Origin of the sequence: Rhizobium sp. CB3171, assembly GCF_029714265.1 — a bacterium.
Lineage (GTDB): Bacteria > Pseudomonadota > Alphaproteobacteria > Rhizobiales > Rhizobiaceae > Rhizobium.
Genome location: NZ_CP121652.1, coordinates 3,572,501 through 3,629,682, shown reverse-complemented (window position 1 = coordinate 3,629,682; position 57,182 = coordinate 3,572,501). Strand labels below are relative to the sequence as shown.

Annotated in this window: 54 protein-coding genes, 2 tRNA genes, 2 rRNA genes and 1 other RNA gene (2 of these 59 running past the window's edge); 30 read left to right on the top strand and 29 right to left on the bottom strand. The window is 60.2% G+C overall.

Annotated features, from left to right (window positions below; genetic code table 11):
- The 6 genes from QA648_RS17590 to QA648_RS17565 all read right to left on the bottom strand — a co-directional run.
- Positions 1–229, bottom strand: the 5' portion of a protein-coding gene (locus tag QA648_RS17590; protein ID WP_283048355.1) for a VOC family protein. Its footprint begins 170 nt before the window's first position; only the first 229 of its 399 coding nucleotides appear in the window; it begins with the start codon at positions 227–229; its stop codon lies off the left edge, out of view.
- Positions 230–400: 171 nt separating this feature from the next.
- The gene (locus tag QA648_RS17585) at positions 401–769 is read right to left on the bottom strand and encodes a VOC family protein (protein WP_104821538.1); all 369 of its coding nucleotides are present in this window, start codon (positions 767–769) and stop codon (positions 401–403) included.
- Between the two features lie 195 nt (positions 770–964).
- Positions 965–1,201 carry a hypothetical protein gene (locus tag QA648_RS17580; RefSeq protein ID WP_283048354.1) on the bottom strand — a complete coding sequence of 79 codons (237 nt, stop codon included), beginning with the start codon at positions 1,199–1,201 and terminating at the stop codon, positions 965–967.
- 84 nt (positions 1,202–1,285) lie between these two features.
- A complete protein-coding gene (locus QA648_RS17575; RefSeq protein WP_104821536.1) occupies positions 1,286–1,972 on the bottom strand; it encodes a YafY family protein in 687 nt (228 codons plus the stop codon).
- Positions 1,973–1,981: 9 nt separating this feature from the next.
- Entirely contained in the window at positions 1,982–2,941 is a 960-nt protein-coding gene (gene nudC, locus QA648_RS17570) for an NAD(+) diphosphatase (protein WP_283048350.1), read from the bottom strand.
- The gene (locus tag QA648_RS17565; RefSeq protein WP_283048348.1) at positions 2,938–3,348 is read right to left on the bottom strand and encodes an HIT family protein; all 411 of its coding nucleotides are present in this window, start codon (positions 3,346–3,348) and stop codon (positions 2,938–2,940) included. Before QA648_RS17565 ends, nudC begins: the two co-directional genes overlap by 4 nt.
- Positions 3,349–3,439: 91 nt before the next feature.
- On the opposite strand from QA648_RS17565, the gene ffs reads away from it, so the two are divergent.
- The 3 genes from ffs (at position 3,440) to QA648_RS17550 (ending at position 5,905) form a co-directional block, all read left to right on the top strand.
- Positions 3,440–3,536: signal recognition particle sRNA small type (gene ffs, locus QA648_RS17560), an RNA gene on the top strand.
- 47 nt (positions 3,537–3,583) lie between these two features.
- Positions 3,584–5,470, top strand: coding sequence for a DNA polymerase III subunit gamma/tau (locus QA648_RS17555; protein WP_283048347.1), 1,887 nt, complete (start codon positions 3,584–3,586; stop codon positions 5,468–5,470).
- Positions 5,471–5,581: 111 nt separating this feature from the next.
- Positions 5,582–5,905 carry a YbaB/EbfC family nucleoid-associated protein gene (locus QA648_RS17550; RefSeq protein ID WP_104821532.1) on the top strand — a complete coding sequence of 108 codons (324 nt, stop codon included), beginning with the start codon at positions 5,582–5,584 and terminating at the stop codon, positions 5,903–5,905.
- Positions 5,906–5,928: 23 nt separating this feature from the next.
- Here the strand turns inward: QA648_RS17550 and QA648_RS17545 are convergent, their stop codons facing one another.
- Positions 5,929–6,405: an Lrp/AsnC family transcriptional regulator gene (locus tag QA648_RS17545; RefSeq protein ID WP_283048344.1), complete on the bottom strand. Its 477-nt coding sequence runs from the start codon at positions 6,403–6,405 to the stop codon at positions 5,929–5,931.
- A 111-nt stretch (positions 6,406–6,516) separates the two neighbouring features.
- Between QA648_RS17545 and QA648_RS17540 the strand changes: the two genes are divergently transcribed.
- Positions 6,517–7,053, top strand: a complete 537-nt coding sequence (locus QA648_RS17540) for an alpha/beta fold hydrolase (RefSeq protein WP_283048342.1) — start codon at positions 6,517–6,519, stop codon at positions 7,051–7,053.
- A gap of 100 nt (positions 7,054–7,153) precedes the next feature.
- Here the strand turns inward: QA648_RS17540 and QA648_RS17535 are convergent, their stop codons facing one another.
- Positions 7,154–7,771, bottom strand: coding sequence for an MOSC domain-containing protein (locus tag QA648_RS17535; protein WP_283048340.1), 618 nt, complete (start codon positions 7,769–7,771; stop codon positions 7,154–7,156).
- 57 nt (positions 7,772–7,828) lie between these two features.
- Between QA648_RS17535 and recR the strand changes: the two genes are divergently transcribed.
- From recR to QA648_RS17465, 14 genes are all read left to right on the top strand, one after another.
- Positions 7,829–8,434, top strand: coding sequence for a recombination mediator RecR (gene recR, locus QA648_RS17530; protein WP_104821528.1), 606 nt, complete (start codon positions 7,829–7,831; stop codon positions 8,432–8,434).
- A 14-nt stretch (positions 8,435–8,448) separates the two neighbouring features.
- Positions 8,449–9,705, top strand: a complete 1,257-nt coding sequence (locus QA648_RS17525) for a lytic murein transglycosylase (RefSeq protein WP_283048338.1) — start codon at positions 8,449–8,451, stop codon at positions 9,703–9,705.
- A 257-nt stretch (positions 9,706–9,962) separates the two neighbouring features.
- Positions 9,963–10,232 (top strand): cyclase, encoded by a 270-nt coding sequence (locus QA648_RS17520; RefSeq protein WP_283048337.1) that lies wholly within the window; start codon positions 9,963–9,965, stop codon positions 10,230–10,232.
- A gap of 498 nt (positions 10,233–10,730) precedes the next feature.
- The gene (gene rimP / locus QA648_RS17515) at positions 10,731–11,336 is read left to right on the top strand and encodes a ribosome maturation factor RimP (protein WP_107106459.1); all 606 of its coding nucleotides are present in this window, start codon (positions 10,731–10,733) and stop codon (positions 11,334–11,336) included.
- A 61-nt stretch (positions 11,337–11,397) separates the two neighbouring features.
- Positions 11,398–13,008, top strand: coding sequence for a transcription termination factor NusA (nusA, locus tag QA648_RS17510; RefSeq protein WP_283048333.1), 1,611 nt, complete (start codon positions 11,398–11,400; stop codon positions 13,006–13,008).
- Positions 13,005–13,697: an RNA-binding protein gene (locus QA648_RS17505; RefSeq protein WP_104821522.1), complete on the top strand. Its 693-nt coding sequence runs from the start codon at positions 13,005–13,007 to the stop codon at positions 13,695–13,697. The genes nusA and QA648_RS17505 overlap by 4 nt, the downstream gene beginning before the upstream one ends.
- A 101-nt stretch (positions 13,698–13,798) precedes the next feature.
- Positions 13,799–16,540: a translation initiation factor IF-2 gene (gene infB, locus QA648_RS17500; RefSeq protein WP_283048327.1), complete on the top strand. Its 2,742-nt coding sequence runs from the start codon at positions 13,799–13,801 to the stop codon at positions 16,538–16,540.
- A gap of 149 nt (positions 16,541–16,689) precedes the next feature.
- Positions 16,690–17,298, top strand: a complete 609-nt coding sequence (locus QA648_RS17495) for a hypothetical protein (protein ID WP_104821520.1) — start codon at positions 16,690–16,692, stop codon at positions 17,296–17,298.
- Positions 17,299–17,366: 68 nt separating this feature from the next.
- Positions 17,367–17,780, top strand: coding sequence for a 30S ribosome-binding factor RbfA (gene rbfA / locus QA648_RS17490; protein WP_283048326.1), 414 nt, complete (start codon positions 17,367–17,369; stop codon positions 17,778–17,780).
- 15 nt (positions 17,781–17,795) lie between these two features.
- Entirely contained in the window at positions 17,796–18,728 is a 933-nt protein-coding gene (gene truB, locus QA648_RS17485; protein ID WP_283048324.1) for a tRNA pseudouridine(55) synthase TruB, read from the top strand.
- 91 nt (positions 18,729–18,819) lie between these two features.
- Positions 18,820–19,671, top strand: coding sequence for an alpha/beta hydrolase (locus tag QA648_RS17480; RefSeq protein WP_104821517.1), 852 nt, complete (start codon positions 18,820–18,822; stop codon positions 19,669–19,671).
- A gap of 152 nt (positions 19,672–19,823) precedes the next feature.
- A complete protein-coding gene (gene rpsO, locus QA648_RS17475; protein WP_283048321.1) occupies positions 19,824–20,093 on the top strand; it encodes a 30S ribosomal protein S15 in 270 nt (89 codons plus the stop codon).
- A 325-nt stretch (positions 20,094–20,418) separates the two neighbouring features.
- Positions 20,419–22,557, top strand: coding sequence for a polyribonucleotide nucleotidyltransferase (gene pnp, locus QA648_RS17470; RefSeq protein WP_104821515.1), 2,139 nt, complete (start codon positions 20,419–20,421; stop codon positions 22,555–22,557).
- A gap of 308 nt (positions 22,558–22,865) precedes the next feature.
- Positions 22,866–23,882, top strand: coding sequence for a class I SAM-dependent methyltransferase (locus QA648_RS17465; protein ID WP_283048320.1), 1,017 nt, complete (start codon positions 22,866–22,868; stop codon positions 23,880–23,882).
- An 88-nt stretch (positions 23,883–23,970) separates the two neighbouring features.
- Here the strand turns inward: QA648_RS17465 and QA648_RS17460 are convergent, their stop codons facing one another.
- From QA648_RS17460 to fabA, 5 genes are all read right to left on the bottom strand, one after another.
- On the bottom strand, positions 23,971–25,146 hold the full coding sequence (locus tag QA648_RS17460) for an acyltransferase (RefSeq protein WP_283048318.1): 1,176 nt from the start codon (positions 25,144–25,146) through the stop codon (positions 23,971–23,973).
- Between the two features lie 157 nt (positions 25,147–25,303).
- Complete coding sequence (locus tag QA648_RS17455) at positions 25,304–25,882, bottom strand: GNAT family N-acetyltransferase (RefSeq protein WP_283048317.1); 579 nt, start codon at positions 25,880–25,882, stop codon at positions 25,304–25,306.
- A 78-nt stretch (positions 25,883–25,960) separates the two neighbouring features.
- Positions 25,961–26,767, bottom strand: coding sequence for an enoyl-ACP reductase FabI (gene fabI / locus QA648_RS17450; RefSeq protein WP_283048315.1), 807 nt, complete (start codon positions 26,765–26,767; stop codon positions 25,961–25,963).
- Positions 26,768–26,771: 4 nt separating this feature from the next.
- Entirely contained in the window at positions 26,772–27,995 is a 1,224-nt protein-coding gene (gene fabB / locus QA648_RS17445; RefSeq protein WP_283048313.1) for a beta-ketoacyl-ACP synthase I, read from the bottom strand.
- A gap of 52 nt (positions 27,996–28,047) precedes the next feature.
- Positions 28,048–28,563 carry a 3-hydroxyacyl-[acyl-carrier-protein] dehydratase FabA gene (fabA, locus tag QA648_RS17440; protein ID WP_028754668.1) on the bottom strand — a complete coding sequence of 172 codons (516 nt, stop codon included), beginning with the start codon at positions 28,561–28,563 and terminating at the stop codon, positions 28,048–28,050.
- A gap of 297 nt (positions 28,564–28,860) precedes the next feature.
- Between fabA and irrA the strand changes: the two genes are divergently transcribed.
- Positions 28,861–29,280: an iron response transcriptional regulator IrrA gene (irrA, locus tag QA648_RS17435; protein ID WP_104821509.1), complete on the top strand. Its 420-nt coding sequence runs from the start codon at positions 28,861–28,863 to the stop codon at positions 29,278–29,280.
- Between the two features lie 88 nt (positions 29,281–29,368).
- Here irrA and QA648_RS17430 read toward each other — a convergent pair whose 3' ends face one another.
- Positions 29,369–30,004, bottom strand: coding sequence for a trimeric intracellular cation channel family protein (locus tag QA648_RS17430; RefSeq protein ID WP_283048309.1), 636 nt, complete (start codon positions 30,002–30,004; stop codon positions 29,369–29,371).
- A 143-nt stretch (positions 30,005–30,147) separates the two neighbouring features.
- Here QA648_RS17430 and QA648_RS17425 point away from each other — a divergent pair, with 143 nt between their 5' ends.
- Positions 30,148–30,624: a hypothetical protein gene (locus QA648_RS17425; RefSeq protein ID WP_104821507.1), complete on the top strand. Its 477-nt coding sequence runs from the start codon at positions 30,148–30,150 to the stop codon at positions 30,622–30,624.
- A gap of 249 nt (positions 30,625–30,873) precedes the next feature.
- On the opposite strand, the gene QA648_RS17420 is transcribed toward QA648_RS17425, so the two are convergent.
- From QA648_RS17420 to QA648_RS17395, 6 genes are all read right to left on the bottom strand, one after another.
- A complete protein-coding gene (locus QA648_RS17420; RefSeq protein ID WP_283046984.1) occupies positions 30,874–32,211 on the bottom strand; it encodes an ISNCY family transposase in 1,338 nt (445 codons plus the stop codon).
- 162 nt (positions 32,212–32,373) lie between these two features.
- Positions 32,374–33,165 carry a YdcF family protein gene (locus QA648_RS17415; protein WP_104821506.1) on the bottom strand — a complete coding sequence of 264 codons (792 nt, stop codon included), beginning with the start codon at positions 33,163–33,165 and terminating at the stop codon, positions 32,374–32,376.
- A 185-nt stretch (positions 33,166–33,350) separates the two neighbouring features.
- The gene (locus tag QA648_RS17410; RefSeq protein ID WP_283048306.1) at positions 33,351–34,619 is read right to left on the bottom strand and encodes a hypothetical protein; all 1,269 of its coding nucleotides are present in this window, start codon (positions 34,617–34,619) and stop codon (positions 33,351–33,353) included.
- Positions 34,620–34,625: 6 nt separating this feature from the next.
- A complete protein-coding gene (locus QA648_RS17405; RefSeq protein ID WP_104821504.1) occupies positions 34,626–34,895 on the bottom strand; it encodes a hypothetical protein in 270 nt (89 codons plus the stop codon).
- A gap of 251 nt (positions 34,896–35,146) precedes the next feature.
- Positions 35,147–35,222: transfer RNA gene (locus tag QA648_RS17400), tRNA-Ala, on the bottom strand.
- 151 nt (positions 35,223–35,373) lie between these two features.
- Complete coding sequence (locus QA648_RS17395; RefSeq protein WP_283048303.1) at positions 35,374–35,754, bottom strand: TIGR02300 family protein; 381 nt, start codon at positions 35,752–35,754, stop codon at positions 35,374–35,376.
- 273 nt (positions 35,755–36,027) lie between these two features.
- On the opposite strand from QA648_RS17395, the gene aroA reads away from it, so the two are divergent.
- From aroA to rpsA, 4 genes are all read left to right on the top strand, one after another.
- Positions 36,028–37,383, top strand: coding sequence for a 3-phosphoshikimate 1-carboxyvinyltransferase (gene aroA / locus QA648_RS17390; RefSeq protein ID WP_283048302.1), 1,356 nt, complete (start codon positions 36,028–36,030; stop codon positions 37,381–37,383).
- Between the two features lie 125 nt (positions 37,384–37,508).
- Positions 37,509–38,144 carry an FMN-binding negative transcriptional regulator gene (locus QA648_RS17385; RefSeq protein ID WP_283051394.1) on the top strand — a complete coding sequence of 212 codons (636 nt, stop codon included), beginning with the start codon at positions 37,509–37,511 and terminating at the stop codon, positions 38,142–38,144.
- Positions 38,145–38,175: 31 nt separating this feature from the next.
- Positions 38,176–38,808, top strand: coding sequence for a (d)CMP kinase (gene cmk, locus QA648_RS17380; protein WP_283048301.1), 633 nt, complete (start codon positions 38,176–38,178; stop codon positions 38,806–38,808).
- Between the two features lie 180 nt (positions 38,809–38,988).
- Positions 38,989–40,692 carry a 30S ribosomal protein S1 gene (rpsA, locus tag QA648_RS17375; protein WP_104821501.1) on the top strand — a complete coding sequence of 568 codons (1,704 nt, stop codon included), beginning with the start codon at positions 38,989–38,991 and terminating at the stop codon, positions 40,690–40,692.
- A 103-nt stretch (positions 40,693–40,795) separates the two neighbouring features.
- Here the strand turns inward: rpsA and QA648_RS17370 are convergent, their stop codons facing one another.
- From QA648_RS17370 to QA648_RS17360, 3 genes are all read right to left on the bottom strand, one after another.
- Positions 40,796–42,508, bottom strand: coding sequence for a hypothetical protein (locus tag QA648_RS17370; RefSeq protein WP_283048299.1), 1,713 nt, complete (start codon positions 42,506–42,508; stop codon positions 40,796–40,798).
- Between the two features lie 251 nt (positions 42,509–42,759).
- Positions 42,760–43,386: a ribonuclease D gene (locus tag QA648_RS17365; protein WP_283048297.1), complete on the bottom strand. Its 627-nt coding sequence runs from the start codon at positions 43,384–43,386 to the stop codon at positions 42,760–42,762.
- Positions 43,387–43,509: 123 nt separating this feature from the next.
- Entirely contained in the window at positions 43,510–44,283 is a 774-nt protein-coding gene (locus QA648_RS17360; protein WP_283048295.1) for a metallophosphoesterase, read from the bottom strand.
- Between the two features lie 282 nt (positions 44,284–44,565).
- Here QA648_RS17360 and copD point away from each other — a divergent pair, with 282 nt between their 5' ends.
- Complete coding sequence (gene copD / locus QA648_RS17355) at positions 44,566–45,453, top strand: copper homeostasis membrane protein CopD (protein ID WP_283048293.1); 888 nt, start codon at positions 44,566–44,568, stop codon at positions 45,451–45,453.
- A gap of 3 nt (positions 45,454–45,456) precedes the next feature.
- Here the strand turns inward: copD and QA648_RS17350 are convergent, their stop codons facing one another.
- The gene (locus QA648_RS17350; protein ID WP_283048291.1) at positions 45,457–46,227 is read right to left on the bottom strand and encodes a TIM barrel protein; all 771 of its coding nucleotides are present in this window, start codon (positions 46,225–46,227) and stop codon (positions 45,457–45,459) included.
- A 69-nt stretch (positions 46,228–46,296) separates the two neighbouring features.
- Complete coding sequence (locus QA648_RS17345; RefSeq protein ID WP_104821495.1) at positions 46,297–47,241, bottom strand: helix-turn-helix domain-containing protein; 945 nt, start codon at positions 47,239–47,241, stop codon at positions 46,297–46,299.
- A gap of 86 nt (positions 47,242–47,327) precedes the next feature.
- Here QA648_RS17345 and QA648_RS17340 point away from each other — a divergent pair, with 86 nt between their 5' ends.
- From QA648_RS17340 to QA648_RS17320, 5 genes are all read left to right on the top strand, one after another.
- On the top strand, positions 47,328–48,602 hold the full coding sequence (locus QA648_RS17340) for a sugar ABC transporter substrate-binding protein (protein WP_104821494.1): 1,275 nt from the start codon (positions 47,328–47,330) through the stop codon (positions 48,600–48,602).
- A 112-nt stretch (positions 48,603–48,714) separates the two neighbouring features.
- Positions 48,715–49,575: a sugar ABC transporter permease gene (locus tag QA648_RS17335; protein ID WP_104821493.1), complete on the top strand. Its 861-nt coding sequence runs from the start codon at positions 48,715–48,717 to the stop codon at positions 49,573–49,575.
- A complete protein-coding gene (locus QA648_RS17330) occupies positions 49,572–50,408 on the top strand; it encodes a carbohydrate ABC transporter permease (RefSeq protein ID WP_104821492.1) in 837 nt (278 codons plus the stop codon). Before QA648_RS17335 ends, QA648_RS17330 begins: the two co-directional genes overlap by 4 nt.
- A 15-nt stretch (positions 50,409–50,423) precedes the next feature.
- Positions 50,424–51,512, top strand: a complete 1,089-nt coding sequence (ugpC, locus tag QA648_RS17325; protein WP_283048288.1) for a sn-glycerol-3-phosphate ABC transporter ATP-binding protein UgpC — start codon at positions 50,424–50,426, stop codon at positions 51,510–51,512.
- 56 nt (positions 51,513–51,568) lie between these two features.
- Positions 51,569–53,572 (top strand): aldo/keto reductase, encoded by a 2,004-nt coding sequence (locus QA648_RS17320; protein ID WP_283048286.1) that lies wholly within the window; start codon positions 51,569–51,571, stop codon positions 53,570–53,572.
- 149 nt (positions 53,573–53,721) lie between these two features.
- Here the strand turns inward: QA648_RS17320 and QA648_RS17315 are convergent, their stop codons facing one another.
- The 4 genes from QA648_RS17315 to QA648_RS17300 form a co-directional block, all read right to left on the bottom strand.
- Positions 53,722–54,255 carry a methylated-DNA--[protein]-cysteine S-methyltransferase gene (locus tag QA648_RS17315; RefSeq protein ID WP_283048284.1) on the bottom strand — a complete coding sequence of 178 codons (534 nt, stop codon included), beginning with the start codon at positions 54,253–54,255 and terminating at the stop codon, positions 53,722–53,724.
- Between the two features lie 271 nt (positions 54,256–54,526).
- Positions 54,527–54,603, bottom strand: a tRNA-Met gene (locus tag QA648_RS17310).
- Between the two features lie 290 nt (positions 54,604–54,893).
- Positions 54,894–55,008: ribosomal RNA gene (rrf, locus tag QA648_RS17305) — 5S ribosomal RNA — on the bottom strand.
- A 118-nt stretch (positions 55,009–55,126) separates the two neighbouring features.
- Positions 55,127–57,182 (bottom strand): 23S ribosomal RNA (locus QA648_RS17300); it runs 837 nt beyond the window's last position.

Sequence of the window (57,182 nt, the reverse complement as noted above, 5' to 3'; positions counted from 1 at the left end):
CGGCAAAGGCAAGATGGAAGCCTGGGCCTGGCGCATGAGCCGCCGCGCCGCGCAGTTTGATGGCGAACTTATCGCCCCCACCCGGCGGGCCGTATCCGATCGCCTGGTTGGGATCGCCGGGGTTCAAGTCTTCCCAAACCCTGACATAGCCGAGCGGTGCGAAGGCGGCGTCGTAAAAGGTGGCGGCTCTCTCGATATCTGAGACGCCGAATGAAATATGATGCAGCAAGTGTTCCTCGCATTGCTCTGAATTTATCGATCAGTCTCTTCTGCGAATGCACCTCACCATGAGGTGGACCATGTTCCGTGGCGGAGCATACAAGATCAGCCCTCATGGTGAGGTGCAAAAGCCCAAAAGGCTGCAGCCTCGAACCACGAGGGCGGGTGACTAGGTCACAATTCACTTATCCGGCTCACAAACCCTGAGACGATGACCGTCGGGATCCAGCACGACGAAGGTCGGGCCGAAATCCATGGTCGTCAGTTCCTGCGCAATCGGCAGGCCGCGGGCTTTCCAGTCTTGGTAATGTTCCGCGACCGCGCCTTCGCCTTCGACCATGAAGGCGAGTTCACCGCGATTGCCGATGGCCGAGGGCTGCGGCTCGACGTTGCTGCGGCGCCAGAGGCCGAGGGTGAAACCATTGTCGAGCGGGAAGGCAGCGAAATTCGGCGCGGCAACGGCGGGCTCGCGGCCGAGCAGGTCGCGATAGAAAGGCACGCTTTCGGCCGGGTCCTTAACGTAGAAGATGATGAGATTCGGGCTTGTCATTTGGATATTCCTCTCAATTTAGGGGGATATAAGGGCATGAAGATGCGGTCCGGCAGGCGAGGCCTGCCGGTGTCAGAAGATTTGGATGTTTATGGAGATGCGTTTCTAAAGCGCATCGCGATCTGTCAGAATAGCCTTCTCTGGCCTTAAACTCTTGATTTTACGAATGTCTTTATCGCCGAAATCGCTTCGGCCTTAGTGCATCCGTTCTTCCTCACGGTATGGCGCGTGGCCGTCCAGAAAGCCCAGATCGCGCTTGACCAAATCAGACGCTCCCTCGAGATCGAGGTGATTTCGGCTGCCGACAAAATAGCCCAGTGCAACCCGCAAGAAGCGGGCGGGCCATGTCGGCACAGAGAGATCTTTGCCTTTGCGCGCCTCGATGACGCCGCGATGCGTTTGTTTCGTGACGATGAAAGCGTGGCTTGCCATGATCGGTCCTCCTTCCTGCTTGGGATGGTGCCCATCATAGTCGTACCTACTGACAGTTTCTGGCAGTAGCGTTGCTCTTGAGGATCAATCGTGGAGCATGCCCTCCCGGGCATTCCATTCCCTCGCCAGCGTAACACGGCGTCGCGGGTAGCGTGCGTCCAGCACCGCAAAATCGACGATGCGGTCGGCGCGGAAATGACGAAAATCCTGGCGCAGCTCGCACCAGGCCATGATGATGCGCGCATTATCGAAATAGCCGAGCGCGAAGGGCCAGATGCGCCGGGTCGAGATAGCGCCGTTGACGTCGCCATAGGTCAATTGCACCATGCGTTCGCCGCGGATCGCCTTGCGCATCAGGGAAAGATCAGCCTTATCCTCCGTTATGCGGCGCGTTGCGACGACCACCGCCGCCTGATCGACCGCCTCGCGCATTTCGGCGGGCAGCACCGCAGCGATCTTGGCAAGAGCATCGGCGCCGGCGGCGGCCAATCGCGAATCGGTTGCGCGTGCGACCCATCTCGATCCCAGCACCAGCGCCTCGATCTCATCCTGCGAAAACATCATCGGCGGCAGCATGAAGCCGGGCTTCAGAACATAGCCGATGCCAGGCTCGCCTTCGATCATGGCACCCTGCGTCTGCAGGCTGGCGATATCGCGATAGAGCGTGCGCAGGCTGACGCCAGTCTCGTCGGCAAGGGTCGCGCCGCTGACCGGACGTCGGTAGCGCCTGAGCGTCTGCAATAGGGTCAGCAGCCGTTCCGAGCGCGCCATGACGAGCGCCTATCGCTTCCATTCCACCCAGTCGCGCATCAGGCGATGGGCGATGGCGCCCTTGGGTGGCGAGGTGTTACCGGAGGCCGAGACGCGATCGAGCATGGCAAGCGTCTCTTCCGGTGTGAACCAGCGGCAGTCATCGAGCTCGGCGGTGTCCATATGGATCTCCCTCGACTTCGCCTCGGCATAGCAGCCGATCATCAGGGAGTGCGGCATCGGCCAGGGTTGCGAGGCATGGTAGCGCACACGGCCAATGCGGATGCCAGACTCCTCATGCGTCTCGCGACGCACGGCATTTTCGATGGTTTCGCCCGGTTCGACAAAACCGGCGAGACAGGAATACATGCCGGGTGCGAAATGATGGCTGCGGCCGAGCAGGCAGAGATTTTTCTCCTCGTCGATCGTCAGCATGATGACGACCGGATCGGTGCGCGGAAAGATCATGTGTTCGCAGGCCGTGCAGACGCGCTTGTAGCCGCCGATTCGGCTTTCCATGACCGAGCCGCATCGGCCGCAGAACCGATTGTCGTGGTTCCAGCGGATAAGGCTCATGCCCTGCGCCGCTTCGCCGAGAATTTCACCTTCGAGCAGGAGATCGCGCCAAAGCGAGCGCATGTCGGCGGGCTTGTAGTGGCTGGCGAGATCGTCGGCATTGATGCGCACCGGCACGGCCAGTCGCGGTTCGCCGGTCTTGCGGTAACCGAGCAGCACCGCCGCCTCCCAGTCGGGATCGAGTTCCTGCAGTTCGTAGCGCGCAAACAGCGGATCGAGCACCAGGCCGTCATGTTTCAGGACCAGCCTGTCCCTGGCGAAAGCAAGGATATGCGTGCCGTCCTTGGAAAGAGCTCGCTCGACCGATTCCTCGTCGCGGTGCTCGGCGTCCCGGTTAAGCTGGTTTTCCGCAAAGGCGGTGAGGCTGCTGGCTTCCGGGTGGGGGGCATCCGTAGAGAAGATGGAATGGTTCATTGTGAAAGCGTTTCCCGCAACTTGGCTATGAAGCTGTTCATATCTTCGTCCGCATAGGGTTCCGCTTTGCCGTAGCCCCAGATCGGGCCGGGCCAGTTCGTGTCCCCTTCGAACCGCGCAATGACATGAACATGAAGCTGACGGACGATATTTCCAAGGGCCCCGATGTTGATTTTTGTCGCTCCGGTCACCGCCTTCAAGGCGGCTGCGACCTTATTCGTCTCGAAGGTCAACAGCACCTGGTCGAGCGGTGTCAGCTCGAATATTTCCGACATGCCGGGCCGACGGGGCACCAGCAACAGCCATGGCCAGCGGCGATCCTTCATCAGCCGCACGTCGCAAAGGCCGGTAATGGCGACGGAAACGCTGTCATTCGCCAGACGATCGTCGAGCGCAAAATCCTGCAATGGGTTGTCCTCCAGTGTTTTATCAAATGTTTAGCAGTTTTTTTTGACCTTGGCTTGCTTTTGATGCCGATATTGCCGATATGTGCATCCGGGAGGTTGGTGGTGGACGAGCCACTCGCCAACCGGGTCAGGTCCGGAAGGAAGCAGCCCTAACGAGCCCGGCACGGGTCATCGTGCCAGCCTCCCACCCTTTCCGAAAGCAAGGCCCGGCTTTCTGCGGGCGACAAGCAGGGCGATGAGCGACACCGAGCGACAAGCAAAAGATGCCGCTTCGACCGGCACCGGTTACCGGGTTCTGGCTCGCAAATACCGGCCCAAGGATTTTACGGACCTGATGGTCGGCCAGGAGCCGATGGTTCGCACGCTGACCAATGCGTTCGAGACCGGCCGCATTGCCCAGGCCTATATGCTGACCGGCGTACGCGGCGTCGGCAAGACGACGACGGCCCGCATCCTGGCACGCGCCCTCAACTACAAGACCGCCGAGATCGACCGCCCGACCATCGACCTGCGCGAGCCGGGCGAACATTGCCAAGCGATCATGGAAGGCCGGCATGTCGACGTCATCGAGATGGACGCCGCCTCACATACCGGTATCGACGATATCCGCGAGATCATCGAGCAGGTGCGCTACCGTCCGGTTTCGGCGCGCTACAAGGTCTATATCATCGACGAAGTGCATATGCTGTCGACGGCCGCCTTCAACGGGTTGCTGAAAACGCTGGAAGAGCCGCCGGAGCATGTGAAGTTCATCTTCGCCACCACCGAAATCCGCAAGGTGCCGATCACGGTGCTGTCGCGCTGCCAGCGCTTCGATCTGCGCCGCATCAGCGCTTCCGACCTCGTCGGCCTGTTCACCACCATCGCCGCGAAAGAAGGCATCGAGGCGGAGCCGGAAGCGCTCGCCATGATCGCCCGTGCCGCCGAAGGCTCGGCCCGCGATGGGCTGTCGCTGCTCGATCAGGCGATCGCCCATGGCAGCGGTGTGGTTGCGGCGGATGCCGTTCGTTCGATGCTGGGGCTCGCCGACCGCGCCCGCATCGTCGATCTCTTCCACCACATCATCAGGGGCGATGTCGCCGCCGCATTGGCGGAATTCAACAGCCAGTACGAAGCCGGCGCCAATCCTGTCGTCGTGCTGACCGATCTTGCCGATTTCACCCATCTCGTCACCCGCCTGAAATATGTGCCCGATGCCGCCGACGATCCGTCGCTGAGCGAGGTCGAGCGCACCAAGGCGGCTGATTTCGCCCAGGGCGTGGCGGTTACCACGCTCTCTCGCTTCTGGCAGATGCTGCTGAAGGGCATACCGGAGACCGAAAGCGCAGCCCGCACGGCCGGTGCCGCCGAAATGGTGCTGATCCGCCTGGCGCATGCCGCCCATCTGCCGGCGCCGGAAGACGCAGCGCGGCGGCTTGCCGAATTTTCGGATGGCAATGGCGGTGGAACGCGTCCATCGCCCGTGCCATCTGCCGGCAACGGCATGGGAACGCCTGTCTCCTATCAGGGCAATGTCATGGCGCGCGCGGTGGAAACCGCACCATCACGGCCCGCCCCGTCGCCGGCTGCACCGGTCGCCATGCTGCGCTCGGTTCCGAATACGCAGCCACAGGCAAGTCCCGTGATCGGCCGTATCGAGCCAAAACCCGCCGAAGCGCCGAAGCCTTTGGTTCCCGTCAATTCGATGGCCGATATCGCCGAGCTCGCCGGCCAGAAGCGTGATCCGAAAGTAAAGGCGCTGGTGCGCAGCTTCGTTCGCCCGGTGCGGCTGGAGCCCGGCCGGCTCGATGTCAGCCTGGCGCCGGGTGCGCCGGGGACGCTGCTGAACGAGCTTGCCGTCAAGCTGAAGGAATGGACCGGCATCCATTGGATCGTCAGCCTCAGCCGCGACGAAGGCGAACCGACCCTGGTGGAGGCCGAGGCGAACGAGCAGCGGCAACGGGTCGCCGATGCCCGCCAGGACCCCGATGTTGCGGCGATCCTATCGCAATTTCCGGGCGCCAAGATCATCGACGTTCGCGTCCGCGCGCCCGACCCTGAGGAAGAAGAACAAACTGCCGCCCCGGCGACTGCCGAATCCGATGACGGCGATATTCTGCCGGGCGATGATATCGAATTCTAAGGGTATGATACCAAATCGAAGAGCCGTAGGATAAAAGCGTAAAGCGGTTTTCGACGTAGATTGTAACCAAAAATAACAAGACAAAGAGACGGAAGAGAAGGACCAGCAACGATGCGCGACATCATGGGCATGATGGGCAAAGTGAAGGAAATGCAGGCCAAGATGGAGAAGATGCAGGCAGAAATCGCCGACATCCGGGCCGAAGGCAAAGCCGGCGGCGGCCTCATCACCGTCACTGTGAATGGCAAGAGCCAGATGCTGGGCATCAAGATCGATCCGTCGCTCTTCAAGGAAGAAGACGTTGAAATCCTCGAGGACCTGATCGTCGCTGCAAACAAGGACGCCCAGGAAAAGGCCGAGGCGCTGGCCGCCGAAAAGACCCGCGAACTGACCGCCGGTCTGCCGATCCCGCCCGGGTTCAAGCTGCCTTTCTGAGAAGCGTTCGCTTCAACGCGCGGTCAACGCGCAATCGTCTTGCGGATGAGCTCGCGACCGATCGGTTTCGCCGGCTCGTTCCGCAATACCAGCGACGTGGTCACCGCGCCGTGGCGAGCAATGGAATCGACGATGGTTTCAAGGTCTGAGGGTGTCGGCACCAGGACCTTGAGCAGGAAACAATCCTCGCCGGTCAGCCGCAGGACCTCGATGATCTGCGGCATCTCCGAAAACTGTTTCAAGCAGGGGCGTATGTGCTCATGGGTCGTGCGCAGCCGGACGACTGCCATCATGCCGAGGCCGACGGCAGCGGGATCAATGACGGCACGATAGCCGGCAATGATGCCGCGTTCCTCAAGCCTTTTCAGGCGTTCCGACGCGGCGGGCTGTGAAAGCCCTACCCGGCGGCCAAGTTCCGATACGGAAATTCGCCCATCCTCCTGCAGGATCTCGATCATCGACAGATCGGTCGGATCCAGGTCTTTCTCGAAACTTTCCATTCTCGCACCTTGAATTCATCGGCCAGAGCAGGATTTGCCCGATAGACTCTAATGTCAATTGCCGATGGCGCGTGCCACCCTCCCTCCGTCAACACAGTACGAGAGGAAGACATGAGTGAGATCATCATCCTGCCCGGCCTTGGCGGCTCGGGGGAAGGCCACTGGCAGACCCTGTGGGAACGGCAGGCCCCCGAGATGCGCCGCTTTCAGCCGACGAGCTGGGACAGGCCGGAATTGGCCGATTGGCTCGCCGCACTCGACTGGGAGATCCGCCGCTCCAAGACGCTGCCGATCCTCATCGCCCATAGCCTCGCCTGCCAGTTGGTCGCGCACTGGGCGGCGTCCGCGCCGGCAAAAATCCGCGGCACTTTCCTTGTCTCCGCGCCAGATCCCACGGGCGACGTCTATCTGACCGAGGCCCCGAGCTTCGCCAATCCGCCGCGCCAGCGACTGCCGTTTCCGTCGCTCCTCGTCGCAAGCACCGACGATCCCTTCGCTTCGTTCGACTATGCGAGAGAAATCGCCGCCGCCTGGGGCAGCGATTTGATCGATGCCGGCGCGCTCGGCCATATCAATGCAAATTCAGGAATTGGCGATTGGCCGGAAGGACGGACGCTGTTCGAGCGTTTTCGCACCGGGCTCGTCTAAAGCGCATCGCGATCTCTAGGGTTCGCTCCTCGCGCTTTAGGTCTTTGATTTTGCACATGTCGTTATCGCAAAACCGCCGCGCACTTTTGCGCGGCATGCTTTAGGAATTGTCGTCGAGAAGCGCTCTGAGCTTGTAGTGGATGGGCGCGGAGAGATAACGCGTCCGATCCTCCGGGGACAATCGTCTACCAAAGGTCACCATCATTTCCGGCATGGTGACCTTGGCGCCGGCATAGGGGACATAGGTCACCGGCGTCCCGGCGGTAGCCGTGCCGTTTTTGATGACGCGGCAATAGATGCCGGGACGGCCCGCTTGCATATAGCGCTTGACAAATTTCGGATCACCCATCTTTGCCGCGAACGTCGCACAGGGAATGCGGGCCGAGGTAACCTCCAGAACTAGATCGGCGGCTATGAATCTATCACCGACCGCGACCTCGCGGTTATCGAGCCCTTCGATGACGATATTTTCGCCGAACGCACCGGGTTCCAGCCTGCGACCCAACTCGCTCGACCACCAATCCAGCGTCAGCGAACCTTCGACATACACGGCCTGATCTCGTCCGCCGTGATGTTCGCCATTGCAGACGGCATCACCGATGATACCCTCGGCGTCGACCATGACCGTGCCGCCGACCGCATGCTTGTTGATTCCGGTCTTGTAGCTCTTGCCGGGCAATGTTTCGGCGGCGCCGATGCAGACGGCCAGAATTTTCATAGGGCGTTCATCCCTTCCGCGATTCCGTTCCTTCAGCATATGAGCTAAAAGCCTCCCATGGCAAAGCGAGTCACCGGCCCCGAAATTGAAAAACTCATCCAGCTTCTGGCAAAAGTGCCGGGCCTCGGCCCACGCTCGGCACGGCGCGCCGCATTGCACCTGATCAAGAAGAAGGACCAGTTGCTCGGCCCTCTCTCCCATGCCATGGGCGATGCCTATGACAAGGTGAAGATTTGCTCGCGCTGCGGCAACGTCGATACTGTCGACCCCTGCACCGTCTGCACCGACGACCGGCGCGATCAGTCCGTCATCATCGTCGTCGAAGATGTCGCCGACCTCTGGGCACTGGAGCGCGCCGGCGCGATGAATGCCGCCTATCACGTTCTTGGCGGCGTACTGTCGCCACTGGATGGCGTCGGACCCGACGATCTCAACATTCGCGGGCTGATAGAGCGTGTCAACGAGGGCGGTGTCCGGGAGATCATCATCGCCGTCAACGCCACTGTCGAGGGGCAAACCACAGCACACTATATAACTGACCAGCTCGCCGGCCTGGAGGTGAAAATCACCCGCCTCGCCCATGGCGTACCGGTTGGCGGCGAGCTCGATTATCTGGACGAAGGCACGCTGACTGCGGCGCTGCGGGCACGGACGACGATTTGAAGGAGAGACAGAGCATGAGGAGAGTGCACCCGGCGCGATATATTCTGCGCACGCTTATCGTCCTTTTTGCTCTTCTCCCCCTCCCCGCCCTTGCCGCTTCTAAGGCCGATGTTGAAGCCCAATTCGAGAGCTGGGTGCAAAAGGACCTCTGGCCGGAAGCGAAGAAGGACGGCGTTTCCGAAAAAACCTTCATGGCGGCTTTTTCCGGCGTGACACTGAATTGGAATCTGCCGGATCTTGCCCCACCAGGCTTTCCAAAGCCCAAGGAACAGCCGCAGACGCAGGCGGAATTCTCCTCGCCCGCTCCCTATTTCAACGAGGCACGGCTACAGAAACTGGCGGCGACCGGACGCAGCTTCGCTTCGCAATATGGTCCGACGCTGAAGAGGATCGAAAAAGTCTACGGCGTGCCCGGTTCGATCGTGCTGGCGATCTGGGGCCGCGAGACCGGCTTCGGAGCGGCGAAACTGCCGAATTCGGCGATCCAGGTGCTGGCGACCAAGGCCTTCATGTCGACGCGCAAGGAGATGTTCCGCACCGAGCTTATCGCGGCGCTCGGTATCCTCGAGCATGGCGACGTCACGCCCGATCAGTTCATGGGTTCCTGGGCCGGCGCGCTCGGCCAGCCGCAGTTCATGCCGACCAGCTACCTGAAATACGCTGTTGATTTCGACGGCGACGGCCATCGCAACATCTGGACGTCCGTGCCGGATACGCTCGCATCCATAGCCAACTATCTTGTGCAGAAGGGCTGGCAGCGCGGCCGCGGCTGGGGCTATGAAGTGACGATCCCGGAAAACGTGTCCTGCGCGCAGGAAGGGCCGGATCTTGCCAAGCCGATTTCACAATGGAACGCGCTCGGGATCACCAGGATTGCCGGCAAGGCTTTTCCGTCCGATGAGCTGCGCGCCAGCGGCATGATGCTGGTGCCGGCCGGCCGCGACGGACCGGAATTCATCGTCACGCCGAATTTCTACGTCATCAAGGAATACAATAATTCCGACCTCTACGGCCTCTATATCGGCAATCTCGCCGACCGCATCGCCTATGGCTCCGGCGCTTTCCAGGGCCAATGGGGTGATGTCGGCAAGATGCTGCGCTCCGACGTCGCCGGCATGCAGATGACCCTGGAGCACAAGGGTTACGACGTCGGCGGCACCGACGGACTGCCGGGCTACAAGACCCGGCGGTCGATCGGCCAATGGCAGGAAAAAAGCGGCCGCAAGCCCACCTGCTATCCCGACAGCTCGATGCTCGGCGTGCTGAAATAAGCGGAATTTGGCGGCAGGTGCGACCTGCGGCAGCTTTTGAGTGCTTTCCGCAAGTGGTGTGGCTTTTCCGCTCTCGTCCCTCGCCGACAGGATTGTAAGAACTTACCTGACCCAGACGCAAGGTCCGCTTTGTCCGCGCTCTCAAGAAATCGCCAGAAGCGCGAGCGGCCAGATATTCCTCAAGCGCGAGAGTCTCTTCGGTGATATGCTGACACGCCAGACGTCCCAGCGTGAAAATACAAAAGCGGGAGGATGAGATGACGACGCTGTTTGTAAGGCACGACGTTTCGGACTACGCGGCCTGGCGTAAAGTATACGATGAATTTCGGCCCGTACAGAAGGCAAACGGGGTTACAGCAGAGGCGGTCTTTCAAGCCACCGACAATCCCAACGACGTTACCGTCATCCATGAGTTTGCCACGATTGAAGCAGCTCAAGCCTTCGGTAAGCTGGAAGAACTAGGGGCCGCGATGCGCCGGGGAGGCGTGTTGGGCGCACCGACGGTTTGGTTCACCAACAAGGCCTGAAAACCGGTTGAGGTGACTTTCGCAGGGCATGGAGAGGCTTGGCTGCGGATCGTTTGAGGCGCCAGCGATGCGGTCGGCCGTGCAGCACTGCACCGTTGCGGGGGAAATGGCGACCAAAGTCAACCTTACCGGCGCGATCGCCAGCTTGGAAATCAAGTGCTGCCGCCCTTTCCGCAGCGCGCTAGTGCTATGCGCGCTTACGGTCCACGACGGTTGTGCATCTCGCCTTACTACTGATGGTGCACACTTGCGGATCATTGCGCCAAAGAATCAAGCCATGGCGTTATGCGCTGAGTTCGGAAGGCTTCGCGGTATTTACCGCAGAATTCCGCAAATAACCGCCAAAGCCGGGTTTCGGCGCGAAGACCTTGCAATTTGACGGGAACGGGCTTATATCGGCATCAAATTCTTGATCGTGTGATGAAGAGTGGGCCGCAAGGACCCGCTCTTTTTTATTAGCTCGATCTCCCAATGCATGGACAATGCAGGAGTGAACGCTTGTCGGAAGAGACAAACGCAGACAACGCCAATGAACCGCGGCTGATCGTCGAAACTGGCCTCGACCAGCGCATCGCCGCCATCATCGAGCCCGTGCTCGTCGGCATGGGCTTCCGCTTGGTGCGCGCGCGCCTCCTCAATCAGAACGGCCTGACATTGCAGATCATGACCGAGCGCAACGATGGCACCATGACCGTTGAGGATTGCGAAGAGGTCTCGACGGCGATTTCGCCGGTGCTGGATGTGGAAGATCCGATCGATAAAGCGTATCATCTGGAAGTGTCTTCGCCCGGCATCGACCGCCCGATGGTGCGCAAGTCGGATTTCAGCCGCTGGATCGGCCATCTCATCAAGTGCGAGACCTCGATCCTGGTGGATAACCGCAAGCGGTTCCGCGGCAAGATCGCCGATGTCAGCGCCGATGGTTTTACGATCGAGCGCGACCAGGTTGCTTACGGCGAGGAGCCGAAGGTGACCATTCCGTTCAGCACGCTGGCCGACGCCAAGCTGATCCTGACGGACGATCTCATCCGCGATGCGCTGCGCGCCGACAAGCTGGCGAAAGCCGAGGCTGCGAACCAGAACGAAGCGGACGAAGAAGAATAACCGATCAACGAACCGCTCACGGGACGGGAACCCCAGGGCAGGAAGACGGAGACTAAAGACAATGGCAGTCAGTGCGAACCGGCTAGAACTTCTGCAGATCGCAGATGCAGTGGCGCGCGAAAAGGTCATCGACCGCGAGATCGTGCTTGCCGCAATGGCGGACGCGATTCAGAAGGCCGCGCGTTCGCGTTATGGCACGGAGTCGAACATCCGCGCCGACATCAACCCGAAGACCGGCGAAATCCGCCTGCAGCGCCTGCTCGAAGTCGTCGAAAAGGCCGAGGACTATTCCACGCAGATCCCGCTGGAACTCGCCCGCGACCGCAACCCCGACGCCGCCCTCGGCGACTTCATCGCCGATCCGCTGCCGCCGATGGATTTCGGCCGCATCGCCGCGCAGTCGGCCAAGCAGGTCATCGTGCAGAAGGTGCGCGAAGCCGAGCGTGACCGCCAGTTCGACGAATTCAAGGATCGCGTCGGCGAAATCGTCAACGGCACCGTCAAGCGCGTCGAATACGGCAACGTCATCGTCGACCTCGGCCGCGGCGAAGGCATCATCCGCCGCGACGAAATGATCCCGCGCGAAAACTTCCGCTATGGCGACCGCGTTCGCGCCTATGTCTACGACGTCCGCCGCGAACAGCGCGGCCCACAGATCTTCCTGTCGCGCACGCATCCGCAGTTCATGGTCAAGCTCTTCACCATGGAAGTGCCGGAAATCTACGACGGCATCATCCAGGTGAAGTCGGTTGCCCGCGATCCGGGCTCGCGCGCCAAGATCGCCGTCATTTCGAACGACTCGTCGATCGATCCGGTCGGCGCCTGCGTTGGTATGCGTGGTTCGCGCGTCCAGGCCGTCGTCGGCGAACTGCAGGGCGAAAAGATCGACATCATTCCCTGGTCCAACGAACCGGCCAACTTCGTCGTCAACGCGCTGCAGCCGGCCGAAGTCGCCAAGGTCGTTCTCGATGAGGACGCCGAGCGCATCGAAGTCGTGGTTCCGGACGAGCAGCTTTCGCTCGCCATCGGCCGCCGCGGCCAGAACGTCCGCCTCGCTTCGCAGCTCACCGGCTGGGACATTGACATCATGACGGAAGCGGAAGAATCCGAGCGCCGTCAGAAGGAATTCAACGAGCGCACCAACCTGTTCATGGATGCGCTCGACGTTGACGAAATGGTCGGCCAGGTTCTGGCTTCGGAAGGCTTTGCCGCCGTCGAGGAACTGGCCTATGTCGATCTCGACGAAATTTCGTCCATCGACGGTTTCGACGAAGAAACCGCTCAGGAAATCCAGGACCGCGCCCGCGAATATCTGGAGCGCCTGGAAGCCGAAATGGACGAGAAGCGCAAGGCGCTCGGCGTTTCCGACGAGCTGCGCCAGATCAACGGCATGACCGCACAGATGATGGTCGCCCTCGGTGAGGACGGCATCAAGACGATCGAGGACTTCGCCGGCTGCGCCGCTGACGATCTCGTCGGCTGGACCGAGCGCAAGAACGGCGAAACGAAGAAGTTCGAAGGCCTGTTCTCCAAGCTCGAAGTGTCGCGCGTCGAAGCCGAGCAGATGGTCGTGCAGGCCCGTCTGCTGGCCGGTTGGATCACGGAAGCCGATCTCGCTGCCGAGGCCGAAGAGGCATCGGAGGACGAGGACGAGGCCGAGCAGGAAGCATGATAAACGCAGATGGGCCGAAGGCTCCGCCCGAAGACGACGATCTCTCGGGCGACGGCACAAATGGCCGTATGTGCATCGTAACACGCGAAAGCGGATCGCCGGACGAGCTGATCCGCTTCGTGGCCGCTCCGGATGGGACCGTGGTTCCCGATCTGAAGCGGCAACTGCCGGGACGCGGATGCTGGGTCAAACTCGACCGGGCGCTGGTGGACAAGGCAGTGGCGAAGAAAATGTTCTCCCGCGCCCTGAAGGCGGAGGTGACGGCACCGAGCGATCTCGGCGCCACCGTCGACCGCCTTCTTGCGGCGCAACTTGCCGGGATGATGCACATGGCGCGCAAGGCGGGCCAGTTCGTCAGCGGCTCGTCGAAGGTTGATGGCGCCGTTCGCAACGGCTCGGCACGTGCCGTGTTCCATGCGATGGATGCCGCCGCCGACGGCGTTCGCAAGATCGACCAGGCACGCAAGGCCTGGCATCTTGGCATGGAGACTGAAGAGGAAATACCGTCATTCCGTGTCTTCACGGAGGCGGAAATGGAAGAACTGATGGGCCAGAACGCTTTTATCCATGCCGCAGCGCTTGCAGGGCAGGCAGGAGAGGGTGTAGTGAAGCGCGCAAACCTGCTCGAACGGTACCGCAACGGCGGTCAGTCCCGGGCAACGGGCGGCGCTGGCCGGCGAAAACAATGACGCGGTCACCGGTCGATACCGGACGCCTCATTAAGGTACATGCATTGAACGACAGGGTGTGACGGACGATTCCGTACCCTGTCCGAAGGAACGGGAACGGAATGACCGATAGTAAAGACGACAAGACGCTGAGTGTTTCGGGTAAGAAGACCCTCACCCTGAAGCCTTCAGGCGTGAACCAGGGGACCGTGCGCCAGGACATGGGCCGCGGTCGCACCAAGGCGGTCGTGGTCGAAACTCGTAAGCGCCGCCCGCTACGCCCTGAAGACGAAAAGCCGATGATCACCCCGACGACAACGACGGCCGCCGCAACGGCATCCGTAACGCGCGTCGCGGAACCGACACCGCAGCCGCCGCGCCCGCCGCAGCCGGCTCCGCGCATTCATCAGCCGGGTAGCCAGCAGCAGCGGCCACAGCAATCCAACCAGAACAACCAGCAGCGCCCGCAGCAGGATCGTTCGTCGCGTCCGGTGGTTCTCAACCATCTATCGGCCGGCGAAATGGATGCGCGGCGCCGCGCACTGGCCGAAGCCCAGGCTCGCGATGCCGCCGATGCGATCCGCCGCGCCGAGGAAGAGGCTCGCCGCCAGCAGGAAGAAGAAGCACGCCGCATCGCCGAACAGGCCGAAGCTGCCCGCCGCGCCGCCGAAGAGGCTGCCCGCGCCGCCGAAGCCAAGGTTGAGGCGCCCGCACCGGTCGAAGCCAAGGTGGAAGCACCGAAGCCGGCGGTTCAGCCGGCCGCAGCCCCTGTCGTTGCTCGTCGCCCGGATGCGGCTCCCCAGGCTGCGCGCCCCGGCGCTGCTGCCACGGAAACACCGGTCAGCCGCCGCCGGGTCAATGAAGAGGAAGACGATCGCGGCCCGTCGCGTGGCGGCCCGGTACGCGGGAAGCTCGTGCGCCCTGAACCGGCAAAGCCTGTCACCACGCGTCCGAAGACCGACGATGACCGCCGCCGCGGCAAGCTGACGGTGACGACGGCCGATGTCGACGAAGACGGCAATGCCCGTGGCCGCTCGCTTTCGGCCATGCGCCGCCGCCAGGAAAAGTTCCGCCGCAGCCAGATGCAGGAAACGCGCGAGAAGATCTCGCGTGAAGTCGTGCTGCCGGAGACCATCACTATTCAGGAACTGTCGCAGCGCATGTCCGAACGCGCCGTCGACGTCATCAAGTTCCTGATGAAGGAAGGCCAGATGATGAAGCCGGGCGACGTTATCGACGCCGACCTGGCCGAGCTCATCGCCGGCGAATTCGGCCATACGGTCAAGCGCGTCTCGGAATCCGATATCGAACAGGGCATCTTCAATGTTGCCGACGAGGATGGCGAACTGATTTCCCGCCCGCCCGTCGTCACCATCATGGGCCACGTCGACCACGGCAAGACCTCGCTGCTTGACGCCATCCGCCACGCCAACGTGGTGGCCGGCGAAGCCGGTGGCATCACCCAGCATATCGGCGCCTATCAGGTCGAGCAGAACGGCCAGAAGATCACCTTCATCGACACGCCCGGCCACGCCGCCTTCACGGCGATGCGTGCCCGTGGTGCCCAGGCGACCGACATCGCCATCCTGGTGGTGGCAGCCGACGACAGCGTGATGCCGCAGACGATCGAATCGATCAACCACGCCAAGGCGGCGGGTGTTCCGATCATCGTGGCGATCAACAAGATCGACAAGCACGAAGCCAATCCGCAGAAGGTCCGCACGGAACTGCTGCAGCACGAAGTCTTCGTCGAATCCATGGGCGGTGAAGTGCTCGACGTGGAAGTTTCCGCGAAGAACCGCACCAACCTCGACAAGCTGCTGGAAGCCATCCTGCTGCAGGCAGAAATCCTTGATCTCAAGGCCAATCCGAACCGCACGGCGGAAGGCACCGTCATCGAAGCCCAGCTCGATCGCGGCCGCGGCTCCGTCGCCACCGTCCTCGTGCAGAAGGGCACGCTGCGTCCGGGCCAGATCGTCGTTGCCGGCGATCAGTGGGGCCGCGTACGCGCTCTGGTCAACGACAAGGGCGAGCATGTGAAGGAAGCAACGCCGGCAACCCCGGTCGAGGTTCTCGGTCTGTCGGGCACACCGGCGGCAGGCGACAAGTTCGCGGTCGTCGAAAGCGAAAGCCGCGCTCGCGAGATTTCCGAATACCGCCAGCGTCTGGCGCGCGACAAGGCGGCTGCCCGCCAGTCCGGTCAGCGCGGCTCGCTCGAACAGATGATGACCCAGCTCCAGGCTGTCGGCGTGAAGGAATTCCCGCTGGTCATCAAAGGCGACGTGCAGGGCTCGATCGAAGCAATCGCTGGCGCACTCGACAAGCTTGGCACCGACGAAGTTCGTGCCCGGATCGTCCATTCGGGCGCAGGCGGGATCACAGAGTCGGATGTGTCGTTGGCCGAAGCCTCCAATGCGGCGATCATCGGCTTTAACGTCCGCGCCAATGCGCAGGCACGTCAGTTCGCCGAACGTCAGGGTATCGAAATCCGCTACTACAACATCATCTACGATCTCGTCGATGACGTGAAGGCGGCGATGTCGGGCCTCCTGTCTCCGGAACGTCGCGAAACCTTCCTCGGCAATGCCGAGATCCTCGAGGTGTTCAACATCACGAAGGTCGGCAAGGTCGCGGGTTGCCGCGTCACCGAAGGCAAGGTCGAGCGTGGCGTTGGCGTTCGTCTGGTGCGCGACAACGTCGTCATCCACGAAGGCAAGCTCAAGACGCTCAAGCGCTTCAAGGACGAAGTCTCCGAAGTCAATGTCGGCCAGGAATGCGGTATGGCGTTCGAAAACTACGAAGACATTCGCGTTGGCGATACGATCGAATGCTTCCGCGTCGAGCATATTACCCGTACGCTCTAAGCAATCTTCGATTTGCCAGATATCAAAACCGCCGGCCGAAACCGGCGGTTTTTCTTTGAGGGCTAAGTCTTTTGTTTTAAACGACCTCGCAAGTAAAGCCGCTGTGCACCGTGCCTGGAACGAACCAAAGAACAGGAAGAAGCGTCGAGATGACGGCAATGCCTGAAAGCGATGACCGGATCGCTATATCCTTCGTCCGTCAGCCAAGCGATCATGTCGCCGTCATGCAGGAAACTGGACGCCGCTTTACCGCTCGCCGCGCTGTGAGCCGCTACGGCAAATTGGGCTGGGCCCTCTTGTTGGCGATCGGCTGCGGCGCTGGCGTGCCGGCGCTCTTCTATTTCCTGCGCAACGATCTTTTCATTCCTATTTTCGAGCTACCAGCGTCAATCGATACGGGCGACATCGCGTTTATCTGGTTGGTGCCGACCCTGATTCTCTATGTCGTCCTGGTCCCTTATTTCCGCTGGCTGGCAGCTCGACGCCTGGCAGCGATGCAATCGCGCATTCGCCCAAACATCACGATCACCGTAGTCATCACCCCTGAAGGCGCATCATGGAACACGCAGGCCTCATCGATGTGGCTTGCCTGGTCGGAGATCCAAGATATTGGGCGCCGAAACGACCGTATCGAATTCGACCTCGAATCCTTCGTCACCTATATCCCGGTATCCGCTTTTGCCGATCAGGCCGAACAGGACGCCGCTTTCGCAAGGATTCTCGGCTTCTGGCGGGCCGCAAACCCTGTCCAGCCTTGACCTTTGCGCCGGATCGAGTCATTTGACCCGCTTTATCGCGTCCAAGGGACGCTGCTAACGGAACAACCATGACCAGACCAACTTCTTCCGCGCCTTCGCAGCGCATGCTTCGCGTCGGCGAGCAGGTGCGCTCAGCGATCACGCAGGTTCTGCAGCGCGGCGAAGTGCGCGACGACCTGATCGAGCGCACCGTGATCTCCATTTCCGAAGTGCGGATGTCGCCGGATCTGAAGATCGCCACCGCCTTCGTGACCCCGCTCGGCGTCTCCGACCACGGCGCCGTCATCGAGGCGCTGAACCGCCACGCGAAATATATCCGCGGCCGTCTCGGCCCGCAGCTTCGCCAGATGAAGTACATGCCCGAAGTCCGTTTCCGCGACGATACCAGCTTCGACAACTACCAGAAAATCGATGCGCTGTTGCGTTCGCCGGAGGTCCAACGCGATCTCGAAGACGGCGATACCGATACCGACAAAGACTGATAACAGAGACAGAGAATGTCCAAACCACGCAAGCCCAAAGGCCGCCCGATTTCCGGCTGGCTCATCCTCGACAAGCCGGTGGACTTCGGCTCGACAGAGGCCGTTTCGAAGATCAAGTGGCTGTTCAAGGCGCAGAAGGCGGGCCATGCCGGCACGCTCGATCCGCTCGCCTCCGGCATGCTGCCGATCGCGCTTGGCGACGCCACCAAGACCGTTCCCTACGTCATGGACGGCCGCAAGATCTATGAATTCACCGTCACCTGGGGCGAAGAACGCGCCACGGACGACCTCGAAGGCGAAGTGACCGCGACTTCGGACAAGCGTCCGAGCGAAGAGGATATTCGCGCGCTGCTGCCGAAATATACGGGCGTCATCCACCAGATCCCGCCGCAGTTTTCGGCGATCAAGATCGCCGGCGAGCGCGCCTATGATCTGGCCCGCGATGGTGAAACGGTCGAGATTCCGTCACGCGAGGTGGAAATTTTCCGTCTGACGCTGCTCGCCTGCCCCGATGCCAACACGGCGCATTTCGAAGTGGAATGCGGCAAGGGTACTTACGTTCGGGCCCTCGCGCGCGATTTCGGCCGCGATCTAGGCTGCTATGGCCATATTTCCGGCCTGCGCCGCAGCTTCGTCGCGCCCTTCGCCGAAGAGACGATGGTGCCGCTCGCTAATCTCGTCGCGCTCGAGGCAATCGAGGATGCGGACGAACGGCTCGCCGCTCTCGATGCTCTGTTGATCGATACGGCGGAAGCGCTGTCGGCACTGCCGCATCTCGTCATCAACGACGACCAGGCGCATCGCCTGAAGATGGGCAATCCCATTCTCGTGCGTGGGCGCGACGCGCCGGTGGCCGAGAGCGAGGCCTATGCGACGGCGCGCGGCAAGCTGATCGCCATCGGCGAGATCGGACAGGGCGAATTCCGGCCGAAGCGCGTGTTCGGCTGACATTCGGCCAGCCGAAAGATACAGCTATTGCGGGTAATTGGCGATGCGATATGCTCCCCGACGGGCCATAACGGCCCTCAGGGGAGAGAACATGCGCAGAATTACCATCGGAATACTGGCAGTCCTTTCGTTGTTCCTCACAGCAGCGAGCGCGAATTCCGCCGAGCGCTGGGCCGGGCTGCCGGCTTTTCCGCCAATGCCGCAGCCGAAGACGAGCGGCATGGCCGATGTCAATGACATCAAGATGTATTATGCCGAATACGGTGCGGGCGACCCAATCCTCTTCATCCATGGCGGACTTGGGAACGCCGACGTCTGGGGCCATCAGGTTGCCGATTTCGCGAGGGATCATCTGGTCATCGTTGCCGACAGCCGCGGGCATGGCCGCTCAACGCGCAGCCAGCAGCCCTTCGGCTACGACCTGATGACCTCGGACTACGCCGCGCTGCTCGACTATCTGAAGATTGGCAAGGTGACGCTGGTCGGATGGTCGGATGGCGGCATTATCGGCATCGACATGGCGATGAAATACCCCGACAAGCTGACACGCGTGATCGCTCAAGCGGCAAATGTCACCACCGACGGCGTAAAGCCTGACGTCATGAGCAACAAGACGTTCAACGAATACATCAATGTCGCCGGCGAGTATTACAAGAAACTGTCACCGACGCCGAACGAATACGATGCCTTTGTCAAGCAACTCTCGCAGATGTGGGCCACGCAACCGACATGGACGGCCGCCGACCTTGGAAAGATCACGGTGCCGGTCACGCTTGCCATCGGCGACCATGACGAGGCGGTCAAGCTAGACCATACGCAGATGATGGCGAAGGAGATTCCGGGAGCGAAGCTCGTCATCCTGAAAGACGTCAGCCATTTCGCCATGCTGCAGGATCCCAAGGGTTACGATGCGCTGATCCGGAATGCCATGGCGGGGCGCTGAAAAGCGCCTCAGGGAGAACCCTCTTTCCATTGTCGCTCATTTGGTTTATAGGCAGCGCCAGCATCGGGCCTGCCCGATTGCATTCGCGGCCAATGCTGGACGACATCCCGGCGTTTGGCGACATTATTTCCTCTCATAGAAAGGACCATCCGATGTCGATTACTGCTGAGCGCAAGGCTGCGCTGATCAAGGAATACGCTACCGCCGAAAGCGACACCGGTTCTCCGGAAGTCCAGGTTGCGATCCTGACCGAGCGCATCAACAACCTCACCAACCACTTCAAGGACCACAAGAAGGATAATCACTCCCGCCGTGGCCTCCTGACGATGGTTTCCAGCCGGCGCTCGCTTCTTGACTATCTCAAGAAGAAGGACGAAGGCCGTTATACCAAGCTGATCTCCAGCCTCGGTATCCGTCGCTAATCGAATTTTCCGGCGGGCGTTCGCGTGAACGTCCGCCGGATGCTTATGAAGGGTTTGAAACCCGTCAAACGTGTTCCGTCGCGCTTTCCGCTTGCGCGATGTGAGACAGCCGGCAGGCCGGATGGGCCGGTTCTGCCAACACCAACCGTTGACCTGTCATGGGGCAGGATTGCCGGATGCTTTCAGCCGAAGCTTCATGCTTCGGCCGATCTTCGAAAGCCTCTCGTTGTCTTGCCCGTGATGCGTCACATTTCGTGCGGTTGAAGATGCGCCTTGCCAATCGATGGACGACGGCGCCTTTTCCCGCACTACGCAAGGACAAGATATGTTCGATATCCATACCGTCGAAATCGAGTGGGCCGGCCGCCCGCTGAAGCTCGAGACCGGCAAGATCGCCCGCCAGGCCGATGGCGCCGTCATCGCCACCTACGGCGAGACCGTCGTTCTCGCCACCGTCGTTTCCGCCAAGTCGCCGAAGCCGGGCCAGGATTTCTTCCCGCTCACCGTCAACTACCAGGAAAAGACCTATGCAGCCGGCAAGATCCCCGGCGGCTATTTCAAGCGCGAAGGACGCCCGAGCGAAAACGAAACCCTCGTTTCCCGCCTGATCGACCGTCCGATCCGCCCGCTCTTCCCGGAAGGCTACAAGAACGACACCCAGGTTGTCGTCACCGTCATCCAGCATGACCTCGAAAACAACCCAGATATCCTGTCGATGGTTGCCACCTCGGCAGCGCTGACGCTCTCCGGCGTTCCGTTCATGGGCCCGATCGGCGGCGCCCGCGTCGGCTACATCAACGGCGAATACGTGCTCAACCCGCATCTCGACGAGATGGAGGAATCGAGCCTCGATCTCGTCGTCGCCGGCACGCAGGAAGCTGTTCTGATGGTCGAGTCCGAAGCCAAGGAACTGCCGGAAGACGTCATGCTCGGCGCTGTCATGTTCGGTCATCGCGGCTTCCAGCCGGTGATCGACGCGATTATCAAGCTCGCCGAAGTTGCCGCCAAGGAACCCCGCGATTTCACGCCGGACGATTTCTCCGCGCTCGAAACCGAAATGCTGGGCCTTGCCGAAGCCGAACTGCGCGAAGCCTACAAGATCACTCAGAAGGCCGATCGTTACGCCGCCGTCGACGCCGTCAAGGCCAAGGTGAAGGCACACTTCCTTCCCGAGGAAGGCGAAGCCAAGTACACGGCTGAAGAAGTCGGCGCCATCTTCAAGCATCTGCAGGCGAAGATCGTTCGTTGGAACATCCTCGACACGTCCAGCCGCATCGACGGCCGCGACTTGCAGACGGTCCGCCCGATCCTCGCTGAAGTCGGCCTGCTGCCGCGCACGCACGGCTCGGCCCTCTTCACCCGCGGTGAAACGCAGGCGATCGTCGTTGCCACGCTCGGCACCGGCGAAGACGAGCAGTATGTCGACAGCCTGACCGGCATGTACAAAGAAAACTTCATGCTGCACTACAACTTCCCGCCCTACTCGGTCGGCGAAACCGGCCGCATGGGTTCTCCGGGCCGCCGCGAAATCGGCCATGGCAAGCTCGCCTGGCGCGCTGTCCATCCGATGCTGCCGACGGCAGAGCAGTTCCCCTACACGCTGCGCGTCGTTTCCGAAATCACCGAATCCAACGGTTCCTCCTCGATGGCGACCGTTTGCGGCACCTCGCTGGCGCTGATGGATGCCGGCGTACCGCTGGCAAAGCCGGTCGCCGGTATTGCCATGGGCTTGATCAAGGAAGAAGAGCGTTTCGCCGTCCTTTCCGACATCCTCGGTGACGAAGACCACCTCGGCGACATGGACTTCAAGGTCGCCGGCACGGAAGCCGGCATCACCGCGCTGCAAATGGACATCAAGATCGAAGGCATCACCGAAGAGATCATGAATGTCGCCCTGAACCAGGCGAAGAGCGGCCGTTTGCACATCCTCGGCGAAATGTCCAAGGCCATCTCCGAAAGCCGCGGCCAGCTCGGCGAATTCGCACCGCGCATCGAAGTCATGAATATCCCGGTCGACAAGATCCGCGAAGTCATCGGCTCCGGCGGCAAGGTCATCCGCGAAATCGTCGAAAAGACCGGCGCGAAGATCAACATCGAAGACGACGGCACCGTCAAGATCGCCTCGTCCTCCGGCAAGGAAATCGAAGCGGCCCGCAAGTGGATCCACTCGATCGTCGCTGAACCGGAAGTCGGCCAGATCTACGAAGGTACTGTTGTCAAGACCGCCGACTTCGGCGCTTTCGTCAACTTCTTCGGCGCCCGCGACGGCCTCGTCCACATCTCGCAGCTCGCTTCCGAGCGCGTTGCCAAGACGACCGATGTCGTCAAGGAAGGCGACAAGGTCTGGGTCAAGCTGCTCGGCTTCGACGAGCGCGGCAAAGTCCGCCTGTCCATGAAGGTTGTCGACCAGGCGACCGGCCAGGAAATCGCTGCTGAAAAGAAGAAGGACGACGCGGCCGAATAAGCCCCGCCTTCACTCATGTTCCGGGGCGCGGGATCTTTTCCGCGCCCTTTTTATATTGAATGCCGCCGGCCGCCCTTGCTGATACTGCGTGCCCGGCCCCTCACCCTAGCCCTCTCCCCGCATGCGGGAAGAGGGATAACGACCGTGCTCGATGATCGCCCTCAGCCAAATTGAGGCATGTTGTTTTGCTCTGTCGTCTCCTCTCCCCGTCCCAACGGGGAGAGGGCTAGGGTGAGGGGCAAGCATGAGGTCGAGAACTGCGCGCATATCCGACAGACGAAACCCACTCCCATGACGAGACCATGCCCATGAGCCGCGATGCCCTGAAGACCCTGTTCCATCCCTTTGCCTCCGGCACTGTCGACGCGCCCGGCGAGGGTAAGCGAATCCTGTTTCTCGGCGCCGAGGCCGGCTTTTCGCTGCCCGACGGCTTTGCCGCCGAGCTTTCCGCCGTACAAGGTTTCCGTCCCTTTTATCGCCAGCTTCAGGCGCAGCGCGTCAATGTGACGCCGCAGATCGAGGACGAGGATTATGATGGCGCGCTGGTGCTCTGCACCAAGCATAAGGGCGAGAACGAAGCCCATATCGCCGAAGCGCTGAAACGCGTGAAGGCGGGCGGGCTGATCGTCGTCGCCGGTGGCAAGGAAGACGGCATTCAGCCGCTGCGCAAGCGCATCGAAAGTTTTGGCCTGGATGTCGAGCACATGCCGAAATATCATGGCGTGGCGTTCTGGTTTACGCGGCCGGCAGACACCGCTGCTCTGACAGCGCAATTGGCAAAGCCCGCCACACGCATCGAAGGCCGGTTCACCACCGCTGCCGGCATGTTCTCGCATGATCGCATCGACGCCGGCTCCGAATTGCTGGCATCGCGCCTGCCGACCGATTTTTCCGGCGACGCCGCCGATTTCGGCGCCGGCTGGGGCTATCTCTCGGTGGAACTGGCGACCAGATCGCCGCGGATCGCGCGCCTGGACCTCTACGAGGCCCACTACGCAGCGCTGGAGGCCGCCCGCGCCAATCTCCTGGAAAACTGCCCGAAGGTCGCCCAGCGCTTCTTCTGGCACGATCTGGCAAGCGAGCCGGTCAAGGACAAATACGATCTGGTGATCATGAACCCGCCCTTTCACGAGGGCCATGCTGCCGAGCCTTCGCTCGGCCAGGCGATGATCAAGGCGGCATCCTCGGCACTGCGCGGCGGCGGCCGCCTGATGCTGGTCGCCAATCGCGGCCTGCCCTACGAGCCGGTGCTGGCGGAGAATTTCCGCGAGCATGGCGAGACCTGCCGCAATGCTCGCTTCAAGGTGCTGTGGGCGAAGAAGTAAACGACAAAGGCGGCCAATCGGCCGCCTTTTTATATGCGAAGGATTTAGCCGGTTCGGCTCGAGCGGGGCATCAGGTGATCGCGCAGGGTCAGGAAGTTTCTTTCGACGAGAAACCAGAGCGTCGCCGCCACGATGAAACAGGTGGCGAAATAGATGACGAAGCCCGAGAGCCCCTGAAGATTGTCCTTGCCGACGCCATCTGGTCGAGATGGTAGACGCCCTTATGGGTCAGATAGAGGCTGTAGGAGAGCGTGGCGATACCCGATATGGCCGGAAGATGCCAGCGCGCGATCCTGGGCTGCAGGTCCAGCAGTGCGCCAAGAATGAACGCCACTCCCGCCGAGAAAAGCGGAAAGCCGACGACCGCGCCTGGAAGAGGCTGAAGTACAAGCGGCAAATTGGTTTCAGCAAACGGCCCGCGGACGGAAAAGATCACGAGAGCCACTATCACGAACAGGCTGCCTATACTGAGCGCGATGTATGGCGGCATATACCTTTCCCAAAGCAGCGGCTTGAACAGCCGGATTGCTGCGAGAACGACGCCAAAGGTCAGTCCGTCCAATCGATTGTAAGTCGGATAATAGACATCCCTGAGATAGACGGCCAGCGCCGCCCTGTAGGCCTGCATTTCAGCAGCCGGTCCGACCTCACTCAGCCAAAGCGCAAACCTCAGAGCCATGCCGGCCATCACGATCGTCGCGACCAGAAAAGCACCGAAAACCACTGTTACGCGCCGCTTCAACAAAATGATGAGAACCGGCAGGGCGAGATAGAAATGCTCCTCGACGCTCAGCGACCAAGCCTCGGTGAACGCCCCACCATATCGGGGATCAAGCCGGAAATTGACGGTAAAGGTCGCAAAGCGCCAGGCCGATTGCATGGTCGGCGCGTCGCGCAGAATGGGGAAGACGGTGTAGATGGCCAGCACCACGAAGAATGCCGGCAGGATCCGGAAAGCGCGACGCAGATAAAAGGATTTCAGATGCACGCGACCATGGCGCACCACTTCGGTCAGTAGCTGAGTGCCGATGAGATAGCCGCTGAGCACGAAGAATATGTCGACGCCAATCCAGCCATAGGGCCTGATCCCGGCGAGCGGCAGCGGGGTCGCTTCCGCCGGCAGATGCACGAGCATGACAAGCAGGATGGCAAGCGCACGCAATATATCCGGCCCCAATGCCCTTGCGGCGGCGGCGGCTTCAAGCGATACCGTCTCGTCCAATGGATCGAGCGGCTTGGAACTGGCAACAGTTATGGTGTTCACGGCTGGGGTTCCCGTAAATGGCTAGTGAATACCGATGGACATGCAGGAAATACTGTTGAATGCCTGTCTTGTATCGGAATTCCGGCCAGCCGTAACGGGCCATCCCCGGCAAGATAGAATTAACCTAAAATTTTCGTAAAATCTTATCGAATGGAGATTAACGCGCCCGATTCGGTGCCCTCGAGGTCCATTCGCGGCGGAGAACCGCATAGATATATTCGTCACCCCAAACGCCGTTGAAGCGGTCGTTTTCAATCAGATGCGCCTCGCGCCGCAGGCCGAGCCGTTCGACAACGCCGACGGATCCGGTGTTTTTCGTGTCCAGCCGTGCAAAAATCCGGTGGAAGCCGAACCTATCGAAGCCGAGCGTGATGATGGCCCGCACGGCCTCGGTCGCATATCCTTTGCCGGCATAGGCCGGATTGAAGATATAGCCGACCTCGGCCTGAAGGGCGGCTTTGCTGGCAAGCTTAAGGCTGACCTGGCCCAGCAGGGCGTCATCCTCGCTTCTCATGACGGCACAGCGCAGGATATCGCCATCTTCCGACAGGCGCGTGTTCAAGCTGGCGTCGAAACGCTCCCGCATCTCCTGCGCGGATGGCGGGTCGCTGTAGAGGAAGCGGTAAATGGCTGGCTGGGAACGATAGGCGCTGTAAGCCTCGAAATCCTCCGGCACGAAGCTGCGGAGAATGAGACGTACGGTGAATGCGAGGGGTTCAGCCTTGTCGAACGTCATCGCGGATCCCGGTGACAATATTCCCGAGAAACATATCCCCCACAGCCGATGGCGGCGGGGGACAATTCCGAGCGGAAATTATTCGGCGTCCGCGCTCGACAGCGTTTCCAGCGTCGGCATCGAGGTGATGTTGTAGCCGGCATCGACAAAATGAATTTCGCCGGTGACGCCTGCCGACAGATCCGACAGGAGATAGAGCGACGATGAGCCGACATTGTCGATGGTGACCGACTTGCGCAGCGGCGCGTTGCGCTGGTTCCAAGAAAGAATGGCGCGGGCGTCGGAAATGCCGGCGCCGGCGAGCGTGCGGATCGGGCCGGCCGAGATGGCGTTGACGCGGATGCCGCGCGGGCCGTAGTCGGCGGCGAGATAGCGCACGGAGGCTTCCAGAGCCGCCTTGGCGACGCCCATGACGTTATAGTTCGGGATAACCCGCGTCGAGCCGTTATAGGTCAAAGTCAGCATGCTGCCGCCTTCGACCATCAGGTCGGCGGCGCGCTTGGCGATCTCGGTGAAGGAGAAGCAGGAGATCACCATGGTGCGCGTGAAATTATCGCGCGTGGTATTGGCATAGAGCCCCTTCAGCTCGTTCTTGTCGGAAAAGCCGATGGCGTGGACGATGAAATCCAGCCTGCCCCAGCGCTCCCTGATCTCCTCGAAGACGGAATCGACGGAGGCGATATCCTCGACATCGCAAGGCAGAAGGAAATCGGAGCCGAGTTCGGCGGCGAGCGGCTTGACGCGCTTGCCGAGAGCTTCGCCCTGGAACGTAAAGGCAAGGCTCGCGCCTTCGGCCGCAAGAGCCTTCGAAATACCCCAAGCAATGGAATGATTGTTTGCGACGCCCATGATGAGGCCGCGCTTACCCTGCATGATTCCCGTCATTGCTTTATCCGTTATAGCGCTGGAATACGAGCGTGGCGTTGGTGCCACCGAAGCCGAAGGAATTGGAAAGAGCCGTGTCGATCTTGGCATTGTCGATGCGCTTGCGCACGATCGGCACACCTTCGAATTCCGGGTCGAGTTCGGTGATATGAGCGCTTTCGCCGATGAAGCGCTCCTGCATCATCAGGATCGAATAGATCGATTCCTGCACGCCGGCTGCGCCGAGCGAATGGCCCGTCAGCGATTTGGTCGACTGGATCGGCGGGATGTTGCTGCCGAAAACCTCGCGGATGGCGCCGATTTCCTTGCTGTCGCCGACCGGCGTCGAGGTGCCGTGAGTGTTGATGTAATCGATGTCGCCCTTTACGGTCGCGAGTGCCTGACGCATGCAGCGCACAGCCCCCTCGCCCGATGGAGCGACCATGTCGTAACCATCAGAGGTGGCGCCATAGCCGACGATTTCGGCGTAGATCTTCGCACCGCGCGCCTTGGCATGCTCAAGCTCTTCCAGGACCAGCACGCCGGCACCGCCGGCGATGACGAAGCCGTCACGCTTGGCATCATAGGCGCGCGAGGCGGTTTCCGGATTGTTCTCGTTGAAGTCAGAGGACATGGCGCCCATGGCGTCGAAGAGGTTCGACATGGTCCAGTCTAGATCCTCGTGGCCGCCGGCGAACATGACGTCCTGCTTGCCCCATTGGATCATCTCGGCGGCATTGCCGATGCAGTGCGCCGAGGTCGAGCAGGCAGACGAGATGGAATAGTTGACACCGTGGATCTTGAACCAGGTGGCGAGCGTTGCCGAGGCGGTCGACGACATCGACTTCGGAACGGCGAAGGGGCCGATGCGCTTCGGGCTGTTGTTCTTGCGGGTGATATCGGCGGCTTCGATCAGCGTGCGGGTGGACGGGCCGCCGGAACCCATGATGATGCCGGTGCGCTCATTGCTGATGTCGCTTTCTTCGAGGCCGCTGTCGGCGATCGCCTGCTTCATGGCGACGTGGTTCCAGGCGCCGCCCTGCGACAGGAAGCGCATGGCGCGGCGGTCGACCAGATCCGTCGTGTCGATCTTCGGCGAACCCCAGACCTGGCACTTGAAACCGTGTTCGGCGAAATCGGAGGAAAAAGAAATGCCCGACTTGGCTTCGCGCAGCGAGGCGGTGACTTCCTGCGCATCGTTTCCAATCGAAGAGACAATACCCAGACCCGTAACTACTACCCGTCTCATGTCGATGACCTTTTCTAAAAGCTCTGTCTTTGTGGGGCGGCGGTGCCGCAGCTCAGGCAGTCTTGTCTTTTGACAGGCCTACACGCAGGTCTGTCGCCTGATAAATGACTTCGCCATCCGCTTTCAGCCAGCCGTCGGCGGTGCCGAGAACGAGGCGGCCGCGCATGACGCGCTTGAAGTCGATGCCGTATTCGAGAAGCTTGGTATCCGGACGAACCATGCCCTTGAACTTCACTTCGCCGGTGGAAAGCGCCATGCCGCGGCCGGGCTCGCCGAGCCAGCCGAGGAAGAAGCCGGTGAGCTGCCACATGCCGTCCAGGCCGAGGCAGCCCGGCATGATCGGATTGCCGGCAAAATGGCAAGGGAAGTACCAGTCGTCGGGACGCACGTCGTATTCGGCGCGGATATAGCCCTTGTCGAAGGCGCCACCGGTTTCGGAAATATCTGTAATGCGATGGACCATCAGCATCGGCGGCAGGGGAAGCTGCGCATTGCCCGGGCCGAACAGTTCGCCGCGGCCGCAGGCCAGGATTTCCTCATAGTTGAAGCTGGATTGTCTCGTCGTCATAAAGTTCCGTTTCCCCCGGTGAATGCCGATTGATGTGAAGCTTTAGTGTAAGATCGACAGAAAATGAAGCGCAAGCATGACGCTCGCATTCCACCGTTCGATCGAACACACTTCACTGTTATGTGGTGGTCGCATACAGGAAGGCCAGGGCTGCGGCCAGAGGCAAATGCGTCAAAAACCCTATTTTTACGGCTTTTGACCGCCTTCCCACCCTATTGAAACTATTGAAAGCAATTCGTGCAAAAGTTATATGGCTTAGTAAAGATTTATAGAGATCAGGAATCCGGAGTTCCCTGAATGGCGGAAGAGGCCGAAATCGCGATCGAAACCAGGCTGCGCAGCGCAGGCCTGAGACCGACCCGGCAACGCGTCGCCCTTGGCGACCTTCTCTTCGCCAAGGGCGACCGTCACTTAACCGTCGAGGAACTGCACGAAGAGGCGGTCACCGCCGGTGTGCCGGTTTCGCTCGCCACCGTCTACAACACGCTGCATCAGTTCACCGAGGCCGGTCTGATCCGCGTTCTCGCCGTCGAAAGCACCAAGACCTATTTCGACACCAACGTGTCCGACCATCACCACTTCTTCATCGAAGGCCAGAACGAAGTTCTGGATATTCCGATCAGCAATCTGACGATCGGCAACCTGCCGGAACCGCCAAGGGGCATGGAAATCGCCCATGTCGACGTCGTCATCCGCCTGCGCCGCAAGCAGCGGTAAGGCTAGGCAATAGGCAATAGGCAATAGGCAATAGAATTGCCTTCGAGCCATTCACTATTGCCTACCGCCTAATTCCTACTGCCTCCCACTACATCACATCGTCGGGATGCCGGCCGGGCTTATGATGGTAGGTCGGGAAGGTCCAGCCAAACCAGAGCGCACCACCGCGCACCGCGAAGGCTGCGGCGACGCCGAGTGCCGCCGAGGCATAAAGCGGCATCGTGGTGGCATTGGCTGCGGTGAAGGCGCCTGCCCCCACCAGCGCCGCGGTCACGTAGATTTCCGGCCGCAGCAGCACCGAGGGCTCATTTGCCAAGAGATCGCGCAGGATGCCGCCGAAGGTCGCGGTCAGCGCGCCGGTGACGATGGCAACCGTCGGCGAGCCGGTCGCCGCCATGCCCTTGGCCGCGCCCATGACGCAATAGGCGGACAGGCCGACCGCATCGAGCCAGATCAGCAGCCGATAGCGCGATTCGAACAGATGTGCCGTGAAGAAGACCAGCACGCCGACGATGGCGCAAATGATGATATAGGTCGGGTTCGACACCCAGAAGACCGGCACCCGGCCGAGGACGATATCCCTGAGGGTGCCGCCGCCGATACCGGTGACCGCCGCAAAAAACAGGAAACCGATCGGATCGAGCTGCTTGCGCGAGGCAGCGAGCGCGCCGGTCGCGGCAAAGAGGGCGACGCCGGCATAGTCGAGAAACGAAAGAAGCGACATTTAAGGCTCCAGGAGAGTGCCGGCGCGATTTTCGGCAAAGTGAATCACGGCGGCAAGGGCCACGCAAGCAGGCAGGCGTAAAGATATCCGAGCGGCCACGGCACCCCCTGCGGCCGGCCCTGCGCATTCAAGAGGAAATCCCGGTGAAATCCCTGCTGATCGTGATCCTGAATCTCATCGCGCTCGTGATCATGCCCGTCGTGGCGCAAGCGCAGCAATCGCTGGTGCAAGATCCGGTGGCCTTCGAGAAGGAACATTTCACCAAGCGCTGCGAGGGACAGGCAAGCTTCGGTGACGGCTTCGCCACGGAGCGGGATATCAACAACGACTCGCTGACCGACCTTGTCGTCAACGAGGGCGAGATCACCTGCAAAGGGGAAAAGGGGCCCGACTGCACCGACGAGGGCTGCCCCTACAACTTCTATATCCATGTCGCCGAAGGCGGCTATATTCTCGTCGCCACGGCACGGATCTACGGCTACGATTTCATCCAGCGCTTCGGCAACATGGTGCTGGTCATGAAGATGCACCCGCGCTTCTGCGACCGCACCGAGGGCGATCCTTGTGAAATCACCGTCCGCGTTCGCGGCGTCAAATTCGTCACCGTCGCAAAAAAGTAGCTGTCAGCCGAGCATCTCAGGGCCAGTGCCGCGTGGTTACGGGCCGGGCCACCTAGTTAGTTTCCGTCCACAAACATACGTATTTCGGCGCGTTTACAAGGGCTTGTGCTTGGAGGAGAGAGTAGTTTAGGGCGACCGACAGGATCATGGGCGCTTGTTGTTGGACAGTATACAGTTGGCGGCGCTGAGGCGTACGCCATGAAGGCCGGCATTGGTAGCGACGGCGTAATTCCAAAAGCTAGTCGGAGTTCAGGTCGGTTTGAGGCGGGTGAAGAGGACGAGGTTGTAAGCCACAACGGAGGACCAGACGTAGGTCTTGAAGTGGTCAAGGCCCCGCCAGGTGCAGCGTGCCAAGCCGTAGGCACGCTTGAGGCATGATATTCCGGCTTCGATACCGGCGCGGAAGTTGCGCAGCTTGCGATAGACCCAATTGCTTCTGACCATGTCCTCGACCTTGAGGCCAGCTTTTTTGTGGAATGCCATGTCGCGAACGCCCCAGGTCTTGGCTGTGGCCAGGTTGCCGCGACTGGCAAAGCCGCCGTCGGCCGCCGCCTGCCGCGGCGCGTGTCCATAGACGGCGATGTGGCGCTCCAGCATTGGCAGCAGCCGCTCGCTGTCGGGCGGATTACCCGCCTCGATCACGAGATCGAGGATCATGCCGCTTCTGCCGGTGGTCAGGTTGAGCTTGTGGCCGTATTCGGTCTCGCGGCTACCTTTGACGATGATATCGGCATGGGGTTCGAACAGGCTTACCAGCTTCTCGCCCGCCGGCAGCTTCTCTCCCGCCAGTACTCGCCGCTCGCTCTGTTTGATGATGCGTTCGATCAGCGGTCGATAGCGGCAAACCTGGGCCTGCCAGAGTTGGACGAGCGGATTGCTCGCCACGCCCAGTCGCTCGGTTGCCTGCTTCAGATATGCCAAGGTCGCGCGGGCGATCGCGATCAGCTCACGGTAGAGCCGGGCCCGATTGGGCTGACCGCGTGTGAACTGGATTTTGCGGGCACGCTTCTTGGCCGCGCGGCAATGATCGCGCCATGCCAGGCCGGCGCCGACCAAGGTATCTGCCTTCTTCAGCAGGCGCACCATGACCCGCACGGCATCCCACAGCAGGCTGCTGTCGCTCGGTTCGTGTATGAGTGCTGAGGTCACTGTACTGTCCAGCCGCACGACCGTGCCGTCCTCCAGCTTCGCCTGCCGAGCGCTCGACAGCAGCGCCCGATTGATCGCTTCCCAGGTCTCGGGTCGGATCGCGCTGATCGTCTTTTGCAGCACTGACTTTTGCGGGCTCCATGACCACGGCAGACGCGCAAAGGCCCGAAACGATGCGGAGTCCTCGAGATGGAACGCCAGTTCCTGGTAGCTCAGCTGCCGGTATTGCTTGAGCAATGCGCAACGCAGCACTGCCTCGGCCGGCAGCCCTTGCCGTCCGGTGGGCTTGACACCGTGCCGACCCAGATCCCGACCCACCAAGCCAAACAGATCGTGATGCTCGTCCAGCCACTGCGACATCGCCTTCAGTTCGTGGCCGATCTCGTGCGTAGCGAAAACATCGAATATACTGGCTTGGACGGTGCGTTCTTGGCGCATTGTCGGCTCCGGCGGTTGCAGATTGTGCTTCGGAATCAGTGGCATGAGCCCAAAGTATACCTGAAACCGCCGGGCCTTACCCGCGCAAAATTCAGATTCACGTAATAATATCAATAAGTTGTCGTTTGTGGACGGAAACTAGTTAGGGGCCGGGCCACCTGGTTAGGGGCCGGGATAAAGCGCCGAGGTGCGGCCGGCGGCGTAATAGCCGACGAGGCCGATCCATTCGCGGATGCCGGTCGCCAGCAATTGCGCGTTCAATGACGGCTGGGTGAAATCGAGCTCAAGCGTTTCCTTACCCGTGCTGCGATAATCGACCGGCCAGGGAACGACATCGATGCCCTGCTTGCGGAAAAGGCCCATCGAACGTGGCATATGGAAGCCGGAGGTGATCAGCAGGCAGCCGGACAACCCGTTCTGCGCCAGCAGCTCCTTCGTGTTGACGGCATTTTCATAGGTGGTGCGCGACGTCGCATCCTCGACCAGGCGGTCCTTCGGAAGGCCGAGCGCAACAAAGAAGCGCTCGGAAATGACGGCATCCCCCTCATACTTGCCGCTGATCGATCCGTCGCCACCGGAAACGACGACGCGCGCCTGCGGAAACTTCTGCGCCAGCCGCAACGTCTCGACAAGACGATCGCCAGCCGAATCGAGCTCATACCCACCCCGCGCCGTCGTCACCTCATTCTGCGTAGCGCCGCCGAGAACGATCATGCATTTGAGATCCGCGGGATCGGAGGTCGGACGCGGAAAGCGTTCTTCCAGCCCCTGGACGATATAGGCGCCAGCGGTCGTGTAAAGCGCGACGAACAGGATCAGGGTCGACAACAGCGTCGAGATGACCACGACAACGCGCCGGCCAACCAGGCTGCCGATCAGGGCCAATACGCCGAAGAAAAAAGCCAAAGACAGCGGCTGACCAAAAATCCAGACAAGTTTGGAAAAAACGAACAAGATACATCCTCGGGCGTGTCGAGCCGGGGCTCTTGAGAGCGCCGGCAGAAAACGATTCGTTTTTTCCTAGCAGATATTTGTGCGCTGCAATGTGGCGATTTTGGTTGGTGGGTGAGGGAAAGGAGTGGGCGGAGGGCAGGACGATGCTAACACTTGCATGTCACCAGCGGATTAGCGAATAGCATTCAGCCGAACAGAAGATTACGAACAAAAATACCGGCAGTGAAAAGCAATGCGGCGCCCAGTAAAGAGAGGATTGGTATGGCAACGCCTCGACCAGCTATCGATAATCGCACGACATCACGTTTAAAGTCGTAACGCGGTTTCACGATCAGGTTGCTTGCGTAGTAGATCAGCGCAATGATGGCCAGCGCTGGGATTACAAAGGCGTTCGTCTTCAAGAAGTTTGCCATCGAAAGTATAAACGGATTCGTAGGCAAACTTTTATCCGCGAAGCTGATGGTGAAATTCATCACTGTTATCGCAATGGCAACTACCCAGAGAAGAAACGATCGCTGGATTTCGCTGTTACGCTTTTGTTCATTTAGCTTGAAGTCGATGTAGTCTTTTGTCGCTTTGATAGATTCTTTTGATGAGGCGTCGTCAAACTCAGGTAGCACCAAAGGGTATCCAACGGAATCAATGCGGCGCTGGATTATGGTCTTGTAAGATTGAAGATAGGCCAAGACACCTAGAGCCCTGACATGTTCTGACGGGTTTTCCTTTCTCTTCACGGTGATGATGTGAAAATAAAGGCTGTACATGATCTCAAGGCACCAACGCAAATCATCTGATTTGGCCTGACGCTGCGTAGTGATTATCGTATCGGCATCATTTCCGTGGTGTTGGTGCTGGTGCGTCAAGTCGCGAACAAAAAAATAGATTTGGTCAGCTATGCCATGTTCCAAATCAAATTCTATGGTGTCGGTATATTCCTCGGTATTTCTCCGCAGTTCGGAGTCAGACCATTTTAATTTCGAAAGCGTTATGACGCCATCGCGATTCAAGACGACATCCATGTGGAAGTCGCATCGTGCTAGCATCGATTGACTTAGCTCAAGATACTGTTGTTTGAGCCCCACGTTCATCGCACCCGGATCCAAGGTCCGCATCGACTGTACAGAACTCCGGAAGCTCTCACGAGCGCCGCTTTTGGAGAACGTTTCCTGATGAAAGACGAAGACCTTGCCGATGAGCTTAGAGTCGGGAGAAGGCAGGGTGCGCCGGGATCTGGCGCAAAAAACAAATTCGAAACGACCGCTATATCCGAATAGCCTTCCGATAAAAGGCTCAAACAAAACATCACTTAGCTGACGAGATTGCGCTGCGGCCACGTACAAATGAGACCCATCAGATGAGTTCACATATTCCGGGTTACTGGGATACCGCGTCTCGCCGATAAGCTTGTACGAAAGCCGGCCATTTACCGTCGGCACCCAGCCTTTATAGAACATTTTTCGTTACAACACCTGATCGACCACATCGTTACGAAGCTTGCCATTGGGCTCGATGCGCTTTTTTTTGGTATTATAAACGATACCGGCCCGAACGCGACCATCCGGAGTTCCGTTGTATCGAACAGTGGCCTTGCCGGAAATCGCCGCCATCAAGGATGGATATCGAGCTCGAGACTTCTGATATTCAATCCTATCAAACTTCGCGAGTTTGATTGCGAAGCGAATCAGGGATAGACCGATGGCGCCCGACGCCACGGCGAGGATAAGATTCATTATCATGACTTCCCCCCGAATCGAATTCAGTTGAGTGTACTACAAGAAACGCTTGACTCAAGACGCAACTATTGCTGCGTCGATTCGTTCCACGACCTGGCGCTAGGCGCCGCCGTTACCATGTGGTAATCACCGTGTCAATTTACAATAAATGGTTGAACGAAGGGTTACCGAATTCGACCATGTTGGCGACAAGTCAACATCAACTAGACCGAACTGGTCCGCCAAGTAAGTGCCTTTTAAGCGAAGGTTGGTGGAGCTAAGCGGGATCGAACCGCTGACCTCTTGCATGCCATGCAAGCGCTCTCCCAGCTGAGCTATAGCCCCATCAAGGTGGTGCCGTTTGACCGGCCCTGGGTCCCTTCCGAGCGCTTCGCCCGTCGGGGTGGCGGCTTATTACTTCTGGTTTTTGCAGATAGCAAGCCGAAATTTTCGGCCCGGAAAACTTTTCTTGTTCACCGGGCCGATTGTTCAGAGATCAAACGTCGTCGTCGTCGCCGGTAACGCCGATGATGTCGCTCATATCGTCATCATCTTCGTCTTCGTCGGCTTCGAGGAAGGTATCGTCGTCATCGTCACCGATTTCGACATCGTCATCGCCCATATCCGGAATATCGTCGCCGGTTGCCGCTTCGTCGGCGTCTTCGAGCGACACCAGTTCGACTTCGGTGTTTTCGGTATCGACTTCAGCCACTTCGTCTTCTTCCGGAACTTCCTTCGAAGCGGAGGTTTCCTCAAAGAAGGACAAGGGCCAGGACTTGCCGGTATAGGGCGAGACGACCGGGTCCCGGTTCAGGTCATAGAACTTCTTGCCGGTATCTGGATCGGTACGTTTTGTTCCAAGTTCCGCTTTCGCCACTGTCAAAGCCTCATGAATGGCCGAATAAAGATTCGGCAATGCCGGGGAAGCCGGCGTTTTAAGGGAAATTATCAGCCGGTCCCCTTAATCGTTGCGGCTCTCTCTGTCAAAGCTAAACTTTATATACGCCGAGACGGGTTTTCCCGGCATTCCGGGATGACCCGGCAACGGGTCTATGGTAACGAGCCGGCGTGAACCGCAGGTCAGTTGGCGCAACAGGAGCTAAGCCAGCGATAATGCGGCGTAAATAACGGCATCGCAAAGGAATTGCCCATGCCGCACGACATTCATCCGCGGCCCGCGACAGCGCGTCGCTCGACCAATCTTTCCGGCACCATCCGCGTTCCCGGCGACAAATCCATTTCGCATCGCGCCCTCATGTTCGGCGGCCTGGCCGCCGGCGAAACCCGCATCACCGGCCTGCTCGAAGGCGAGGATGTGCTCAATACGTGCAAGGCCATGCAGGCCATGGGCGCTGCGATCGAAAAGGTCGGGGCCGAATGGATCATCAAGGGCGTCGGCAACGGCGCACTGCTCGCCCCGCAAGCGCCGCTCGATTTCGGCAATGCCGGCACCGGCAGCCGCCTGACCATGGGCCTTGTCGGCGTCTATGACTTCGAGACCACCTTCATCGGCGACGCCTCGCTTTCCAAGCGGCCGATGGGCCGCATCCTCGATCCGCTGAGGCGGATGGGCGTGCAGGTCCAGTCCAGCGAAGGCGACCGGCTGCCGGTGACGCTGCATGGGCCGGAGACGGCCAGCCCGATCACCTATCGCGTGCCGATGGCCTCGGCGCAGGTCAAATCCGCCGTGCTGCTCGCCGGCCTCAATGCGCCTGGCATCACCACCGTCATCGAGCCGGTCATGACCCGCGACCATACGGAAAAGATGCTGGCCGGCTTCGGCGCCGAGCTTTCGGTCGAGACCGATCAGGACGGCGTGCGCACCATCCGCCTTCAGGGCCAGGGCAAGCTTTCCGGCCAGATCATCGACGTTCCCGGCGACCCCTCCTCGACGGCCTTTCCGCTGGTCGCGGCGCTGATCGTCCCCGGCTCTGATATCACCATCCGCAACGTACTGATGAACCCGACCCGCACCGGGCTGATCCTGACGCTGCAGGAGATGGGCGCCAACATCGAGGTTCTCGACAGGCGCCTTGCCGGCGGCGAGGATGTCGCTGATCTGCGCGTGCGCTCCTCGGCGCTCAAGGGCGTCACCGTCCCGGCCGAGCGGGCGCCGGCGATGATCGACGAATATCCAGTGCTCGCCGTCGCCGCCGCGTTCGCCGAGGGGACGACGGTCATGCTCGGGCTGGAAGAGTTGCGGGTCAAGGAATCCGACCGGCTTTCGGCTGTCGCTGAAGGGCTGATGCTCAATGGAGTCGATTGCACCGAAGGCCCGGATTCGCTGACCGTTCGGGGAAGGCCGGATGGAAAAGGTCTCGGCCATGCTGACGGCGGCGAGGTCGGGACCCATCTCGACCATCGCATTGCCATGAGCTTTCTCGTGATGGGACTTGCCTCGGAGCACCCGGTCAGGGTCGATGATTCCACCATGATCGCTACCAGCTTCCCGGAGTTTTTTGACCTCATGACAAGATTGGGTGCGACGATCGAGGTCGAGGGCTGATAAAATCGTGCTGGCCTGCGGGTGAAAGCGCCCGCAGGCGCAACGCAACCCCAAATCGGAAGCAGCCGATGGCCATTCGGGGCCGCCGGCATGATGCGCCCGACAGTATCAGATGGTTCCGCACCATGTATCAACCGCCCCATCATCGCGAAGACGATCTCGGCACGCAGCACGCGCTAATCCGCGCGCATCCGCTGGGACTGCTGATTACCGCCGGTAATGGTGGGCTGATCGCCAATCCTGTGCCGTTCCATCTCAGGACTGGCCTTTCGTCCAAGGGCACGTTGCAGGCGCATATCGCCAGGGCAAACGGCCAATGGCGGGAAATCCAGGCGGGAGCGCCGCTCCTCGTCGTTTTCCAGGGCGCCGAAAGCTACATCACGCCGTCCTGGTATGCGACCAAGCAGGAGACCGGCAAGGTTGTGCCGACTTGGAACTACGCGGTCGTGCAGGTGCGCGGCAATGCGCGCGTCATCGAAGATCCCGCCTGGCTGCGCGAGCAGATCGGCATGCTGACCGGCGAGAATGAGAGCGGCCGTCCGCAGCCCTGGACGGTCGACGATGCGCCGGCGGAGTTCATCAGCGCCCAGTTGAAGGGCATTATCGGCATCGAGATCGACATCGATACGATTGACGGCAAGTGGAAGGTCAGCCAGAACCGTCCCGCTGCCGACCGTCAGGGCGTGGCCCAAGGCCTCGACGCAATCGACCGTACCAATGCGGCCGAAATGGCCGATCTGGTGCGGCAATACGGCAAATAACAACAAGACCGAAGGCAAGGATATAAAAAGAATGATCATCGCCATCGACGGACCCGCTGCGGCAGGCAAGGGAACCTTGTCGCGCCGGATCGCCGAGGAATATGGTTTTCACCATCTCGATACCGGCCTGACCTATCGGGCGACCGCCAAAGCGCTGCTGGATGCCGGATTGCCGCTCGACGACGAGGCGGTGGCAGAGACGATGGCGCGCGAGATCGATCTTGCCGGGCTCGACCGCGCGGTCCTGTCGCAGCATGAGATCGGCGAGGCGGCATCGAAGATTGCCGTCATGCCGGCGGTGCGCCGCGCGCTGGTCGAGGCGCAGCGGGCTTTTTCGCGCAAAGAACCGGGCACGGTTCTGGATGGGCGCGACATCGGCACCGTCGTCTGCCCCGATGCGCCGGTGAAAATCTATGTCACGGCCTCGGCCGAAGTCAGGGCGAAACGACGTTACGACGAAATCGTCAATGCCGGCGGCAGCGCCGATTATGCGGCGATTTTCGAGGACGTGAAACGGCGCGACGAGCGGGACATGGGCCGCGCCGACAGCCCTTTGCGGCCGGCGGAAGACGCGCACTTGCTTGATACCTCGGAAATGAGTATAGAAGCGGCGTTTCAGGCGGCAAAATCGATCATCGACGCCGGTCTGAGCCGAAATGCCTAAAAATGCGAGCGGCTTTCGCGTGCTTTGCGCACGAAATCGCTTATTTTAGAAAGCCTGACATTCCGTCCAAGCGCCGGATAGCCTTCCCCAAGGGTAGGCGGACGGATCCAGGCCTGTTCAACACGAACCACCGGCGCATCAGTGTCCCGAATGCACAATAAGGACACGCCAGGAGATTTTATGTCTGTAACTTCCCCCTCTCGCGAAGATTTCGCAGCCCTTCTCGAAGAGTCCTTTGCCAAGAACGATCTGGCTGAAGGCTATGTCACCAAGGGTATCATCACCGGCATCGAAAAGGATGTCGCCGTTGTCGACGTCGGCCTCAAGGTCGAAGGCCGCATCGCGCTGAAGGAATTCGGTGCACGCGCCAAGGACGGCACGCTCAAGGTTGGCGATGAAGTCGAAGTCTATGTCGAGCGCATCGAAAACGCGCTTGGCGAAGCTGTTCTGTCGCGCGAAAAAGCTCGCCGCGAAGAAAGCTGGATCAAGCTCGAAGCCAAGTTCGAAGCTGGCGAGCGCGTCGAAGGCGTCATCTTCAACCAGGTCAAGGGCGGCTTCACCGTCGACCTCGACGGCGCTATCGCCTTCCTGCCGCGTTCGCAGGTCGACATCCGTCCGATCCGCGACGTTACGCCCCTGATGCACAACCCGCAGCCCTTCGAAATCCTCAAGATGGACAAGCGCCGCGGCAACATCGTCGTTTCGCGTCGTACGGTTCTGGAAGAGTCCCGTGCCGAGCAGCGTTCTGAAATCGTTCAGAACCTCGAAGAAGGCCAGGTTGTTGACGGCGTCGTCAAGAACATCACCGATTACGGTGCGTTCGTTGACCTCGGCGGCATCGACGGCCTGCTGCACGTCACCGACATGGCATGGCGCCGTGTGAACCATCCGTCGGAAATCCTGTCCATCGGCCAGCAGGTCAAGGTACAGATCATCCGCATCAACCAGGAAACCCACCGCATCTCGCTCGGCATGAAGCAGCTCGAGAGCGATCCGTGGGATGGCATCCAGGCCAAGTATCCGGAAGGCAAGAAGATCTCCGGTACGGTTACGAACATCACCGACTACGGTGCGTTCGTCGAGCTGGAGCCGGGCATCGAAGGCCTGATCCACATCTCGGAAATGTCCTGGACCAAGAAGAACGTTCACCCCGGCAAGATCCTGTCCACGAGCCAGGAAGTCGAAGTCGTCGTTCTCGAAGTCGATCCGACCAAGCGTCGTATCTCGCTCGGCCTGAAGCAGACGCTGGAAAATCCGTGGGCAGCATTCGCCCGCAACCATCCGGCTGGCACCGAAGTCGAAGGCGAAGTCAAGAACAAGACCGAATTCGGCCTGTTCATCGGCCTCGACGGCGATGTGGACGGCATGGTGCACCTCTCCGACCTCGACTGGAACCGTCCGGGCGAGCAGGTCATCGAGGAGTACAACAAGGGTGATGTCGTCAAGGCCGTCGTTCTCGACGTCGATGTCGACAAGGAACGCATCTCGCTCGGCATCAAGCAGCTCGGCAAGGACAGCGTTGGCGAAGCCGCCGCTTCCGGCGAACTGCGCAAGAATGCAGTCGTTTCGGCTGAAGTCATCGCGATCAACGATGGCGGTATCGAAGTGAAGCTCGTCAACCACGACGACATCACCTCGTTCATCCGCCGCGCCGATCTGTCGCGTGACCGCGACGAGCAGCGTCCGGAGCGTTTCTCGGTCGGTCAGACCGTCGACGCCCGCGTCACCAACTTCTCCAAGAAGGACCGCAAGATCATGCTGTCCATCAAGGCTCTGGAAATCGCAGAAGAGAAGGAAGCAGTCGCTCAGTTCGGTTCGTCCGACTCGGGTGCTTCGCTCGGCGACATCCTGGGTGCGGCTCTGAAGAACCGCAACGCCGAATAATCTTCGGTCGAAGCCTCAGAGATAGAAACCCGCCGGAGCGATCCGGCGGGTTTTTTATTTGCTCACGATTCAAGAATTGGAGCGGCGCTCTGATGCCGTCCGCTTATTCCCATTCCACCATGCGTTGATAGAAATCGAAGGCGTGATCATGCAGGGAATCCCTCAGTCCGGGTGCGGGCAGTGCGAGCGGTTTGGGCGCAACGACGCTATCTTGTGAGGACGCTGCTTCGGCATCGGCATCGTCGGATGCTTCCGCAGGCGGCTCATGCATTTCCTCGGGCTGGGATTCGTCTTCACCTTCGTCCTGTGGCGCTTCTCCGCCCTGCCCCTGTTCGGCCTCCTCGTCATCGGCGGGATCGACACGATTGACCTTCTCCAGATCCTCGTCGTCAATGGGGAGATCCACCGGCAAATATTGTGCGATGGCAAAGGGAATGCCTTGCGGCAGCGGGGCCGGTGTTCCCATCTGCGCCGCAGCATCGGACATGACCGGGGCGGGCGCCACCAGCGGGCCGCTCAAGGATTTACCGAGAAGTGCGGCTGGCGCATTCGGCATCTCATCGAGAGAGGTCGCGTTCTGGCTTGCCATGGCGGCGGCAAGATTCCGGGTGCCCTCATTGCCGGCCGTCTGCGGCAGCGACGGCACGTCCTTTTGATCGGCGGCATTGGCGGCAAGCGCCTGGGCGATGACACTTTCTGCCGAGGTCGAATCATCCTGGATGATCTGCAGCAGTTCCGGGCCGGCGACGTCGATGGCGCGGCCTATGACCACCTGCAGCCCTTCCTTGATATCGGCCCTGATCTGCTGGATATCCCGGGGCACAGGCGGCGGCGTGATCGGCGATCTGATCAGGGCGATTTCCGTTGGGAGATGTTCCTCGGCCGATGCGGCCAGCAATGCCACTGCGGCGGACGATATGTTGGCCTCGGCGGGGATGGCATTTTGCGGATGAACGATCTCGCCGAGGCCAGCATCAACGACGAGCGCACTTGCGGCTGGCGGAATCGGGGCGGATTGCTGGTTCGGAATGGCCTGCGGAGACGAGATCGTTTCGAGGTCAGGCGATATTTCCGGGCCCAAAATCGCCGCAGCAAAGAGAACTGCCTGGCTCCGCACAGCCGCAGCCGGCATTTCCTCAGGAACCTGCGCGGCAGTTGCGGAGAGGGCAGCCGTCGCGGCCGCGGATGCAGGCGCTGCGGCCTTGTCCGACGAAGCCGGCGAGGCTGCCGATGTCGCCATAGAAGCGGCGTCTGTAGTCTTCAGCACCGTCTGTGCCGGGACCGGGGTCTGCGGCTTGGCCGTCTCCGTTTCACCCGCGTTCTGACCATAGGAATTGACGACGGCCTTGAGGACCGCGTCGGGCTCCTGTGTCAGCGCCGCTTCCAGGCTAATGGCGATTTGCACCGCTTCCGGCCCATCCGGATTGGTCAAGGCCTCGGCAAGGACAGGCAGGGAGATCGGCATTTCTGTCTGCGTGTCCAGGAGTTGCTGGGCAACGGCAAGCTGTTGGGGCGGCAGGCTGCGGATCGTATCCGCCAGCCGCTGCGCCAAAGCGGCATTGTTCTCATCCGGCTCGCGCGAAACATTCAGCGCAACGCTGGCAGCATCGATGGCGGAGAGCAGGCTGTCGAACATCCGCTCGCGCGCCGCCACCAGCAGCATGTTCAGCTTGCCCTCGACGCTGGCGTTCACCGTGCTCGACAGTACGGCAAGCGGCGTCGCGGCGGTTTGGACGCCAGACGTTTCCGGGGTGGCAACCACTGGTTTTTCAAGGGCTGTACCCAAAGCAGACACGGCACTCACGGGGGACAACATGTGATGCTCCTTTGTCTGGCAAGACGACGACGGAAGCAGAAGGCAGGTTCAATCAGGGTCCGCTCATGCGGCCGCTAGCGATTCGAAGGCCGGTTGACCGGCTGATTGACGCGGGAAAACGTCGGTCGAATGCCTGAAATCAGGGATAGAATAGCAGGACGTCTCTTAACAGATTGCTAACCATAACGATAAAAGCCGATGCAACGTCAGCGGCACCGGCTTTCCCGTTTCATCACTTTTAGCGCAGCCGGTCAGCTATGCGCGAAGATATCGGTCTCTTCCCAGCCGAGGAGGTCCAGCTTCGCCCGGGTCGGCAGGAAGGTGAAGCAGGCATTGGCATGCTCGATGCGACCGTCGCGCACAAGGCGTTCCGTCAGCTTGTCGCGCAGCCCATGCAGGTAAAGCACATCAGAGGCGGCATATTCGAGCTGCGCCGGCGAGAGCGTCTCAGCCGCCCAGTCGGAAGACTGCTGCGCCTTGGAAATATCGACCTCCAGCATCTCCTTGAGATTGTCCTTGAGGCCATGGCGGTCCGTATAGGTGCGGCAGAGGCGCGAGGCGATCTTGGTGCAGAAAACCGGCGTGGTGGTGACACCGAACGTGTGGAACAGCACGGCGATATCGAAGCGGCCGTAGTGAAAGATCTTCTCGCGCGCGGGATCGGCCAGCATGGCGACGAGGTTCGGCGCCTCTTTCTGGCCGGAGGCGATGCGGATCACATCAGCGGTGCCGTCACCCGGCGAAAGCTGCACCACGCAGAGCCGGTCGCGGCGCGGAATAAGGCCGAGCGTTTCGGTATCGATCGCTATGGCGCCGGTGTAGCGGGCGGCATCGGCCGCGGAAATATCGCCTTCGTGATAACGGATGGTGGCGGCCATGAAGCTCTCCTGGCTCTTATCGTCTCAATTCTTTTTTCGTCCTGTTCTATAGAACAGACAAGGAGATAACGATACTGCGCAGGCTTAAAATGTCGGCGGCGTGGTGGCTTCTGAAAGAAGGCATCAAGTCGACGTGATGTGGATGCGGCCTTGCCACAAACGAGCCGCCGTCAGCCTCCCGGAACGGAAGGCGCCGGTGTCAATATTGAGCCGGAGCCCATGCGCTTCGGCTTGTCTCACCGGCGTATGGCCATGAATGATCAGTTTCGGCAGCGGCTGCGCGCTGTCGTAAAAGCGCGAGCGGATGAAAACGAGGTCATCATCCTCCTGCGCCGAAATCGGCCGTTCCGGATCGATACCGGCATGAACGAACAGCACCTGCGGCGTATCCAGCAGGATCGGCAGCCCGCGGAGAAAGTTGAGATGATCATCCGGCAGCCAGGTCCGGATGAAGGTGTCGAGTTTTTTCTGCTGGGGATATTGCCTCCGTAAAGCCTGGATATCCAAACCGTAGGAATTCAGCGTTGCCTCGCCGCCGAGCCCCACCCAGTCGTCCAGGGATATTTCACCGTCGGCATAGGCGAGCATGGCCAATTCATGATTGCCGGTAAGGCAGATCCGGTCGAAACCATTCGGCAGCGGCGCCATCAGCCGGCTGACAACCTGTGCCGAGGCCGGACCACGATCGATGAAATCACCGAGCATGATGATCAGTTTGGGGCCGGGCAGCGTGGCGGCATCGGCGAAAATCTTGCGTTCGAGCGCGCTCAGGAGGTGGTAGCAGCCATGGACGTCGCCGATCACATAGGTCGGCCTGTCAAGCCTATCGAGGCTTTCCCGACGCCGGCGCGGGCTGAAGCCGCGAGTCACTTTCTCGCGTATGATATTTGCCGCCATGGAACTCCCTCATCGAAATGTCGTCATCCCGAGCGCTCTAACCCTCCTAAGCAAAAATAATCGAAAAGCGACAATTCTTTGCCGAGTATGGGAATAAACGCTCCGGGCCGATGTCTATGTCGACGGAAGCCATCAATAAAGAATTACCTTGCGGCAAAGCGTCCCGAACATGGCCATTCCGCATGGTGAAAATTGACATAGCATGTCCACAACTCTATCGCGCTCGGTGACCCCAGAGCGTATTGATAGTCCCGTTTCCGAAACGCTGAGCGCCGTAAAACCTTGATCGATCCCAACACAGCGCTCGAGGCGTGCCGCTTCTTCCACGACGTATCCCTGATGCTTCTGTGGGGCGCCTCGGTCTTTCTCTGCCTTCTGGTGCCGAAAGCGCTGGCGGAGAAGGTCTGGCGCATGTTCGGCGTCGCGCCCTTCCTTGCGGCGCTGATCGCCGGGCTCACGGCCATCGCCTGGCTGCCGCTTGCAAGCGCCACCATCGGCAATGGCTGGAGCGATGCCCTCAATGCCGGCACGATCCGCGACGTCCTGCTCGATACGACGGTCGGACAAGCCTGGCTGGCCCAGGCCGCCGCTGCACTCATCCTCGTTCTTGCCTTTCTGCCGCCAGGGCAATGGCGTCGTCCGGGCGTAGCGCTGGGTTCTGGCCTCGGCCTTGCCGCCCTCATGCTCACCGGTCACGCCTCGATGCATGAAGGCTGGCTAAAGCTGGCCCATCGCGCCAATGACATGCTTCATGTGCTTGCCGGCGGCGGCTGGCTCGGCGCCTTGGTGCCGCTGGTTCCGATCCTCCGACTTTTGAAGACGCCCGAATGGCGGGCGGAGGCGCTGTCGGCGCTTCGGCGCTTCTCCACCGCCGGGCATGGCGCCGTGGCGCTGGTCATCGCCTCCGGCTTCATCAATACGATGCTGGTCCTCCAGCGCCTGCCGACCGACTGGTCATCTCCCTATCAGACGCTGCTTGCCGCCAAGATCGCGCTTGTCGCGTGCATGAGCCTGCTGGCGATCGTCAATCGCTACATTCTCGTGCCCAGGATACGACGCGATCGGGTTCGGTCTTTGAACGCCATCCGTCGCGGCAGCATTGCCGAGATCATCCTTGGTATCGCCGTCATCGCGCTGGTCGCCGTCTTCGGCGTATTGGAGCCCGTCTGAGCGTCAAGCCGACAGCGACCTCACCACCGCACGAACCGCCTCGGCATCCTCCGTCCTCGGCCTGTATTCGAGACCGATCCTGCCGCTATAGCCGTGGGCAAACAGCCAATTCAGGCGATTGAGCAGATCGATCCCGCCGGTGCCGGGATCGTTGCGGCCCGGATGATCGGCGACATGGACATGCACGATGCGATCGGCCCGCTCGCCGACGACCTCTTCCGTTCGCTCGCCCATGACAGCCGAATGGTAGATATCGTAGACGATACCGATTTCCGGCCGTCCCACCTCATCGATAATATCCAGGCCCTCTGTGGTAGAGGACAAATAGTAGCCGACATGATTGATCCTGGTGTTCAGCGGTTCGAGGCCGAGGCGTACGCCAGAGCCGCTCAGGATATCGGCGCCGGCGCTCAAGGCGGAGATCAAGGCATCCCGTTGTTCGGCGCGTGTAAATTCCGGCAAATCATCCCCCGCCTGCGCGATCAAAACCGGGACACCCAGGCCCTGCGCGACGCTGACAGACATCTCCAATCCCTCCAGCCAGGCCTCCTTGTTCGCCGGATTCGTCAGCGCGATCATCGGCTCGGCGACCATGCCCGACACGGCGATTCCAGTCTCGGCGACCACGGATGCGATCGCGTCGAGGTCCTTGTCCGTCCAGCGCCAGAACTCGACCGCACTCAATCCCGCCCGATGCGCCAGCCGGATACGATCGGCAAAATCATCGCCCTCGCGGGCAAACAACCATTCGATACATGCCGAAAACTGCCGCATGAAAATCTTCCTCCAAAGACTACGCCCAAGGACTGCGCCCTATCGGCAGCGACGGCAAGAGGCCGGTGGCTAGAATTGCGAGGCGGACCGGCGCAGAGCAGGCTGGGCGCCTTCGACGCTCATTGCCGTCACCATGCGCATGTCCCTACGGAAATCCGAAGGCGACATGCCGGCAATGTGGCGGAAGGATTTGTTGAAGGCGCTGATCGAGCCGAAGCCGCTGTCCATCGCCACCTGCAGCACATTGGCGCCGTCGCGCATCAGCATCGCCTGGGCGCGCGACAGGCGCAGCAGGTTGACATATTTGCTGAGCGTCATGCCGGTGCATTTCTTGAAAAGGTTCATCGCATATTTCGGATGCAGATCCGCCGCCTTGGCGATATCCACAGTATCGATATCGTGCAGGAAATTGCCGGCAATGAAATCGCACATCCGCGCCAGGCTGCGCGACGATTGCGGGTGGACCTGTTCGTTCGACTGATGCTCGCGCTTTTCCGGCAGCATGCGATAAGGCTCGAAGGCGATGCGCTCCAGGCGCAGCAGAAGTTCGGCGACCGCGTGCTCGGCCTTGGCCGGATCGCCGGAGCGGACATAGCGATACCAGCGGGCAAAATTCTCGTTATCGGCGGCATCCGTCGCGGAGGTGACCAGCGTCTCTCCTCGCATCAACCGGCCGGAAATATCGAGCGGCAGGCGCATGCGGAAGAAATGCACCAGCGGCAAATGCGCGCCGGCATAGATCGAATCTTCCGAGGAATCATCCATCTGATGCGGCTGCCCGCCCCAGAACAGACAGATATCGCCGGCTCGAAGTTGAATTTCATGGTCGTTCATACGGTAGTGAACCGTGCCGCGTATAAGGTAATTCACCTCGACCTGCGCATGCCAATGCGGCATCGCCATCAGGGGTGGATGGGTATGAAACATTTGCAGAGTCGTCGGCAGCCCCTCGATGCTGCTTGCACCCGGCTGATAAACCGCTCGATGACCCACCTTACTTTCCGCCAAGTCCATGTTCCTTTTTTAGGAGACAGAAGCGTACCGGGAGCTAGTTTAAGCGTGTTCGCTAGAGGACGGCAATTGAAAAGGGAGGATTTTCAATGCGTTTTAAACTCGCGGGAGCGACGGCACTTGCTGCCTTGCTCGCTTCCGGTTCTGCCTATGCAGCACAAACCACCATTACTGTCTGGAGCTGGAACATCGCCGCGTCGGCGCTGAAATCCACGGTCGAGGGGTTCAATAAGAAATATCCCGACATCAAGGTCGAAGTTCAGGACATCGGCAACCCGCAGGTCTTCGACAAGATGCTGGCCGCTTGTGCCGCCGGCGGCGACGGTCTGCCGGACGTCATGTCGATCGAAAATCACAAGGCTTCGATCTTCTGGAACCGCTTTCCGGACTGCCTGACCGATCTGACGAAGCTCGGCTACACGGACGCGCTCAAGAAGCAGTTTCCGGACTTCAAGCGTGCCGAACTGGAAGTCGGCGATGCCGCCTACGCTATGCCCTGGGATTCCGGCCCGGTCACCATGTTCTACCGCCGCGATTTCTATGAAAAGGCTGGCGTCGATCCGGCAACGATCAAGACCTGGGACGATTTCATTGCCGCCGGCAAGAAGATCTCCGCCGCCAATCCGGGCGTCATCATGACGCAGGCCGATCTCAACGGCGATACCGAATGGTTCCGCATGCTCGCCAACGAACAGGGCTGCGGCTATTTCTCGTATGACAGCCAGAGCATCACCGTCAACCAGCCGGCCTGTGTGAAAGCCCTGGACAAGGTGAAGGAGATCAAGGACGCGGGCTTGATGAGCGCCGCGAACTGGAACGAGAAAATTCAGGCGAACACTGCCGGCAAAGTGGCATCGCAGCTCTATGGCGGCTGGTATGAAGGCACCGTCCGCTCCACCTCGCCGGATCTCGCCGGCAAATGGGGCGTCTATCCGATGCCGAGCATGACGGCCGACGGCCAGCATGCGGCCAATCTCGGTGGCTCCTCGCTCGCAATTGCCAGCGGTTCCAAGAACAAGGAAGCCGCCTGGAAATTCCTCGAATACACGCTTGGCACCAACGAGGGCCAGGTTACCATGCTGAAGTCCTTCGGGCTCGTACCGTCGCTTCTGACGGCGGTTCAGGATCCCTTCGTCAACCAGCCGCAGCCCTATTGGGGTGGGCAGAAAGTCTGGGCCGATATCCTCGCCACCCTGCCGAAGATCCGCCCGAGCCCCGGCACCCAGTATTTCAGCGACGCGGATGAGGTCATAAAGGCCGTCCAGACGAAATACCTCGCCGGCGGCTATCCAAACGGCAAGGCCGCGCTTGACGATGCGGCCCAGCAGATCGCCTCGGCGACAGGTCTGCCGCTTGCGAAGTGAGTGACACTGCCGGGCGCGCATCCCAAGCCGCGCTCGGCATCCCCGCCGCCCTCAGGGCGGCGGGGATGCGACGTCACGCATCATTTCACTGCGCATAAAGGAGAAGGCTTTCATGCGGTTGCGAAACCGGAGCGCCTATGCGTTCCTTGCACCCTATCTTCTGGTGTTCGCCGCTTTCTGGGTCTGGCCGATCATCGATTCGTTCCTGATCTCGTTCCAGAACACCCGAGTTAATCCGTGGGCCTACAATCTGTCGTTCAACTGGGGGCGACTGTTCGGCGACCCGGCCTTCTACAACGCGCTTGAAAACACGCTGATCATCCTGATCGTCCAGGTACCTGTCATGATCACGCTCGCCACGGTCATGGCGGTGCTGCTGAATTCACCGCTGTTGAAGGCGCGTGGCATTTTTCGCTTTGCTTTCTTCGCACCCGTCGTCGTTGGAGAGGTGGCCTATGCCGCTGTCTTCCGCCTGATGTTCAACGTCGATTTCGGCATCGTCAACAAGCTGCTCGGCACGGTCGGCTTCGCACCGGTGTCGTGGTTTGCCGAATCGCATGCCGCAATGGTGCTCATCATCATCGCCGTCACCTGGCGCTGGGCGGGTTACAACGCCATCATCATCCTGTCCGGGCTACAATCGATCCCAGAGGATGTTTACGAGGCTGCGACCCTCGACCGCGTCAACCGCTTCCAGCAGTTCATCCATATCACCCTGCCCCTGCTGAAACCGATCATCCTGTTCTGCGTAGTCCTCTCCGTCATCGGCACCATGCAGCTCTTCACCGAACCATATCTGATCACCAACAGGGGTGGTCCCGGCGGCGGGACGGAGACGCTCGGCCTCCTGCTCTATCGCCAGGCCTTCCAGTCGACCAACTTCGGCTATGCCTCCGCGATCGCCTACACGATGGCAGCGCTTGCCGTGGTCATCTCTCTTCTCAATCTCTGGGTGGGGCGCGAACCGAAATGAAATCGAAGTCCAAATCCAATCTGATTAGGTCGATCGCGCTGCATGGCTTGCTGGTGCCGCTCGCCATCATCTGGCTGTTTCCGCTCTGGATGATGTTCGTCTTCTCGACCATGCCCGATTACGGCATCTTCAGCCCCGGCATCATCCTGACACCGTCGACGGGTTTCATGGACAACGTCCGGAACCTGCAGGCCGACACCAACTTCGTGGGCGCGATGACGATCTCCATCGTCGTTGCCGTCACCTATACCTTCCTGTCGGTGCTGCTGACCTCGATGGCCGGATGGGCGCTGGCCCGCTATCAGTTCGCCGGCCGCTCTGGCGTCATAGGCATCATCCTCGGCACGATCACACTGCCCTACTCCGTCGTCGTCATCCCGCAATTCATCATGGTGGCGCGCGATTTCGGGCTGGCCAATTCATGGGTCGCGCTGATCGTACCGCCGCTCTTCAATTCGCTCGGGGTGCTGTTCATGCGCCAGGCCTTCTCGATGATGCCGGGCGAACTCTTTGACGCCGCCCGCGTCGAGGGCGTCAAGGAATGGCAGATCTTCCTGCGCATCGCCCTGCCGCTCGCAAGGCCGACCATGGCGGCGCTCGCCATCATCCTGTTCCTGGCCTCGTGGAACAACTATCTCTGGCCGCTGCTCATCAATTCCCGGCCGGGAATGATGACGGCACCGGTGGCGCTCGGGACGCTGATCGGCCTCACCAGGGTATCCTGGGGCGGCATCATGGCGGGTGCCGTGATGCTGACGGCGCCGATCCTCATCGTCTTCGTTCTCCTGCAACGCCACTTCATCGCCGGCATCGCCGCCGGCGCAATCAAATAATTCCGGGAGATCCGTATGGCCGAACTGTCCCTTACCAATATCGTCAAACGCTACGGTACTCTTGAAATCATCCACGGCGCCAATCTCGACGTGAAGGACGGCGAATTCGTCGTCTTCGTCGGCCCATCCGGCTGCGGCAAGTCCACGCTGCTGCGCATGATCGCCGGTCTGGAAGACATCACCGGCGGCGAACTGAAGATCGGCGGCCGCGTCGTCAATGACATGGAGCCGGCCGATCGCGGCATCGCCATGGTGTTCCAGTCCTACGCGCTTTATCCGCACCTCACCGTCGAACAGAATCTCAGCTTCGGGCTGCGCATGAACGGCAATCCCAAGGCCGATACCGAACGCCGCGTCAAACAAGCAGCCGAGATCCTGAAGATCACCGAGTTGATGCACCGCCGGCCGAAGCAGCTCTCCGGCGGCCAGCGCCAGCGGGTCGCCATCGGCCGCGCCATCGTGCGCGAACCGCAAATCTTCCTGTTCGACGAGCCGCTCTCCAATCTTGACGCGGAGCTCCGCGTACAGATGCGCGTCGAAATCTCGCGCCTCCACAAGAAGCTCGGCACGACGATGATCTATGTGACGCACGACCAGACGGAAGCGATGACGCTGGCCGACAAGATCGTCGTGCTGCGCGGCGGCAATATCGAGCAGGTCGGCGCGCCGCTCGACCTCTACGACGATCCCGCCAACCAGTTCGTCGCCGGCTTCGTCGGATCGCCGAAGATGAACTTCCTGCCAGCCGAGATCGTTGACAAGCAGGATGGCCGCGTGACCGTGGCCCTGCAGAATCAGCGCGAAGTCCGTCTGACGCTGCCGATTACGACAGCTCAGGTTGAAACCGGCCAGGCGGTGACGCTCGGTGTGCGGCCTGAACATTTTCTCGAGGCCGGCCGCGGCGATATCGATGTGACCGTCGATGTCGACGTTGCCGAACATCTCGGCAATACCAGCTACATCTACGCCAATATTGCCGGCGGCGAGCAGATCGTCATCGAGCGGGAAGAATCCCGCAACGCCAACAACCGCGACACGCTGACCGTCGCGCTCTCCGCAGCCAAGACATTCTTGTTCGACGGCGCCGGCAATCGATTGCGATAGGCGCCCTTTTCCTACCACTCCCAAGACAGCCTGCAGATTTAGGAAAGGACCAATTCATGACTACTGAGACATCCATCCGCTGGGGCATTATCGGCCCCGGCAGGATCGCACAGACTTTTGCCGAAGGCGTCGCTCACTCCCGTAGCGGCAAACTGGTGGCCATCGCCAGCCGCAATCCCAACAAGCCGGGTCTCGGCGACAATTTTCCCGGTGCGCGCATCGTCAATGGCTACGAGGCGCTGCTGGCGGACCAGGAAATCGACGCCATTTATATTGCCACTCCCCATACCGGCCACGCCGAATGGGCCATCAAGGCGATTCGCGCCGGCAAGCACGTCCTCGTCGAAAAGCCGATTGCGCTGTCTGCCTATGATGCCGAGGCGATTTATTACGAAGCCAAGAAGGCTGGCGTCTTCGCCGGCGAAGCCTTCATGTACCGCGTGCATCCGCAAACGGCGAAGCTGATCGAGCTGGTCAAAAGCGGTGTGATCGGCGAGCTCCGCATCATCCGCTCCTCGTTCGGCTTCAACATGGGTACGGTCAAGCCCGAGCATCGGCTTTTTGCCAACGACACCGCCGGCGGCGGCATTCTGGATGTCGGCGGCTATCCGGTATCGATGGCGCGGCTGATTGCCGGTGCCGTTGACGGCAAGCCGTTCCTCGACCCGGAAAAGGTCTCAGGCGTTGCTCATCTCGGCCAGACCGGCGTCGACGAATGGGCCTCGGCGGTGCTGAAATTCCCGAACAACATCATCGCCGAAGTCTCCTGCTCGATCATGGCAAATCAGGACAATACGCTGCGTATCATCGGCTCGGACGGCCGCCTGGAAGTCAAGGATTTCTGGTTCGCCTCCGGGCATAAGGGTGGCATCGGCAAGATCGAGCTCATCAAGGGCGCGGAAACACAGATCGTCGAGGTCAAGGAAGATCGTTGGCTCTATTCCTTCGAAGTCGACGCCGCTGGCGACGCCATTCGCGTCGGTCAAACGGAATTCGCCTACCCGGGCATCAACTGGGCCGATTCGATCGGAAACCTACGTGTTCTCGACCAATGGCGTGCCTCCGTTGGCCTCGAATATGAGGTGGAGAAGGCGACGCGGCGGACGACGAACATCGTCGGCTCACCTGTCACCATGGGCAACAGCATTCCGAAACGCACCATCCCCGGCATTGCCAAGCCGGCTTCGATCGTCACGCTCGGCTTCGAATTCTTCCCGAATTTCGCAGCCGCCTCGCTGACGCTCGACGCCTTCTACGAAGCCGGCGGCAATGCCTTCGATACGGCCTATGTCTATGGCGCCGGCAAGACGGAAAGCATATTCGGCGACTGGCACACCAGCCGCAAGGTTCCGCGCGAGGAGATCGTGCTGATCGGCAAGGGGGCGCATTCGCCGCTCTGCTATCCGGACATGATCGCCAAGCAGCTCGACCAGTCGCTGAACCGCCTGAAGACCGATTATGTCGATATCTATTTCATGCACCGCGACAATCCGGCTATTCCGGTCGGCGAATTCGTCGATGCCATGGATGCCGAGGTCAAAGCTGGCCGCATCCGCGGCATCTTCGGCGGCTCCAACTGGACGCGTGCTCGTTTTGACGAGGCGATCGCCTATGCCGAAAGGAACGGCAAGGCGGCGCCAGCAGCTCTTTCCAACAATTTCTCGCTGGCGGAGATGCTGGATCCGATCTGGGCCGGGTGCATCGCCGCCTCCGACGACGAATGGAAGGCCTGGCTGAACGCCAAGCAAATCCCGAACTTCGCCTGGTCGAGCCAAGGCCGAGGCTTTTTCACCGATCGCGCCGGCCGTGACAAGCGCGACGACGAGGAGTTGGTACGCGTTTGGTATTCCGAGCGCAATTTCGGCCGCCGCGACCGGGCGGTCGAACTGGCGCAGAAGCTCGGCCGCAACCCGATCCATATCGCGCTTGCCTATGTCGTCGCCCAGCCCTTCCCGGTCATCCCACTGATCGGCCCGCGCACGATCGCCGAGCTGGAAGACAGCCTGTCGGCGCTCGACATCAAGCTGACGCCGGAACAGGTGAAGTGGCTTGAGGGCTGATGCGAGCCTAAGGCTGGCTTGATAAAAATCGAACCGGCTGTTTCGCATAGTGGCTGATGCCGAAAACAAAAACAGCCCGCTTGTCCACCAAGCGGGCTGTTTTGTCATTGCTACAAGGGGATCTCTTCTCAGACGAGCGCGTGTAACCGTCAGGCGGCGAAATTGAACGCCTTGGTCTTTGCGCCTTCAAACTCCAGAAGGTAGGTCTTCCGCTCCAGACCACCGGCAAATCCCCTGAGGTCTCCCGCCGATCCGATGACCCGATGGCACGGCGCGATGATGGAGATCGGGTTCCTGCCATTGGCGGCGCCCACCGCGCGTATCGCTTGACGAGCCCCGATCTGCTCGGCGATCTCAGCATAGGAGCGCGTTTCTCCGAAGGGGATGCTGAGCAGCGCCTGCCAGACCTTCTTTTGAAAAAAGGTGCCGGAGAAATCCAGCGGCAGATCAAAAACCTGCCGTTCCCCGGCAAAATATTCCCGCAACTGCCGCTCCGTTTCGATGAGGACGGGATGGTTCTCATCCTCTGCAACGATGTTCAGGCGGACGCGGTTCGGCCGGTCGATATCCCAAAGGATCGCCGCTAAGCCATCGCGACTCGCGACGAGCTTCAGCCCACCAACCGGCGAATTGACGATTTTATAGACACAGTCTTTCTGCGCAACTCGCACCGTCCTGGCCATGGCAATATCCTCTCACTGCGGCTCGGGTCGGAATCGGCAGAACGATAACGCGCCGCCTCTATCCCTCCGATCGCGGCGAATCCTCTTCGCCGCTGACAAGGGATACATATGACCCCAATTATCGGCCGCAGCCCACCCGAAAAGCACTTTTGCAGGGCACAGGTACAATATTTCCGAAGTTGGATGGGTCTTCAGGTCCGGCGGCGCCACGATCGCGTAGTGCAGCTTGAGTTTTAGCGGTAGGGCTAGCGGAATGTTGTTTGGGAAGGCTTGGTTGCGGGGGCAGGATTTGAACCTGCGGCCTTCAGGTTATGAGCCTGACGAGCTACCGGGCTGCTCCACCCCGCGTTACCAGCGTAAACCGCGTTGCGGTTTGTCCGCCCTGAGCGAACCGTTGGGGTTCGTCGGAGCTTGAGCAAGCCGGGTTGCGGCTTGCGTGATCCGGGCAAATCCGAAGGATTTGTCCCGTGTTCCCGTGGCACCTTATTTCGGAGCCGGGCGTATAACTGTATGCCTTTAGAAGCGACAAAGGCCGCTTTTGAGCGGCCTATTGTAACACGGCTTAGCCGTTTTTGTGTCGAGAAGATTTAAATCATCGGACAAACCCTGATGGGTTTGCTCGGCGTTGCGTTTTGCAGACCTGGCAGCGACCTACTCTCCCGCGTCTTGAGACGAAGTACCATGGGCGCAGGGGCGTTTCACGGCCGTGTTCGGAAAGGGAACGGGTGCAGCCACCCCGCCATAACCACCAGGTCAGCGAAGCGCAACGTTTGAGAAGCTGGTGAAGAGAGGATGGAGGCAATAGCCTTCATGTCTCTTGTCTTTTTTTGAACACGTCAGATGCATCGTGTGATGAACACAAGCAATGGGAACGATCAAGCCAATCGAGCTATTAGTACCGGTAAGCTTCATGCGTTGCCGCACTTCCACACCCGGCCTATCAACGTGGTCGTCTACCACGGCTCTGATAGGGAACACTCGTTTTCAGGTGGGTTTCCCGCTTAGATGCCTTCAGCGGTTATCCCTTCCATATATAGCTACCCTGCTATGCCCTTGGCAGGACAACAGGTCCACCAGAGATATGTCCATCCCGGTCCTCTCGTACTAGGGACAGATCCTGTCAATATTCCTACACCCACGGCAGATAGGGACCGAACTGTCTCACGACGTTCTGAACCCAGCTCACGTACCGCTTTAATTGGCGAACAGCCAAACCCTTGGGACCTGCTCCAGCCCCAGGATGCGATGAGCCGACATCGAGGTGCCAAACAACCCCGTCGATATGGACTCTTGGGGGTCATCAGCCTGTTATCCCCGGCGTACCTTTTATCCGTTGAGCGATGGCCCTTCCACGCGGGACCACCGGATCACTATGACCGACTTTCGTCTCTGCTCGACTTGTCAGTCTCGCAGTCAGGCGGGCTTATGCCATTGCACTCGACGACCGATTTCCGACCGGTCTGAGCCCACCATCGCGCGCCTCCGTTACTCTTTCGGAGGCGACCGCCCCAGTCAAACTACCCACCATACACTGTCCCGGATCCGGATGACGGACCGCGGTTAGACATCCATGACGATAAGGGTGGTATTTCAAGGATGGCTCCACAAGAACTGGCGTCCCTGCTTCAAAGCCTACCACCTATCCTACACATGCCGACACGAATGCCAGTGTAAAGCTATAGTAAAGGTGCACGGGGTCTTTCCGTCTGACCGCAGGAACCCCGCATCTTCACGGGGAATTCAATTTCACTGAGTCTATGTTGGAGACAGCGGGGAAGTCGTTACGCCATTCGTGCAGGTCGGAACTTACCCGACAAGGAATTTCGCTACCTTAGGACCGTTATAGTTACGGCCGCCGTTTACTGGGGCTTCGATTCAGAGCTTGCACCCCTCCTCTTAACCTTCCAGCACCGGGCAGGCGTCAGACCCTATACGTCGTCTTGCGACTTCGCAGAGCCCTGTGTTTTTGGTAAACAGTCGCTACCCCTGGTCTGTGCCACCCTCACATGCTTGCGCACATAAGGGTCACGCTTCTTCCGAAGTTACGCGTGCAATTTGCCGAGTTCCTTCAACATAGTTCTCTCAAGCGCCTTGGTATACTCTACCTGACCACCTGTGTCGGTTTCGGGTACGGTCTATACGGTGGAGCTATTTCCTGGAACCGCGTCCCTGCAAGATCAATCCAATAAGACCTTACAAGTTAAGCAATCCGTCACTACCACCAGGCCCACGAATATTAACGTGGTTCCCATCGACTACGCGTGTCCGCCTCGTCTTAGGGGCCGGCTAACCCTGCTCAGATTAACTTTAAGCAGGAACCCTTGGTCTTTCGGCGAGAGGGTCTCTCACCCTCTTTATCGTTACTCATGTCAACATTCGCACTTCCGATACCTCCAGGATGCCTCACGGCTGTCCCTTCACAGGCTTACGGAACGCTCCGCTACCACTCCTCAAAGAGGAATCCTCAGCTTCGGTGCATGGCTTTAGCCCCGTTACATTTTCGGCGCAAAGACCCTTGACTAGACCAGTGAGCTGTTACGCTTTCTTTAAATGATGGCTGCTTCTAAGCCAACATCCTGGTTGTTTTGGGATCCTCACATCCTTTCCCACTTAGCCATGACTTGGGGACCTTAGCTGGAGGTTAGGGTTGTTGCCCTTTTCACGACGGACGTTAGCACCCGCCGTGTGTCTGCCGAGTAGTACTTCCCGGTATTCGGAGTTTGGTTAGGATCAGTAAGACGGTGAGTCCCCATAGCCCATCCAGTGCTCTACCCCCGGGAGTATTCGCTCGACGCTCTACCTAAATAGATTTCGCGGAGAACCAGCTATTTCCGAGTTTGATTGGCCTTTCACCCCTAGCCACAAGTCATCCCAATCTATTGCAACAGATGCGGGTTCGGTCCTCCAGTTGGTGTTACCCAACCTTC

Bases quoted from the DNA above. Each gene is read 5' to 3' on its own strand.
- QA648_RS17550 (WP_104821532.1), top strand. From the start codon at position 5,582: ATGCGCGACATCATGGGCATGATGGGCAAAGTGAAGGAAATGCAGGCC.
- QA648_RS17350 (WP_283048291.1), bottom strand. From the start codon at position 46,227: ATGCGGCAGTTTTCGGCATGTATCGAATGGTTGTTTGCCCGCGAGGGC.
- QA648_RS17525 (WP_283048338.1), top strand. From the start codon at position 8,449: ATGAGGAGAGTGCACCCGGCGCGATATATTCTGCGCACGCTTATCGTC.
- QA648_RS17365 (WP_283048297.1), bottom strand. From the start codon at position 43,386: ATGGCCGCCACCATCCGTTATCACGAAGGCGATATTTCCGCGGCCGAT.
- fabA (WP_028754668.1), bottom strand. From the start codon at position 28,563: ATGACGACGAGACAATCCAGCTTCAACTATGAGGAAATCCTGGCCTGC.
- QA648_RS17520 (WP_283048337.1), top strand. From the start codon at position 9,963: ATGACGACGCTGTTTGTAAGGCACGACGTTTCGGACTACGCGGCCTGG.
- QA648_RS17495 (WP_104821520.1), top strand. From the start codon at position 16,690: ATGACGGCAATGCCTGAAAGCGATGACCGGATCGCTATATCCTTCGTC.
- QA648_RS17480 (WP_104821517.1), top strand. From the start codon at position 18,820: ATGCGCAGAATTACCATCGGAATACTGGCAGTCCTTTCGTTGTTCCTC.
- infB (WP_283048327.1), top strand. From the start codon at position 13,799: ATGACCGATAGTAAAGACGACAAGACGCTGAGTGTTTCGGGTAAGAAG.
- QA648_RS17505 (WP_104821522.1), top strand. From the start codon at position 13,005: ATGATAAACGCAGATGGGCCGAAGGCTCCGCCCGAAGACGACGATCTC.
- truB (WP_283048324.1), top strand. From the start codon at position 17,796: ATGTCCAAACCACGCAAGCCCAAAGGCCGCCCGATTTCCGGCTGGCTC.
- QA648_RS17540 (WP_283048342.1), top strand. From the start codon at position 6,517: ATGAGTGAGATCATCATCCTGCCCGGCCTTGGCGGCTCGGGGGAAGGC.
- QA648_RS17320 (WP_283048286.1), top strand. From the start codon at position 51,569: ATGACTACTGAGACATCCATCCGCTGGGGCATTATCGGCCCCGGCAGG.
- nusA (WP_283048333.1), top strand. From the start codon at position 11,398: ATGGCAGTCAGTGCGAACCGGCTAGAACTTCTGCAGATCGCAGATGCA.
- QA648_RS17340 (WP_104821494.1), top strand. From the start codon at position 47,328: ATGCGTTTTAAACTCGCGGGAGCGACGGCACTTGCTGCCTTGCTCGCT.
- rbfA (WP_283048326.1), top strand. From the start codon at position 17,367: ATGACCAGACCAACTTCTTCCGCGCCTTCGCAGCGCATGCTTCGCGTC.
- fabB (WP_283048313.1), bottom strand. From the start codon at position 27,995: ATGAGACGGGTAGTAGTTACGGGTCTGGGTATTGTCTCTTCGATTGGA.
- QA648_RS17330 (WP_104821492.1), top strand. From the start codon at position 49,572: ATGAAATCGAAGTCCAAATCCAATCTGATTAGGTCGATCGCGCTGCAT.
- QA648_RS17370 (WP_283048299.1), bottom strand. From the start codon at position 42,508: ATGTTGTCCCCCGTGAGTGCCGTGTCTGCTTTGGGTACAGCCCTTGAA.
- QA648_RS17335 (WP_104821493.1), top strand. From the start codon at position 48,715: ATGCGGTTGCGAAACCGGAGCGCCTATGCGTTCCTTGCACCCTATCTT.
- QA648_RS17465 (WP_283048320.1), top strand. From the start codon at position 22,866: ATGAGCCGCGATGCCCTGAAGACCCTGTTCCATCCCTTTGCCTCCGGC.
- QA648_RS17430 (WP_283048309.1), bottom strand. From the start codon at position 30,004: ATGTCGCTTCTTTCGTTTCTCGACTATGCCGGCGTCGCCCTCTTTGCC.
- nudC (WP_283048350.1), bottom strand. From the start codon at position 2,941: ATGAACCATTCCATCTTCTCTACGGATGCCCCCCACCCGGAAGCCAGC.
- QA648_RS17535 (WP_283048340.1), bottom strand. From the start codon at position 7,771: ATGAAAATTCTGGCCGTCTGCATCGGCGCCGCCGAAACATTGCCCGGC.
- QA648_RS17345 (WP_104821495.1), bottom strand. From the start codon at position 47,241: ATGGACTTGGCGGAAAGTAAGGTGGGTCATCGAGCGGTTTATCAGCCG.
- recR (WP_104821528.1), top strand. From the start codon at position 7,829: ATGGCAAAGCGAGTCACCGGCCCCGAAATTGAAAAACTCATCCAGCTT.
- QA648_RS17420 (WP_283046984.1), bottom strand. From the start codon at position 32,211: ATGCGCCAAGAACGCACCGTCCAAGCCAGTATATTCGATGTTTTCGCT.
- QA648_RS17555 (WP_283048347.1), top strand. From the start codon at position 3,584: ATGAGCGACACCGAGCGACAAGCAAAAGATGCCGCTTCGACCGGCACC.
- QA648_RS17455 (WP_283048317.1), bottom strand. From the start codon at position 25,882: ATGACGTTCGACAAGGCTGAACCCCTCGCATTCACCGTACGTCTCATT.
- QA648_RS17360 (WP_283048295.1), bottom strand. From the start codon at position 44,283: ATGGCGGCAAATATCATACGCGAGAAAGTGACTCGCGGCTTCAGCCCG.
- QA648_RS17315 (WP_283048284.1), bottom strand. From the start codon at position 54,255: ATGGCCAGGACGGTGCGAGTTGCGCAGAAAGACTGTGTCTATAAAATC.
- pnp (WP_104821515.1), top strand. From the start codon at position 20,419: ATGTTCGATATCCATACCGTCGAAATCGAGTGGGCCGGCCGCCCGCTG.
- QA648_RS17585 (WP_104821538.1), bottom strand. From the start codon at position 769: ATGACAAGCCCGAATCTCATCATCTTCTACGTTAAGGACCCGGCCGAA.
- QA648_RS17545 (WP_283048344.1), bottom strand. From the start codon at position 6,405: ATGGAAAGTTTCGAGAAAGACCTGGATCCGACCGATCTGTCGATGATC.
- cmk (WP_283048301.1), top strand. From the start codon at position 38,176: ATGATCATCGCCATCGACGGACCCGCTGCGGCAGGCAAGGGAACCTTG.
- fabI (WP_283048315.1), bottom strand. From the start codon at position 26,767: ATGACGGGAATCATGCAGGGTAAGCGCGGCCTCATCATGGGCGTCGCA.
- rpsA (WP_104821501.1), top strand. From the start codon at position 38,989: ATGTCTGTAACTTCCCCCTCTCGCGAAGATTTCGCAGCCCTTCTCGAA.
- QA648_RS17405 (WP_104821504.1), bottom strand. From the start codon at position 34,895: ATGAATCTTATCCTCGCCGTGGCGTCGGGCGCCATCGGTCTATCCCTG.
- rpsO (WP_283048321.1), top strand. From the start codon at position 19,824: ATGTCGATTACTGCTGAGCGCAAGGCTGCGCTGATCAAGGAATACGCT.
- QA648_RS17580 (WP_283048354.1), bottom strand. From the start codon at position 1,201: ATGGCAAGCCACGCTTTCATCGTCACGAAACAAACGCATCGCGGCGTC.
- irrA (WP_104821509.1), top strand. From the start codon at position 28,861: ATGGCGGAAGAGGCCGAAATCGCGATCGAAACCAGGCTGCGCAGCGCA.
- aroA (WP_283048302.1), top strand. From the start codon at position 36,028: ATGCCGCACGACATTCATCCGCGGCCCGCGACAGCGCGTCGCTCGACC.
- QA648_RS17385 (WP_283051394.1), top strand. From the start codon at position 37,509: ATGTATCAACCGCCCCATCATCGCGAAGACGATCTCGGCACGCAGCAC.
- QA648_RS17410 (WP_283048306.1), bottom strand. From the start codon at position 34,619: ATGTTCTATAAAGGCTGGGTGCCGACGGTAAATGGCCGGCTTTCGTAC.
- QA648_RS17575 (WP_104821536.1), bottom strand. From the start codon at position 1,972: ATGGCGCGCTCGGAACGGCTGCTGACCCTATTGCAGACGCTCAGGCGC.
- ugpC (WP_283048288.1), top strand. From the start codon at position 50,424: ATGGCCGAACTGTCCCTTACCAATATCGTCAAACGCTACGGTACTCTT.